A 56,192-nucleotide genomic window follows, 5' to 3' on the forward strand; every position below is an offset into this window, starting at 1 on the left:
TCGTGGTGAAGTTGGTCGCTGGCCTGCTTATGTTCTCTTACTAGAAGAGCAAAATCTGGTTAAACGTACCGATAAAGATGAATATGTTTTGGTCCGCAATTTATCTCAAGTCGACTTTTGGAGCTTCTTCACTGCACTGCCTTATCCATTACCTTTACGTCAGGATGTATCAAATGTTCATGATGATGACGAATGGATGGAAAAAATTGGTCCAGCTTTAGTAGAGTCTAATGATTATTTAGCTGCAAAGCTCTCTATTCCACTTTCAACAATTTTTGAAGAGAAATAATACTCAACTAAAGTCAGGGCTTAGCTGCTTTTAGCTTTGCCCTGCTTTAGACTCATGATGACAATTCCTGACAACACTAAAATACTTCCAAAAATAAATTTAATTTCTAGTTTTTCCTCTAATAATAAAATACTAAATAACACACCAAATAACGGGGTTAAAAAAGAAAATACCCCTAATCGTGATGCAAGATAATTTCTTAATAACCAAAACCATAATAGTAAACTTGCAAAAGATACGATTAAAGTTTGAAAGCTTAAGCTTAAGATCGTTAAAGTGGTGAAATGAATTGTTGTTTGATTTGTTAAAAAAGCAATTAATAAGAGTAGAACAAAACAGCCAAATAGTTGATAAAACAATGTTTGAGTTGCCGGCGCTTGAGCTAAAGGAGATAAACGAACAATAATTGTACTGAGTGCCCATGCAAGCCCAGCCATAAGTGCATATAAATCGCCTAACAAAACTTGTGCTAGAGCTGGCGCATTTGTAGCTGTGGTTGTTGGGTAAAATGTAAGAATGATCCCCATAAAAGCCAGAACAATACCACCCCATTGCGCTCGATTCAGACGTTCAGTAGGAAATTTCCAATGGAGCCCTAATGCAACAAAAATTGGAGCGGTATACAGTAAAACTACTGTATGAGAGGTAGAGGTAAACTTTAAGGCTTGGGTGACGAAATAAAATTCTAATGAAAAAAATAAAGCAACAAGAGCGCCAGCTTTGCATTGTCTATAAGAAAATAGATGAATCGAATGATCTCGCCACAATAAAGGTAAAACTAGAACAGCAGATAAGCCGGAACGTAAAGCAATTTGCATAATCGGCGAAATATCTGGTGCTGCTATTTTCAGAACCACCTGTTGCAGCCCTAAGACCATACATAAAAGCACCATTAAAGCCGAAGCTCTAGTATCCAGATTTTTGCGCTCTTCCATTTAGCACCTTTATTTATAGCGAAAAATCTGACTATAGAACTGTCTTATTTAGATGATATAGTGAAAAACAGACAAGACATAAGTAATTTCAGGCAATTTTCAAAGATGAAAAAATCAGCTCAACGTGTGCAGGATTTTCAGGAAATTCCGGCTCATAACGCAATTCCTGATTTGCTTTGGTTCCGTGTTCGTAATGCACCCGCAGAAACAGTTTATCCTCAACATGCGCATGCATGGGGTGAGTTTATTTATGCGTTTAGTGGTGTACTCGAAGTTAATATTGATCAAATTAATTATTTAACCCCGCCACCTTATGGTATTTGGCTTCCTCCTTATACCAAACACAGTGGTATTAACCGCAACGAAGTGACTCATGCAACTTTATATGTTCATGAAAGTCTGTGCCAAAAGTTACCGCAGAAAGCTGGTATATTATTAACTTCCTCACTTGTACCTGCTTTACTCGAACACTTGAGGAAAAACCCACAAGATGAAACCCAAGTCGAATATATACGCCTACTCCAAGTTTTATTAGATCAACTCATACAGGCTGAATTAGTGGGTAGTTATTTACCTACAACAGATCATCCAGCTTTAGCAAAAATTCTAAATGATTTACACCAATGCCCTGCCGATAACAGCACCTTGCAAGAATTAGCTGAACGAATAAATATGACTGAAAGAACGTTGGCACGTTACAGTCAAAAAGAGTTGGGAATGTCTTTACATGAATGGAGGCAACGATTAAAAGTAATGAAAGCAATGACCATGCTTAATCAAGGAAAAACCATAGAAAGTATCGCTTTTGATTTGGGCTATGCCAGCGCATCGGCATTTATTTATATGTTTAAACGTTGGATGGGTTTTACCCCAGACCAGTTCCGAAAGCTCTATCAATAAATTAATTTTGAGTATAATAAAAAACCCTATTATCCGTTTAATAATAGGGTTTAAAGTTTAATAACTTAAATAAAATTATGCTTTAACAAATGTTTCCCAAACAAAATCTTGAGTAGCACCTTTCAAAGTCATTTTTAGCTGATCGCCAGCATTTAATGGCCCTACACCTGCGGGTGTACCCGTCATAATGACATCGCCTGGCTCAAGTGAGAACACCTGATTAATATCTACTAAAAGATAAGCAATATTAAACATGAGCAAAGCGGTATTACCGTCTTGACGTAATTCATCATTAATATGGAAATTAAATCTAGTCTCTTCCCAGTTCGTGATTTCACTCACATCTACCCAGTCTGCAAGCACACACGAACCATCAAAAGCCTTTGCTCTTTCCCAAGGTTGGCCTTTATCTTTTAACTCATTTTGTAAGTCACGTAATGTTAAATCCAATCCTAAAGTCACTGCACCAATGGCCTGCAATACTTTTTGCGGATCAGTTTCTCCTTTCAGTGGCTGATCAATGCGTAAAACAAATTCGCATTCGAAATGACAACTACCCCATGCAGGATTCCATGAAATGCCTTCATCTAAACCAATCAAACTACTTGGTGGTTTGATAAATAACACCGGACGTCCTGGCATTGCATTGTTCAGTTCTTTTACATGATCAGCATAACTTCTGCCCACACAAACGATTTTTGAAGGACGTGTTTTCATGAAGCTTCCTTTATTGTTGCGGCTAATAATTCCAATAACTTATTTCTTAAATGTATTTTCAAATATAGTTTGATCTGAAGCCTGAGCAAATGCACGTTTCGGTACAATGATGACCGTTTTATTTTTAAGCTCAAGCATATAAGTCAGCTTGCCTTTAGCAAAAGTCTGCACTTCACTATACTGTACAGCTTGTTTACGCCCAGCAGCATAGAGCTCAAAATAATCTTGATATAAATCGATTCCTTGCTCGCTCTTACCAAATTGATAACGTACAAATTGACGTTTAAACATCATAGGTAAAAGCCAGTAGCGCATTAGACCTTGCATAACCAAGAAGAAAACGCCTAAAGCAACATAGTAGCGGCCAACACCTGAAAAGCCTAAATATAAGCCCCAAATAATAATTGCAATACTAATAACAGGTGTCAAAAACCGTGTGAATTGCTTCTTTCCGAATGTCACCAAGCCAAATCCGTCTTGAGACTCTTCTAAATTTAAATAATAACGTAAAGATAAAGCGCTTTTTTGCTCGGTCATCACAATGTATCAATATTGAATAAATCGAAACTATTAGAGCATATTCATCTACGCTTTAAAATGAATCAAAAGTGATTTTTTATTTTTGCTTTAACTGTAAAGCTTTTATTAGTACAAGCTACTTATGCGTTTCATATATAGAACGTAGATTCATATTTATAAGGCTTATTTCATATTTTTAAATTTATAGAATGCTTCTATTGTCTCTTTTCGTGGAATTCGTCATGTCTTTCTTTGCAAAACTATTTGGCTTCAAACAAAAAACAACAGCTCAAGAAGATGTGGCTTTGAAAGCTGCTCAAGAGCTAGAACCTTCAAATGAAACCTCTTTTATAGAACTCATTAAAAACCGCCGCTCTATTTATGCAATTGGCAATAACTTAAGCCAATCAAATGATGAGATTGAAAAGTTAATTCAAGAAGCAATAAGACACAGCCCTTCAGCTTTTAACTCTCAATCATCTCGCGCTGTGATCTTATTTGGACAATCACATCATAAATTCTGGAATACAGTTCTAGAAGTTTTAAAAACCATTATCCCAGCTGAAGCGGTATCTGGAACAGAACAAAAAATTCAAAGCTTTGCAGCAGGCGCAGGTACAGTTCTGTTTTATGAAGACCAGAGCGTTATTAAAAGCTTACAAGAGCAATTTGAACTTTATGCCGATAATTTTCCGATCTGGTCAGAACATTCATCAGCCATTGCTCAATTTGCAGTTTGGAATGTATTAGCTGAACAAAATATTGGTGCTTCATTGCAACACTACAATCCAATTATTGATGAGAAAATTAATACCTCATTTAATATTCCAGCAGAATGGAAACTAAGAGCTCAGCTAGTTTTTGGTTCTATTGAAGGCGCAGCAGGCGAAAAAGCTTTTATTGATGATGAAAGCCGCTTCAAAACATTCGGCTAATAAATAGCTTCGAATTTAGATTTTCTAAAGCTGGTTATCACAAGTACCAGCTTTCTTTATTAAAAAATTATAAAAAACAGGCACAAAAAAACCGCTATATATAGCGGTTAATTCTTCAAGTGGTGCGCTCAGAGAGATTCGAACTCCCGACCCCTTAGTTCGTAGCCAAGTGCTCTATCCAGCTGAGCTATGAGCGCGTACTTGATGGAGGGCATTATACGCAGTTTTTTCATTTTAGAAAGACATTTTTCATCTTTTTGTCATCAAGCGTCTAGTTCTTAGCCATAATGAAATATTTAAGTAGATTAGCTTCAAAAAAGTCGAGATGATTGCCTATAAAATGTATTTGAAATATTTTTTTTCAATTAAAGTTCTCTATTTCTCGTATCTAATTTGGGCATTTTGGCCAAATTGGCAAAAACAAAAGTCTAGTTTTTTAGTCAGGATTATATAAATAAAATATTTCTACTTATGCAAAAGTCTTTTTATAAATAAAATTAGTTAGCTTTAATATTCATAAAAAATAATAAAAAAATAAAGAAAAAATGTATTCATCTATAAAGAATATATTATAAAAAAAATTATTATTTTTATGTCTAAATCTAAAGAATAACTAATTGTCAAAATATTATAAGTATCAATTTATTTGAGTAGAAATATGCATTGACACTTTTTGAGATCTACACAATACTAATTTTTAATTATTGCGATACATATCTCAATAATTGCGTAACGCAATATATAAATACTTACTTAAAAATACATAAATACACAGGAAATAGACCACCATGTTCTTACTGAAAAATCTCGTCTCTTCAATATCAAAAGTTACTCAGGACCTGGGTAATATTGTATCGATAACCCCTGTAGTAAACACAGGTTCCTCTGTTAATGTAAATGTTTCTGATATCAACATTGCTAATGTTTCAACAACAGGCTTACTTTCTAATGTGATTTCAACTGTAACCGATACAGTTTCACATACAACCACAGACTTAGTTTCTAATGTAGTTGGTACCGTAACAGGTACTGTAGGGTCTACAAACCCAATTGATACTGTAACCAATATTATTGGCGGCGTAACGGGTGGCGTTACAGGCAACCCTCTTGAAGTTGTTACTGACATTATCGGCGGAGTAACGGGTGGTGTTGTGGGCGGAACTTCTCCAATCTCTCCAGTAATCGATGTTGTTCAAGGCGGCATTGATATTCTTCAAGGCGTTGAAAGCTTAAAAACTGAAATTATTAATACAGGCATTGAAACTGTAGCTGATGCAGTTATTGGTGTATTACCTCAAGCTGAGCATCCAGTTTCTGAAATTGCAGACCTTGGCACATTAACTTTTGAAACTTCTCGTGACACAGTCAATGGTGCTCTTGAAGTTGTTTCTGATTTAGTCGGTGGTGATATTCAAGGTGCGACTGAATCAGCGAACGGTATTCTCGATACGCTTATTACAAATGGTACAACTGCTACAGGTATTGTCACTGGTGTGGTTGGAAGTGTTACTGATGTTATTGGTGGCGTAACTGGTGGTGTTGATGGCAACCCACTTGAAGTGATTACAGATATTATTGGCGGTGTAACTGGTGGTGTTGGTGGTGATAACCCTCTTGGCGTAGTAACTGATATTATCGGCGGCGTAACCGGTGGCATTATTGGTGGCGGTACATCTCCTATTTCTCCAGTTATTGATGTTGTTCAAGGCGGTATCGATATTCTTCAAGGCGTTGAAAGCCTAAAAACTGAAATTATTAACACTGGTATTGATACAGTAGCCGACACTATTATTGGTATATTACCTCAAGCTGAGCATCCAGTTTCTGAAATTGCAGACCTTGGCACATTAACTTTTGAAACGTCTCGTGACACGGTCAATGGTGCTCTTGAAGTTGTTTCTGATTTAGTCGGTGGCGATATTCAAGGTGCTACTGAAAATGCAACTGGTATTCTAGGAACACTTATTCAGAATGGTTCAACAGCGACTGGTATTGTGACTGATATCCTTGGTGGCGTGACAGGTACTATCGGCGGCGTAACTGGCGGTATCGGCGGTGACAATCCTCTTGGCGTAGTAACTGACATTATCGGTGGTGTTACTGGCGGTATTGGCGGTGACAATCCGCTCGGTGTAGTAACTGACATCATCGGTGGTGTTACTGGCGGTATCGGCGGTGACAACCCTCTTGGCGTAGTAACTGATATTATCGGTGGTGTTACTGGTGGCATTATTGGTGGTGGAACATCTCCTATTTCTCCAGTAATCGATGTTGTTCAAGGCGGCATCGATATTCTTCAAGGCGTTGAAAGCCTAAAAACCGAAATTATTAACACTGGTATTGATACAGTTGCGGATACAATTATCGGTATCCTTCCACAAGCAGAACATCCAGTTTCTGAAATTGCAGACCTTGGCACATTAACTTTTGAAACGTCTCGTGACACGGTCAATGGTGCTCTTGAAATTGTGTGTGATTTAGTCGGTGGTGATATTCAAGGCGCTACTGAATCGGCTACCGGTATTCTCGATACGCTTATTACAAATGGTACAACTGCAACTGGTTTAGTAACTGAAATCATTGGCGGAGTAACAGGAACTATTGGTGGCGTAACTGGCGGAGATAGCCCACTAGGATTAGTAACTGATTTACTTGGTGGTTTAACTGGTAGCGTAGGCGGCGACAGTCCGCTTGGTGTAGTCACTGACCTTCTCGGCGGTTTAACTGGTAGCGTAGGTGGCGATAGTCCGCTTGGCGTAGTCACTGATCTGCTCGGCGGTTTAACTGGTGGTGTTACTGGCGGTACAGACAACCCTATCGGTATCGTAACGGATATCGTTGGAAGCTTAACGGGTGGGGTTACTGGTGAAGGCAGTTTAGATGTTATTTCTAATTTGCTAGGCGGATTAACTGGTGGTAGCTTACTCGGTGGTGTAACTTCTACAGTATCTAGCGTAACAAATACAACGCATACGATCGTACCGACATCATTACTTACTGATAACTTCCTAGAAAACTCATTCAATACTGTTTAATAATTACAAAGAAAGCCACTTTATATAAGTGGCTTTCTTTTTTAATATATTTTTAAATATTAATTAATCTCTTGCCATTTATAATATTTTCTATGAGCTAACTCCAACATTGCATAATCATTAGGTGTATCACCATAAGCATAGATTATAGAATATTGAGTTAAGTCATATTTATTTTTTATTCTATTTACTTTTTCTAAATAACCACAATCACCATCAATAAAACAACCTGTCAAAATACCATTATCTATTTCAAGTTGATTACAGATAACATCCAGATCTAAAGATTTACACCAACTTTCCAAGTAAACACTTAATGAAGCAGATACAACAACAACCTGATCTCCCTGTTGTTTATGCCAGAGAATGCGTTCTAAAGCATTTTCACGAATACAGGAAGGAATTACTTTTTTAGCAAACTCTTGTCCTTTGTATATCAAAGAAGCTGCATCATAGCCGATATATCCCACTTGGCAGAGCTTAGTACGGATCGTTTTATCCGTTACCCACCCAAGCTTATAACCCGCTATATAAGGTGCAAGACGGATGCCACCTAATATTTGAGTTTTTTTACTCAAAGAAAATTTAAGGAATAAACTGAAGGTATCATTATGGGTGATCGTGCCATCAAAATCGAATAAAGCCAGATTCATTTATCGTTATCTCTAATATAATTAAAAAGTTATAAAATTTAGATTTTTAAAAATTAATAAACAGCAGATACAAAAAAACCGCTATAAAAGCGGTTAATTCTTCAAGTTGGTGCGCTCAGAGAGATTCGAACTCCCGACCCCTTAGTTCGTAGCCAAGTGCTCTATCCAGCTGAGCTATGAGCGCGTAACTTGTGTGCTTTTCAGCGATTCGTTCGATTTTACTTGGTGCGCTCAGAGAGATTCGAACTCCCGACCCCTTAGTTCGTAGCCAAGTGCTCTATCCAGCTGAGCTATGAGCGCATTAAGTAAATGGCGGTGAGAGAGGGATTCGAACCCTCGATACCAGTAATAGGTATGCTTCCTTAGCAGGGAAGTGATTTCAGCCACTCATCCACCTCACCGGAACGAGCCGCCATAATACAAACTAAAACTACATTGTTCAAGTCATGATACTGAAATTTTCTTGTTTTTTCGTTCAATTAAATATTTTTTAAACAATTTTCGTATTCTTTTCGCCTTTTTCAATCAAACGCTTGTTAAGATAGATATTATTTTTTTATTTCAACACAGTAGTGCATAACACATTATTGCAAACCTGAACGTGCAGTTCTGGTCTGCATGTCTTATGCTAAACCTATCTGCCAAGCATGAAACCAAACGACATGACAAAAAACTGGGTTGACCCCGAAGCAAAAGCCGAAGCTGAACGTTATGACAATCCTATTCCAAGCCGTACTCTTATTTTAGATACGTTGGAACAATTGCAAACACCGCAATCTCATGCAGAACTTGTTGACCATTTTCATATTCAAGATCAGAAAAGTATTGAAGCCTTAAGTCATCGCTTAAGTGCTATGGTTCGTGATGGCCAACTTATGAAGGATGGTTTTAAGTTTCAGTTGGTGGCAGACCAACCTACCTATGAAGCAACTGTCTATATTAATAGTAAAGGTTTGGGTACAGCACATATTGATGGTCAAGATGATTTGTTATTACCTGAGCGTGAGTTACGTTTAGTCTTTAATGGTGATCGGGTCCGTGTTCGGCAGACATCGGTAGATCGCAAAGGTAAACCGTGGGGTTTCATTACCGAAGTTATACAGCATCGTGTAAAACAGTTAATTGGTAAATTGTCGGTACATGACGGCGAATATTTTATTCAGCCCAACAATCCAAATCAGCATCAACCTATCCCACTAGAAAAAGAATTGGTTGAACATGCTAAAGCAAATGTCGGCGATATGCTTCGTGTTGCTATAGACACTTACCCAACCCGGGAAGAATTTGCAACGGCACATATTATTCAGTCTATGGCAGATAAAGCCGATACTGAAATTATTATCCCGCAGACCATTTTAGAGTTTGGTTTGCCTTACGAATTTCCAGATGAAGTTATAAAAGAAGCTGAAAGTTTCAAAGAACCTGCTGAAAAAGATCGCGAAGGTCGAGTTGATTTAAGAGACTTGGCACTTGTCACAATCGATGGTGAAGATGCGCGAGATTTCGATGATGCAGTATATGCGGAAAAACGTCCTGGTGGTGGTTACCGAGTTGTCGTTGCAATTGCCGATGTGAGCCATTATGTACGTTTAGATTCGGCATTAAATGAAGAAGCTGAAGAGCGCGGCACTTCGGTTTATTTCCCACATTTTGTTTTACCAATGCTACCAGAAGCATTATCAAATGGATTGTGCTCACTTAACCCACACGTAGATCGTCTATGCATGGTCTGTGACCTAAAACTTTCTCGTACGGGTCGTGTTACAGGTTATGAATTTTATCCGGCAGTCATGCATTCAAAAGCACGTTTGACCTATACACAAGTAGGACAATATTTTGAAGGTGCAACTGATGCAATTCCAAAAGATCGTGATATTCATAAATCGCTAAATACACTTTTCCAGCTTTACCAGATTTTGAAAAACTTACGTGTTGATCGTCATGCAATGGAGTTTGAAACCATTGAAACTTATATGACCTTTGACGAGTTAGGTGGAATTAAAGAAATTTTACCTCGTACACGTAACGATGCTCATAAGCTTATTGAAGAGTGTATGTTGCTTGCCAATGTAGCAGCAGCAGAATATGCCTTAGAACATGATATTCCGATGTTGTATCGTGTACATGAAGCACCTGAATTCTCACGTATTCAAAAAGTAAAAGATTTTGTAAAACTATTGGGTTTACCTTTCCCTGACCAACCAACTCAGGCAGATTATCAAAAAGTTATTGAGGCAACTAAAGACCGTATTGATGCGCCAAGCATTCACGCCGTGTTATTACGCTCAATGATGCAAGCTTACTATGGTGCCAAAAATGCAGGTCACTATGGTCTAGCTTATGAAGCTTATACACATTTCACTTCACCAATTCGCCGCTACCCGGACTTATTGTTACATCGTGCAATTAAAGCTCATCTAAAACAAAAGCCTTACCCACTTTCCGGTGCAGCTTTAGATGATGCAGGTGAACATTTCTCTCAAACAGAACGCCGTGCCGATGAAGCATCCCGCAGCGTAACAACTTGGTTGAAATGTCACTATATGCAACAACATTTAGGTGATGAGTTCATTGGTATTGTGAGTGCGGTAACTGAATTTGGCCTATTTGTTACTCTTAAAGATCTTTATGTTGATGGCATGATTCACATTAGCCAACTTGGCGATGATTTCTTTATTTACGATCAAGCCAGTCAAAACCTCATTGGACAAAATCGTGGTCAAGTCTTCGGTTTAGGCGACGAAGTTAAAATTCAAGTTGCTGGTGTAAATCTAGAAGAGCGTAAAATCGATTTCCAACTCATTAAACAAATTACTCATGCTGGACGTGTAGTTCGTAGTCGTGCTCCACGCACAACCAAAACTAGCACACAAGCAACAGAAGAAGTTTTTGGTAAACCGTCTGTATCAACTGATGGTGAAAAACCTGTCCGTAAAAAGAAGGAAAAAGGCAAACCAAGCTCATATAGTAAAAAGTCTGGTAAGAAAACCTCTACAAAAGCAGAGGCTAAACCAGAAAAAGTAAAGAAAAAAGCGAAACCTAAAAAGAAAAAGTCAAACGCCAAGTCTAAGGCTGACTAATTCATAGGTATTTGCATTAATTATGATTAAGCTCCCAAAATGGGGGCTTAATGTTTTTAAAACGTTTATTTTTTAAATTAAGCTTGATTTCCTGCCTAACAATACCTACATCTAATACTATGTTTAAAAAATAATGTGGCTATTAGCAATGACTTTACAGCAAGCGACTCTACCTACTCCCCGCTTTGATCAAATTACATTAGATAATTTAAAACAAGATATTCAACAAGCGATTCAAGCAGGACAAGAGTTTTTAAACACCCTTACGGCTGCACCATCCGAGACAGACCAGCAACTTGCCGTGCTTGAACAAATTGATGCACTTGAAAATAACCTCAGTGAATCGTGGGGAGTGTTGTCACATTTAAATGCTGTGATGAACAATGCTGAAACCAGAGAAGTCTATCAATCTCTATTACCCGCTTTAAGTGAATATTACACTCAGCTTGGCCAACACACGGCGTTATATCAGACCTATCAACTCATACATGATAGTCAGAGCTATTCAACGCTAAGCCCTGCGCAACAAAGTGCCATCCGTCTCGCTTTACGTGATTTTAAACTTTCTGGTGTCGCTTTAGAGGGTGAAGAGAAAAAACGTTACGCTGAAATTTCTGCACGTCTTTCACAGCTTTCTTCTGACTTCTCAAACCATGTACTTGATGCGACACAGGCTTATTTTAAACCACTGACAGAAGACCAATTAAAAGGTCTTCCGGAAAGTAATGTTGAGTTATTAAAACAGTACGGCAAACAGCGTGAGCTTGATCAAGCGGTCGCAACTTTAGATTTCCCAGCTTATTTTGCCATCATGACCTATGCCGATGATCGTGCCTTGCGAGAAGAGCTTTATAAAGCTTATGTCACACGTGCATCAGATCAGTCTGAGCAAACAGAATTTGACAACAGCAAAATTATGGAAGAAATCCTGAGTCTTCGCCAAGAGATGGCAAAACTACTCGGTTTTAATAACTATGCTGAATATTCTCTTGCCAGCAAAATGGCGCCTGATGTCAAAACAGTTCACGACTTTTTAGTCGATTTAGCTGAGCATGCACATACCCCTGCACTTCAGGAAGTTGCCGAACTCCAAGCTATTGCCAAACAAGATGGTATTGATGAGCTTAAACCTTGGGATACCACTTACTATTCTGAAAAGCTTAAACAACAACAGTTCAACTTATCACAGGAAGCTTTAAAACCTTACTTCCCTGCACCAAAAGTGATTCAGGGATTATTCCAGATCGTACAGCGTTTATATGGTATTAACATTGTTGAACGTGAAGCTCCGGTTTGGCATCCAGATGCACGTTATTTTGAGTTAGAAGACCAAGGTGAAGTCATTGGCGGCTTCTTCTTTGATTTATATGCGCGTACAGGTAAACGTGGTGGAGCATGGATGAGTGGTTTCCGCTCACGTATGCAAACTGTTCATGGTTTACAAAAACCAATTTGCTATATGGTGTGTAACTTCACTCCACCTGTAGGTAACCAACCAGCCTTACTCACCCATGATGAAGTCATTACCTTATTCCACGAGTTTGGTCATGGCTTACACCATATGCTTACTGAAGTAGATAATATCTCAGTTGCAGGTACTCACGGCGTTGCTTGGGATGCAGTCGAGTTACCAAGTCAGTTTATGGAATTCTGGTCATGGGATAAAGAAAGTCTTGATGTTTTAAGTGAGCATATTGAGAGCAAGCAGACTTTACCTCAAGAGTTACTTGATGCTTTATTAAATGCACGTTTCTTCCAGTCTGGTATGCAAACTTTACGTCAGCTTGAATTTGCCTTATTTGACTTAACTATTCACACCAAAACTCCTGCGTTGAATAGTGAGCAAATTCAGCAGACCTTAAATGATATTCGCAAACAATATGCAGTAGTTCCAACCGTCGACTACAACCGTTTCCAGCATAGCTTTAGTCATATTTTTGCAGGCGGCTACGCAGCAGGTTACTACTCTTACAAATGGGCAGAAGTTTTAGCAAGTGATGCCTTTGACCGTTTTGAAAATGAAGGTATTTTCAATACTCAAACGGGTAAAGAATTCCGTCAGGCAATTTTAGCGGTGGGTGGGAAAGATACTGCTCTTGAAGCATTTGTGAATTTCCGCGGTCGTGAGCCAAAAATTGATGCATTGTTACGTCATCAAGGTTGGACGAACGATAACAAAACCGCTTAAACTATGGGCCTAAATTGATCGTGTGGTTAGGGTGATAAAGATGAAGAAACGTTTCATTGCTGGGGCTAAATGTCCAAAATGTGAAGCCATAGATCGGATTGTCATGCTAACCACCGCTGAAGACGAATGGATTGAATGTATCGAATGCGGTTATAGCGAAAATCGTCCGACTCATATTGATGAGCCTGAAACGCCCGCTATACCTGATGAAATTGGGGTAATACAGTTCAAGCCTCGTCGTTCTGACTAAAGGTCTTAGACATGCCACTACAAAGAAAACAAAACTCAAAACTATTGTGGATTTTAATTGGGGGCTTAAGCATTCTCGTCGTGCTTTTTTTCGCAGCACAATGGTTTTTCAAAAAAACTGAAACATCAGCGCCAATGGTTGATCCACAACCAGCCTCGGTACCAGCTCCTGAAAAAACTACAAAACCCTCTGAAAGCTCGGAACCCGTAGTTCAAACACAAACCGCTAACTCACAGCAACTTGTGAATGAGGACGTGCTCAAACAACCAATCCCTGCTCAAGAATCTTTAGCTAAAGAAGAAGTATCTAAACTCAATGACATTCATCATCAATTGCAAGATCAGGAAGCAACACTAAAAGCTCAACATGCTGATGCAGATCAACTTATTAAGCTAAAAGAAGAGCAAGTGAAGCTTCTTGAGGCCCAAGTTAAACAACAATAGTATTTGTTTAACTCTAGATATGATGCAAAAAGCTAGTTCACTCTGAGCTAGCTTTTTTATTTACTAAAAATTTATATGCTCAAGATAACTACCACATAAAAAAACACCCTCTTAAAGAGAGTGTTTTTGCTCGGCTTATATATTTAAATTACTTGTACCAACCAAATAGTTTCAGTATTAGTGGTGCATAAGTTACCAATACCAATGATGAGAACAAGACAATAATTGGTAATAACCAACGTTCATATCGGTAGTAGAAACTTGTGTACTTCTCTTTCGCTTCTGCATCGGCAGCATTCACCTCATCATCACCAACGGATAACCGCGTTAATAGATGGTTCAAGGCAACTGGCGGCGTTACATAACCAAATTCGAATGCGACCAATACAATCATCCAGAAGTGAATTGGATGAATACCATTTTCGTAAGCTACAGGAGCAATAGTTGCTGCCACTAAAATTACGGCACCAAATGGATCTGTACACATACCAATAATTGCAAGTAACAGTGCAATACATGCTAGTGATATATAGATACTGCCTAAATGAGTTGGTAATAATTCGACCACTTCAGAGCGTTCAATTAAACCACCTACACTTGCAGACAATGCCATCAAAATGATTAAGGCACCGATATGTCCCACTGTTTCTGATGTCGCAAAACGTAAAGCACCACCAAAACCAAGACGGAACTGTGAACTATGCGGATCATGAGTCTGTAAGAACGGTGATTTCTTCTCATGCTCACGAACAATCGCCTCATGAATATTTAAAGCTGGTGCCTCTTTAGGCATAACCATTTTATCGTACAGAATCATCGCAATAAGCACGAGTGGCAGAATCACTGGCGCAGTAAATTCATTCATTCCTGTATCTAATGCATATTTATAAAATGCAAGGACAACTACAGTAATTAAGATATATGGAATAACCGGTACGAAAGCTCGTGCCATACCTGGTAGTGCCACTTTTGGCGAGTTCACACGGAACTTTTCTTCGGCCAATAAAAGAGATACACCCAAGAAAATAAATGCTGTTAGCCAGAAGACATAAATACCATGTCCGAATAATTCATCAGATGTAACATGACGACTATCCAACATCGCAATTAGAACGACCAAGAGACATGGACGTACAACCACCCCTAGGGAGCCGGACATTGCAGATACAGCTAATGCATATTGACGGCGAGCGCCTGCGTTCCAAACTTCCTTATAAATAATCGCACCAGCCGCGATAACGAAAATCCCCGAAGCACCGGTATAAGCAGTCGGTACAGCAGCAGCAATCAGAATTAACCAAGTTAAGGTTTCTGGCGCCAAGTTCCATGGACGAAGTACATTTAAGAACAAGTCCATAACACGGGTTTGTGTGAGTAACATACCCGCCCAAATAAATAAGGCAAGATTTAAGAAGATACCCGAGAACTCAACCAATAAACCAAGGTAAATCCCTTGCCCCATTGGATAATCCATAAAGAACGTGAATACAATACCTGTAATTAGTGCCATATAGGCATATAAAGGTACAGAAAGTAAGGCTAAACCTATATTACCGCCTTCACGTTTTGGTGGAGGTGAAACAAATAGTTGATACAGACTAATTAAGGTCAGAACAACAAACAGAATCATCCATATCCAGTAAATCGTTACTGTTTCATAAGTAGGTGTTACCCCGGAATTAATGACTGAACGATACTGGCTAATGACCGAGAAGCTTAGTAGCGCATTACCAATCAACATAAATAGAGAATACACTTTGTAATCTATTTTTGTTGCTGGATTACGCAAGCCAATATGGTGATATTTCAATGATGCAGTAATCGCTGAAATCAGTACCATAAAGACCAGTAAAATGGCACGGTTCTCTGTACCGAATTTAAAAATACCAAAGAAACCTGTTTCGATCGCACGATAAGTACGTACGCCCGGGTTTGCTTCGATATATTTAATAGTTTTGTCGTAAGCCTGATATTTTTCTTCACATTGCTGCTGTGCTGCTAGTAAGGACGCACGGACATCACTTTCCGATGCAGCACCAAAGAAGCTCGCAAAATCATCAGATGCATTTGCTTTCATCTGCTCTTTTACTTGAGCATCAATATTCGGATGTCGATCACAAGTCGGCTTTTCAGGCTCAGCACGCAAGAATGAATATTGCATGCCTGTAGCAGGGTCACCATAAAGACGTTCCCCGATACGTAATAATTGACCGTGGATCATTTCCCCGGTACCAATTATGAGCGTCATCAATAGTAAAATGAGGATAATGAATGTTGAGATCCATTCATTCCAGATATAACCCAGCAGACCTAATCCAGATCTTTTTTCTTGATATTCTTGCATAAATATTCCAATTTTGTTCTCTCAAATCCCTCATAACAAAGGCTTTGAGTCATGCAATTTCCTTGGTCAGGGGTATCGCCCATCCCCCTTCTACCAATCCCTTTATTCAACGATCAAATTTGCATCAAACTTTATCAATAAAGAATGACTAAAATCACTTTTTTAACAGTTTGTATTGTCAATCTTTCTATTTGAATCTTTGTATGAGCCAATAGCATCCTCCAAAGATTGCACCACCAATCGCCCCATATAGATGAGCTTCAGTTAAAACTGGACTACCAATGAGCTGGGCTGTTCCTGTTTGCCCAAATGTATTTTCCCAAATCAACTTTGCAACAATTAAACCTAAGACCAGAAATGCAAAATTCCTTTCTTTACGGTATTGCAAGTAAACCAAAGCAACTGCGGTATATAACCCATGGAGTACCCCAGAAAGGCCTGCATATGCATCGATATTGGGCAAATAAAAATAGAACACCAAGCTAATAAAAGGTGGTAAAAGAAAAAGAAGACTTAAAATGTGCCACACTTTGGTATGGGGAAATATGAAAGGCAAACACGCAAATGCCATCATATTTAAAAGAAAGTGAATCCATCCGACATGTACCCAGTGCGCTGTCCATAAACGCCAGAACTCGCCGAGTAAGCTTTCATGCCAATAGATAAAATAATCTGGAAACACCTGTAAATATGCAGAAACAGAAATGCACCCTGCGACCAAAAGCACTTTTTTATTGAGTACATGATCTTTCATAGCACACTCCTTTTAAACCAGACTCCTTACGATTACTAGAGTTAGTAACCCTAAGGAGTGAGTTCCTTCAGATCTATTTACTGTGCTGGTGCAGTTTTCGTGTCAGCTGGGGCTTCCGATGCAGCTCCACCATCAAACAACTCATCCAATTCAGCTGAGCCTTCGTTTTTCTCATCCCAGAAATGAGACATACCGTCATCACCGGTACGAACACCAGTATGCTCAGTCCAGTAACGGTCAGAAATACCGCGCACAATTAAACCAGCCATACTATCGATTAATTTAAAGTTCGGATTGACTGGTTTGTCATCTGCTTGAGATGCAGCATAAGTTTTTAATGCATCACGGATTTTAGCATCGTCACCACTCGCTTGAGCAGCTACGGCATATAATGCATGAGATAAACGAACACCTTTTTGTTCACCAATTTGCACGGACTGTTTTAAAGTCTCATATGGATCAGGCTTCCCTTCATTAGCGCCTGGTAATAAAGTCCAGATCACTGCACGGGTTGCATTTGGTGCGCCCCAGAATTTTTGGTTATCAAGGCAGACCATACCGCGCTCTACAATAGCAGCAATATCTTTCGGAACATTGACAGAACCGCCAGAGTTAATGTCGTTGGTCACAGCTTGAAGGCCACTAATCATCCCAAGTAAATATACAGTTTGGTCAATATCACTACGCATTGTTGGACAAGAATCACCTAAATGATATTTATATTTAGATTCCCAACGATCAGCAAAGAGCTTATAGCCTGCGTATTGTCGCTCAGCAGCAATTGCAGCCCAACGCTTCTGTGCAATACGTGCATCTTGAGCTTCTGTTACCTGCCCTGCTTTTGAAGCGCGCAAATAACGTAACTCCTGTTCTAATGCTTGGTTTTCCGCGCATACACCTGAAGCAGCATACATTAAGACAGCAACACGAGTAGGATCTGCACCCATACCTTTAGTCGACATGATTGCAGGAGTTAAGGCACTACCAGTATTACAAACCATTTCAGCATCTTGCATTGCCAAAATAGGTGGAACGACGTGCTTTTCCGTAAAACCTAAAGCAACATTTGCTCCGCTTTTCACGACGTATGAACAACCTGATAAAACTGAAGCTGCAAGAAAACTTACCGCCAAACCTTGGCATATTTTTTGGACTTTAGACATCTTCCTGTCCTCGATGTAATTTGTTTTTTCCTTTTCAGATGTACATTAGCAGATGCATATCTTGAATAAAAGAGTAATTACTCTAATTGTAGCGCTTATACTTTGACACACTTCACAGCAGATAAAATTGACAGTTTTTCAGGGAAACAAAAATTTTAGGCAAAAAAAAGTAGCATTGCGACGGTTCAGCACATGCTACTTATTAACTGGGATAAGCTTTTAACGGCTTATATTATTGTTGTTCTAGATAATCCTTAAGTAAAGTTCCTGCTCTTCCTACTACTACAGCCATAATTACTGCAATCAACAGAAACATCCACATTGAAATCTCCATGAGAGACCTCCTTACTACATTCGCACCCAGTTAAAAACTGGACACTTGATGAAATTAATCGATTAACCAATTAGACTATTGACTGATCGATGACCTTTGCATCCTCTGTCTCTTAACTTTGCTAAGATTAACTCGGTTAAGATGTTCCCTGAGTAAAGTTCCTGCTCTTCCTATCACCACCGCCATAATTATGGCAATGACCAAGAACGACCATGTTGGCATCTCCATTTGAGACCTCCGACACACTTTACGTTGGTGTTTGTACTTTAACCGATAGAATAGTAACCATATTGAGAAATTGTCCGACAATTAACTTTCTTGCTGTTTTTTCTGTATTTTAACTAGACAATTTCAATTTCCCAAAAAGAAATAAAATATAAGATATTGATTAATAATAATTTTAAATAAATATACAAATATAGAATTGTCTAACAATTAATAGAGTTTTTCTAAAGTTTTAAGCTTTTTCCACTCTACTAATGACATTTGATCAAACCAAATGATAGAAGTTAGTGTTTTATGACCTTCAAAATAGATCACTATGAAAATCTGATAATCAATTACTTTTAAAATTTTGACGCGAGAAATGGTGTTCTGTGAGTGATAAGCAAGCGACCATAGTTTTTTATCTAAATAAGCAATTTGTGCAAGCTGCGGACGCTTTAAAAAGAAAATAAAGCTGATAAATAGTAAGCTGATTACAACTAACCACCATAGTAACGGCATTAATTGATAAAATAGAACTGCTAAGCTTAAGCCAATAAAAAACTGAAATATAATCGAAAAACGACTATATTTCAGCTTAAAATTCAAATGGTTGATCAAAATAAATTAACCATGAACATAGTGTTTTAATTTATAGATAAAGTCACGTAATTCGGTACGTGGTGGTTCTGATACTTCCATAAACCAATCTAGTAAATCAGGGTCTTCCTGTTCTACCAACTCAGCAAACAATGCTTTTTCTGCCGGGTCTGCCTTTAAATAATAATTTTTCACATAAGGGTCAAAATAGACATCAATTTCCTTTAAACCACGACGTGCGCGATAGATTACTTTACGTTCTTCCAAGGTCATTTCTTCAGACATTTATTTCCCCATCTGCGTTGATAGTGCGCTTAGTTTACCTGATCACATGAGAAAGTTCGCTAAAAATATCAAATTGACCAAACTTATCACTTCACCGCCATAAATGAGCATTCATCACATTGTTAGACCTAGTCGCTTCCCTTATGTTTAGCTCATAACATCAAGCCCAAACCAAGGAAGAAATACAATGCAATCTGGTGCTATTCGTCCCATTCCAAATATGTTACCTCGCCATTTATTTAACGAAGAACATGAAGCTTTTCGGGAAACGGTACGTAAATTCTACGAGAAAGAAGTTGTACCTAATATTGAAAAATATGAAAAACAACAACATGTTAACCGAGATCTTTGGAATAAAGCTGGTGCATTAGGTTTACTCTGTACCACCATGCCAGAACAATATGGTGGTTCAGGTGTCGATCGCCTATACAGCATGATTCTTATTGAAGAACAAGCCTATGCGATGGACTCAAGTACAGGTTTCTCACTGCATTCCGACATTGTAGCCAACTATATTAATAACTTCGGTAATGAAGAGCAAAAACAGAAATGGCTCCCTAAAATGGCTACTGGTGAGACGGTTACCGCAATTGCCATGACCGAGCCGGGAACAGGTTCAGACTTGCAAGCGGTTCGTACAACAGCCGTTCTTGATGGCGATGAATATGTCATTAATGGTTCAAAAATATTTATTACCAATGGCTATTTATGCGATATGGCGATTGTCGTTTGTAAAACGGGGAATAGCGATAAAGGATCTGCCAATTTATCACTCATTATTGTCGAAGCTGACCGTGCTGGTTTTACTAAAGGCAAACCACTTAACAAAATTGGTATGAAAGGCCAAGATACCTGTGAACTCTTCTTTGATAACGTTCGTGTTCCTAAAGAAAATCTTTTAGGTATGGAAGGTATGGGCTTTATCATGCTCATGAAAGAATTAGCGTGGGAGCGTATGCTAGTTGCTATTATCTGCCAAGCTGGGGCAGAAGCGGCATTTGCACATACTGTTCAATATACAAAAGATCGTAAAGCATTTGGCAAACCAGTTGGAGCATTCCAAAATACTCGTTTTAAACTTGCCGAACTTAGAACAGAGATAGATTTCTGCCGTACCTATTTAGATCGTTGTATGGAATTACAACTCGATGAAAAATTGAGTGTTGAAGCTGCAGCGGCTGCAAAATATAAAATTTCAGATATGTTTTCAAAAGTTGTAGATGAATGTCTTCAATTACATGGTGGTTATGGCTATATGATGGAATATCCAATTGCACGCGCTTATATCGATCACCGAGCAAACCGTATTTATGCAGGCACCAATGAAATTATGAAAGAATTAATCTCTAGAACTCTTTAATCTTTACTATAAAAAGGAGGCTTATAGCCTCCTTTTTATTTTCGAATATCAAGACACTAATTTGGGTTTACGTGTGGTAACTTCTGAATGCTTATGAAAACGTAGAACACCATCATCAAATTTTGCATTTTTTAATGATTTTCGGTCTTCAAGATAATTATTGGTTACCTGCCATGGTGCTTGTTTACCTTGTTTAGGAATCACGTCGGCAGCACGACTAATATAACCAGATGATAAGCTACCCATAACTGTGTCCTCTTCCATCACACTCTTATCACCAGATGGAATGACTTCATCATAATTATTCTTATCCATGTAATTTAATAAACGACAGATATAATCTGCTGCAATATCAACTTTTAATGTCCATGAAGCATTTACATAACCAATAATCATCGCCATGTTTGGTACATCGCTGAGCATCACGCCGTTATAAAGCATGTGTTCAGATGATTTAACTGGCTCCCCATCAATAGTTGCCTGCACACCGCCCATGATTTGAACCTGCAAACCTGTTGCAGATACGATAATATCGGCATCAAGATGCTTGCCTGATTTTAATTGAATACCAGTCTCAGTAAATTTTTCAATTTGATCAGTCTCAACACTCGCCTTACCTTCACGAAGAATTTTGAATAAATCACCATCAGGAACTACGCAAAGACGCTGATCCCAAGGGTTATATGAAGGTGTAAAATGTTTCATATCAACTTTACCCTTAAGTTGCATTTCAATTGCTTTTAAGAGTAAACGACGAACTGTTTTAGGATGCTTTTGAGACAATGCATAAATTGCTCGTTGCATACCAATATTACGAGCACGCGTAAATTTATAGGCTGCTTCTTCAGACATAAATCTACGAGTTTTTTCATAGATGAAATCAATAGACGGAACAGAAGCAATATAAGTTGGTGAACGTTGCAACATCGTTACATGACCTGCTCCACCTTTTGACATTGCAGGCACCAGTGTAATTGCTGTAGCTCCACTACCAATAATTACTACTTTTTTACCCTTATAATCCAAATTTTCCGGCCAATGTTGTGGATGAATGAGTTGACCTTTGAAAGCTTCTTGATTTGGGAAAGTCGGCGCGTAACCTTGGTCATAATTATAATAACCAGTACAACCTACAACGAAGTTAGCAACCCAAGTCTGCTGTTTTTTCTTATTGTCCTCGACAATAACATGCCACTTTTTCGAGGCAGAATCATAATTCGCAGAAAGGACACGATGGCCAAAATGAATTTTTTCTTTTAACTTAAACTCATCAATCACTTCCCCTAGATATCCTTTAATAGAGGCACCATCAGCAAGAACATTGGCTTTACACCATGGTTTAAAGTTAAAACCAAAAGTAGACATATCTGAATCAGAACGGATACCAGGATAGCGGAAAAGATCCCAAGTTCCACCAAACGATTCACGACGCTCCAAAATTTCAAACTGACGTTGTGGAGAGTTTTTAGATAAATGGGCAGCAACACCTATTCCTGATATGCCTGCACCAATGATTAATACATCAACTTGCTTTTCCATTTTATTTTTATACCCATTGTTGAGAATATGACTTTATTAAATCATAATTTTGACAATACACAATGTCAAGTTTGACCGTTTATCCGTTTTTTTATGTCACTTGGGGACAAATTTTTAATTTTATGTTTTTTGGAAAATAAAAAAGACCGGCATAAAGCCGGTCTTTTTTGAATAATATCAATTATTCAGCTGAAGTGTTCACTTCACGATCTACAAGCTCAACGTAAGCCATCGGTGCTGCATCACCAGCACGGAAGCCCGCTTTAAGAACACGTAGATAACCGCCGTTACGTTCTTTGTAACGAGGGCCGAGTACGGTAAATAATTTACCAACAGTTGCAGCATTACGAGTACGAGCAAATGCTAAACGACGATTTGCTACAGTATCGTTTTTTGCTAGAGTGATTAAAGGCTCAGCAACACGACGTAATTCTTTAGCTTTAGGCAAAGTTGTTTTGATCAACTCATGTTCAAATAAAGAATTAGCCAAGTTTTGGAACATCGCTTTACGATGGCTGCTTGTACGGCCTAATTTCACACCACTATTACGATGACGCATGGTGATAGTCCTACTTAATTAACGGCTACGATAGGCAAAACGGTCGTCCATACGAAGACTAGCTGGTGGCCAGTTCTCAAGACGCATACCGAGTTGTAAACCTTTCGATGCCAAAACATCTTTGATCTCTGTTAACGATTTTTTACCAAGGTTAGGAGTTTTTAACAACTCAACTTCAGTACGTTGAACAAGATCACCAATGTAGTAAATATTTTCTGCTTTCAAACAGTTAGCAGAACGAACAGTAAGCTCTAGATCATCTACTGGGCGAAGCAAGATTGGGTCAACTTCTTCACGAGGTTCTTGAGCAACAGGAGTTTGGTCTTTCTGAAGATCAACAAAAATTGCAATTTGTTGTTGCAAGATTGTTGCCGCTTTGCGGATTGCTTCTTCAGGATCAACCGTACCATTGGTCTCAAGATCGATTACCAGTTTATCTAAATCGGTACGTTGTTCTACACGCGCATTTTCTACGGTGTAAGAAACACGTTTAATTGGGCTATAAGAAGCATCTAACTGTAAACGACCTACAGGACGTGTTTCGCCTTCAGGGAAACGAGAGTCAGATGTTTCATAACCACGACCTTGAGAAACTTTCAAGCGCATTTTTAATGAGCCTGTAGCACTCAAAGTACCAATTAAATGTTCTGGGTTAACCACTTCAACATTATGAGGCAAACGAAGGTCGGCAGCAGTAATGTCACCAGGACCTTGTTTTTCTAATGTTAAATAAGCTTCATTTTGATCGAACAGCTTAATAGACAATCCTTTTAGGTTCAGCAAGAGCTCGACGATGTCCTGCTGCAAGCCTTCTAAAGTACTGTACTCGTGCTCGACACCTTCTATCTCTACTTCAACCACAGCAGCGCCTGGCAAAGAAGACAATAGAATGCGACGTAAAGCATTACCTAGAGTATGGCCAAAACCACGCTCTAAAGGTTCCAGAATCACTTTTGCCGAGGTCCCGCTTACCGCTTCGACCTTGATCGCTTGCGGAGTTAGAAACTCGTTTGCAGTACGCGTCATTATTGCTACCTCAAGGATTATTTAGAATACAATTCTACAATCAAGCTTTCGTTGATTTCAGCAGGTAAATCAGAACGATCTGGTGCAGCTTTAAACGTACCTTCAAGCTTAGAGTGATCAACTTCGATCCAAGCTGGAATACCACGTTGAGCAGCCAATTCAATCGCGTTTTTAATACGCAATTGTTGTTTAGCACCTTCGTGAACCGCAATTACATCACCAGCTTTAACTTGAATAGATGCGATGTTTACACGACGACCATTCAAAGTAATGCTACGGTGACTTACTAACTGACGAGCTTCTGCACGTGTAGAACCAAAACCCATGCGATAAACAACGTTATCAAGACGGCTTTCAAGCAATTTCAACAAGTTCTCACCAGTTGCGCCTTTAACACGAGCTGCTTCTTTATAGTAGTTACTAAATTGACGCTCTAACACACCGTAAATACGACGGACTTTTTGTTTTTCACGTAATTGTAGTGAATACTCAGATTGCTTACCACCGCGAGCCTGACCATGCTGACCAGGTGCTTTGTTAGCTTTTTTAGTTTTGACGTCAAATGGTTTAACGCCAGATTTAAGTTGCAGGTCTGTCCCTTCGCGGCGAGAGAGTTTGCATTTTGGACCAATATAACGAGCCATGAATGTTTCTCCTTACACGCGACGTTTTTTAGGTGGACGGCAACCGTTGTGAGGAATTGGAGTCACATCGGTAATGCTGTTAATCTTATAACCCACTGCGCCTAATGCACGAACCGCAGACTCACGACCTGGACCAGGACCTTTTACAAGGACGTCAAGGTTTTTCAAACCGTAATCTAAAGCTGCTTTACCAGCAACTTCAGCAGCTACCTGAGCAGCAAACGGAGTTGATTTACGTGAACCACGGAAGCCTTGTCCACCTGAGGTGGCCCAAGCCAATGCATTACCTTGACGATCGGTAATCGTAACAATGGTGTTATTAAAAGACGCGTGAATGTGTGCAACACCTTCAGAGACGGTACGAGTGACCTTCTTGCGTGTGCGAGTATCTTTAGCCATCTTTTAGCTTCCAGAAATCTTACTTTTTAATCGGTTTGCGCGGACCTTTACGGGTACGTGCGTTAGTTTTGGTGCGTTGACCACGGACAGGCAAGCTGCGACGATGACGAAGGCCACGATAGCAACCTAAATCCATTAAACGTTTAATGTTCATGGAAATTTCGCGACGTAAGTCACCTTCGGTAGGAACCTTAGCAACTTCTGCACGAATCGCATCAAGCTGTGCATCGTCCAACTCACGGATCTTAGTAGTCTCAGTAATACCAACTGCAGCTAAGATGTTCTTAGCAGTGTGGCGACCGATACCAAAGATGTAAGTGAGGGAGATAACAGCATGCTTGTTATCCGGAATGTTTACACCGGCAATACGAGCCATTCACTTTTCTCCAAAAAGGCAGTAGAGATAATCAACCGCCCCACAAAAATCTTGAGGGGCGGATATTAACCCAATTCGCCTACTGAAATCAACAGGTCTTGATTAGATTAACCTTGACGCTGCTTATGACGAGGTTCTGCGCTACAAATCACGCGAATAACCCCATTACGACGGATAACTTTACAGCTACCACAAATTTTCTTTACAGAAGCTTGTACTTTCATGATGAAACCTCTAAGTGCGCTTATCCCTTAGGATGAGCAGTCGTTTTTCTCATTAATGTTTGATTGTCATATTGATGAGAAGTTAAATGCGCTTGTAGCTGAGCCATAAAGTCCATAACAACAACGACTACAATGAGTAATGAGGTACCACCCAAATAGAATGGAATACCAAAAGAACTTTGTAGAATCATTGGCATCAAACAAATGACTGTAATATAAATCGCACCAATAAACGTCAAACGATTAAGAATATGATCTAAGTAACGAGCAGTTTGCTCACCTGGGCGAATACCAGGCACATAAGCTCCGCTGCGTTTTAGATTTTCTGATACTTCCTTAGGGCTAAATACTAAAGCCGTATAAAAGTAACAGAAAAAGATAATTAACGCACCAAAGAGCACCAAATACAAAGGCTGTCCAGGCGACAATACTAAAGCTAAATCTTGTAAACTACGTTTAATTAAACCAGCATTCGGATCTGCACTTCCTACCCATTGACCCAAACTAGCTGGGAACAAGAGTAAAGAGCTCGCAAAAATCGCAGGAATCACACCAGCCATATTAATTTTCAATGGTAGATGTGTTTGCTGAGCTGTAAATATACGACGCCCTTGCTGCTTCTGTGCATAGTTTACTGGAATACGACGCTGTGCTTTTTCAATAAACACAATCGCTGCCAATACACCAAGAGACAAAAGACCAAAGATAACAAGACCAATTAAACTTGTTTGACCATTATCGACAGATGATACTGATTGCATAATTAATTTAGGCAAACCAGCAACAATACCTGCAAAAATAATCATTGAGATACCATTACCGATACCTCTTTCAGTGATTTGTTCACCTAGCCACATTAAGAACATAGTTCCTGCGACAAGTGATGTAACTGCAGGTATATAAAAAGCAAGACCACTAGATAGAGTAATACCCTGTCCAATAAGACCTGCACACATACCCACTGCCTGAACCACTGCAAGTAATAATGTACCCTGACGCGTATATTGATTAATTTTACGTTTACCTTGCTCCCCTTCCTTTTTCAAGGCTTCGAGAGAAGGAATCACTGTAGACATTAACTGCACAATAATTGATGCAGAAATATAAGGCATGATCCCTAAAGCAAGAATCGACATTCGCTCTAAAGCACCGCCAGAAAACATATTGAATAGCCCAAGAATAGTTCCTTGGTTTGCATGAAATAAATTTTCTAACGCAGCATTATTAATGCCTGGTACTGGAATATGCGCTCCTAGTCGAAAGACCAGCAATGCACCGATTAGAAAACTCATCCGGCGAATAATTTCACGATATTTCACGTGAAATGGCTGACCTTTCATCATGTTGACATGACCTGAAGAACTAGGAGACATAGACACTCGAGATTACTCCTCGACTTTGCCGCCAGCTGCTTCAATTGCAGCTTTAGCGCCTTTAGTCAATGCAACACCTTGAACAGTGAATGCACGAGTGATTTCACCAGAAAGCACGATACGAGCGCGAATTTGATCACGACGAACAACATTCGCAGCTTTTAAAGTTTCAAGGCTAACGATGTCGCCTTCCACTTTACTTAACTCAGACAAACGTACTTCAGCAGTTTTTAAAGCGATTTGGCTAGTGAAACCGAATTTAGGTAAACGACGATAAATCGCTGTTTGACCGCCTTCGAAACCTGGACGAACGCCACCACTTTTACGTGATTTTTGACCTTTGATACCACGACCACCAGTCTTACCAACGCCAGAACCGATACCACGGCCTAAACGACGGTGTTCACGTTTTGCACCTTCTGCAGGTGCAAGCTCATTTAAACGCAGAGTCATGGCTTATTCCTCTACACTAACCATATAGTAGACTTTGTTGATCATACCACGGTTAGAAGGCGTATCTTGCACTTCTACAGTATGACCAATACGACGCAGACCTAAACCTTGTAAGCAAAGCTTGTGATTTTTCAAGCGATGTGAAGAAGATTTAGTCTGGGTAACTTTAATCGTTTTCATGATTGATTACCCTTGAATTTCTTCTACTGATTTACCACGTTTCGCAGCGACTTTCTCAGGAGAAGTCATATCACGCAAACCTTTAAAAGTTGCGTTTACTACGTTAGCAGCGTTAGTAGAACCATAACATTTAGCAAGTACGTTATGTACACCTGCAGCTTCAAGAACGGCACGCATTGCACCACCAGCGATTACGCCAGTACCTTCTGAAGCAGGTTGCATGTATACACGGCTTGCACCATGACGAGCATTCACAGGGTGTTGTAAAGTAGTACCAGCAAGGTCTACAGTGATCATGTTACGACGTGCAGCTTCAAGTGCTTTAGAAATAGCAGCTGGAACTTCACGAGCTTTACCACGACCAAAACCTACGCGACCATTACCATCGCCCACAACAGTTAATGCTGTGAAAGAGAAGATACGACCACCCTTAACAACCTTGGCTACACGATCAACGGCAACCAGCTTTTCAACGAGACCTTCGTTTTGTTCAACTTTTGCCATGATTAGAACTCCAAGCCGCCTTCACGAGCAGCATCAGCCAAGGCTTTGATACGACCATGATATTTAAAACCAGAACGGTCAAATGCAACTTTAGTAACGCCAGCTGCTTTAGCACGTTCTGCGATTAAAGCACCAACTTTCGTCGCAGCTTCAATATTACCAGTAGTACCACTACGTAAAGATGCATCTAAAGTTGAAGCTTGCGCTAAAACTTTGCCACCATCTGCTGAAATAACTTGAGCATAGATGTGACGCGGAGTGCGGTTTACACACAAACGAGTCGCACCCAATGCACGGATGTGCAAGCGTGTGCTTTTCGCACGACGCAAACGGGATTGTTTCTTTTCGTTCATAAGAACCTCGCGCCTTATTTCTTCTTAGCTTCTTTACGAAGAATGACTTCATCCGAATAACGAACACCTTTACCTTTATATGGTTCAGGAGAACGATATGCACGGATTTCTGCCGCTACTTGACCTAACAACTGCTTGTTTGCTGATTTCAAAATGATTTCAGTAGCAGTTGGAGTTTCCGCTGTTACACCTTCAGGTAAAGCGTAGTCAATTGGGTGTGAGTAACCAAGGTTAAGGTTTACAACTGTACCTTTAACCGCAGCTTTATAACCAACACCAACTAGCTGCAACTTACGTTCGAAGCCTTCGCTAACACCTTTAACAAGGTTGTTCAATACAGCGCGAGCAGTACCAGCTTGCATCCAAGCATCTTTCGATTCTTTAGCTGGAGCAAGTTGAAGTTTACCTTCTTCCTGTTTTAGCTCGACCAGCGCATGCAGGTTGAAAGACAATGTACCTTTGCTGCCTTTCACTTCGACCTGCCGGCCGTTCTGAGTAACTGTTACACCATTTGGTACAGTTACTGGGGCTTTAGCCACACGAGACATGAGGAATCACCTATTAAGAAACAAAAGCAATAACTTCACCACCGATGCCCGCAGCACGTGCAGCGCGATCAGTCATGATGCCTTTGCTTGTAGAAACAATTGCAATACCTAAACCTTGCTTAACGCTTGGAAGTTTATCTTTACCACGGTATTGGCGAAGGCCTGGACGGCTTACGCGCTTAACCATTTCGATAACTGGCTTGCCTTCGAAATATTTTAAAGTAATAGTCAAAGTAGATTTTGTCTCTTCTTGAGCAACTTCTACGTTTGAAATATAACCTTCTTGTTGAAGTACGTTTGCAATAGCAACTTTCAACTTAGAAGACGGCATAGAAACAGTTTGTTTCTTAGCCATTTGTGCGTTACGAACACGTGTTAGCATGTCGGCAACGGTATCTTGCATACTCATTTAGTCGCTCCTTACCAGCTTGCCTTAACAACGCCTGGTACATCACCTTGCATTACTGTGTCACGTAATTTGTTACGGCTTAAACCGAACTTACGGAAGTAACCATGAGGACGACCAGTTAAACCACAACGGTTACGAAGACGTACCGGAGATGCATTACGTGGCAATGCTTGTAACTTTAACATCGCTTCGAAACGTTCTTCGTCGCTCGCATTTACATTTGCAATAGTAGCTTTTAATTCAGCACGTTTTGCAGCGTATTTAGCAACAGTTTTTTCGCGTTTCAATTCGCGATTAATCATACCTTTCTTAGCCATATCGACCTCTTATTTGAACGGGAAGCCGAATGCACGCATAAGCGCACGGCCTTCGTCATCGGTGCGAGCAGTCGTAGTAATAGTAATATCCATACCACGAATACGATCAATCTTGTCGAAATCGATTTCAGGGAAAACGATTTGCTCTTTCAAACCCATTGAGTAGTTACCACGACCGTCGAAAGATTTCGCTGAGAAACCACGGAAGTCACGGATACGAGGGATTGCGATAGAGATCAAACGGTCCAAGAATTCGTACATTTGGTCGCCACGTAAAGTAACTTTACAACCAATTGGCCAACCATCACGGATTTTGAAACCAGCGATAGATTTACGTGCAAGAGTAACTACTGGTTTTTGACCAGCAATTAATTGCATGTCAGCTACAGCGCCGTCTAATAATTTCTTATCAGTAGCTGCTGCGCCTACACCCATGTTAAGAGTGATTTTTGTGATGCGAGGAATTTCCATCACATTCTTAATGCTAAGTTCTTCTTGTAACTTCGCTTTAAGTTCGTCGTTGTAACGTGCTTTAAGTCTGGCCATTGCCTTTTCAACCTATTACTTCGCTACCGCCACTGATTCACCAGTTGATTTGTAAACGCGAGTTTTCACGCCATCAATCACTTGGTAACCAACACGGTCAGCCTTCTGGGTTGTAGCATTTAAAATTGCCACGTTTGAGATATGAAGCGAAGCTTCTTGAGTAACGATACCGCCTTCAGCGCCAGTTACACGATTCGGCTTTTGATGCTTCTTCACTAAGTTAAGGCCTTCAACCTTAACGCGGTCTTCAGAAACAGACAAAACAGTACCCTGTTTGCCTTTTTCTTTACCTGCGATCACGATAACCTGATCGCCTTTTTTAATCTTAGCCATGATTGCCTCTTATAGAACTTCAGGAGCCAATGAAATGATTTTCATGAACTGTTCAGTACGAAGTTCACGAGTCACTGGTCCGAAGATACGAGTCGCAATCGGAGCTTTGTTGTTGTTCAAAATAACTGCAGCGTTATCATCAAAACGGATCACAGAACCATCTGGACGACGAATGCCGAACTTAGTACGAACTACAACTGCATTCATCACGTCACCTTTTTTAACACGTGCGCGTGGAATAGCTTCTTTTACAGTAACTTTAATAATGTCGCCAACAGAAGCATAACGACGATGTGAACCACCAAGTACTTTAATACATTGTACGCGGCGAGCACCACTGTTGTCTGCTACGTCGAGCATAGTTTCGGTTTGAATCATTGCCCTACTCCAAAACCGAGCATCACCGGTCACAATTTCGAAAGGCTCAAAGAGTACTCGAAATTGACCGATGATGCAACAAGAACGTCGAATTACTCAGCAGCTGCTTCAACTACTTCCACTAAAGTCCAAGCTTTAGTTTTAGAAATTGGGCGGCTTTCTTTAATGGTTACAACATCGCCAATTTTAGCAACGTTGTTCTCATCATGAGCGTGTAACTTAGTTGAACGGCGAATTGATTTGCCATACAACGGGTGTTGAACGCGGCGTTCGATAAGGACAACAATAGATTTGTCCATTTTGTCGCTTACTACTTTGCCGGTTAACGTGCGGACTGTTTTTTCACTCATTGTCCGTTCCCCTGTTTTTCGGTAAGGAGTGTCTTAATACGAGCAATTGTCTTACGAGCAACTTGCACTTCGTGCGATTTACCCAACTGACCAGTTGCTTTCGCCATACGAAGACGGAATTGGTTAAGCTGTTGCTCATCAAGCAAAGCTTTCAACTCTTCTACCGATTTTTCACGTAGATCTTTAGTTTTCATTACATTACCGTCCGAGTCACGATAGTGGTTTTAAACGGAAGTTTAGCAGCAGCTAAAGCAAAAGCTTCACGTGCCAAGTCTTCGTTCACACCTTCAATTTCGTACAGGATCTTACCTGGTTTGATCTCACAAACCCAATATTCCACGTTACCTTTACCGTTACCCATACGAACTTCTAATGGTTTTTCGGTAATTGGTTTGTCCGGGAATACGCGAATGAAGATTTTACCACCACGTTTAATACGACGGCTAATGGTACGACGTGCAGCTTCAATCTGACGTGCAGTCATACGACCACGCTCAGTTGCTTTAATTGCAATCGAACCAAATGATACTGTACTACCACGATGTGCTAGACCAGTGTTACGGCCTTTGTGCACTTTACGGAATTTGGTACGTTTAGGTTGCAACATGGATTATTCTCCCTTGTCAGCAGCACGGTCACCGCGACGACCACGACGCTCTTGACCTTCACCACGACCACGACCGCGTTTAGCTGGACGTTCTTCAGCAGGAGCAGGGTTCATGACTTGTTTCATGCCACCTAAAATCTCACCACGGAAAATCCAAACTTTAACACCAATCGTACCGTAAGTAGTTTCAGCACGCATAGTTGCATAGTCGATGTCCGCACGAAGAGTGTGCAAAGGTACACGACCTTCACGATACCATTCTGTACGAGCGATCTCTGCACCACCTAAACGGCCAGAAACTTCAACTTTGATACCTTTAGCACCAGCACGCATAGTGTTTTGTACCGCACGCTTCATAGCACGACGGAACATTACACGTTTTTCTAATTGAGAAGCGATTGCTTCAGCAACTAAACGCGCGTCCAAGTCTGGGCGATCAATTTCGTTGATGCTTACTTGCGCTGGAACACCCATGATGTTGGTAAGTTCGCGCTGTAATTTTTCAATGTCTTCGCCTTTTTTACCGATTACGATACCAGGACGAGCTGTGCTAATTGTTACTTTAGCAGCACCTGATGGACGTTCGATAAGAATATTGCTAACCATCGCATTCTTAAGTTTTTTAGTTAAAAACTCACGAACTTGAAGATCTTTAAGCAAGTATTCAGCGTATTGTTTCGGATTCGCATACCAGTTAGCGTTATGACGTTTCACAACACCTAGGCGGATACCGATTGGATGAACCTTCTGACCCATATCAAACCCCTACCTTAACGGTGATGTGACAAGTACGCTTAGTAATACGATCTGCACGGCCTTTAGCACGTGGCATAATACGTTTAAGGCTCATGCCTTCGTCAACGTAAATCGTAGAAACTTTAAGGTCGTCAACATCTAAACTGTTATTGTGTTCAGCGTTTGCAATTGCAGATTCCAATGCTTTTTTAACTAAAACTGCAGCTTTTTTGTTGCTGAAGTTCAAGATGTTTAAAGCATGTGCAACAGACTTGCCACGGATTAAGTCCGCAACCAAACGTGCTTTTTGTGCCGAGATAGCGGCACCGCGTAATTTAGCAGTTACTTCCATCATGACACCTATTAACGTTTAGACTTCTTGTCAACACCGTGACCACGATAGGTACGAGTTGGCGCGAATTCACCGAGTTTATGACCAACCATATGCTCAGTAACAATTACTGGAACGTGGTTACGGCCATTGTGAACAGAAATTGTTAAACCAACAAAGTCTGGAAGGATCATCGAACGACGAGACCAAGTTTTGATCGGCTTGCGAGAGTTACTAGCAACAGCCGCTTCAACCTTAGCGAACAAGTGCGCATCGACGAATGGGCCTTTTTTCAGAGAACGAGGCATTAGTCAGATTCCTTTACTTGACGCGACGGTCGCGAATAATCATCTTAGTCGTACGCTTGTTGGTACGTGTCTTGTACCCTTTAGCTTTTTGACCCCATGGGCTTACAGGTTGAATACCTTTGTTACGCCCTTCACCACCACCGTGTGGGTGATCAATCGGGTTCATCGCCATACCACGTACGGTAGGACGAACACCACGCCAGCGTGCAGCACCAGCTTTACCTAATGAGCGAAGGTTGTTTTCTTGGTTAGAAACTTCACCAATTACAGCGCGGCATTCAACGTGTACTTTACGCATTTCGCCTGAACGAAGACGAATGATTGCGTAAGAACCATCACGACCCAACAATTGAACTGAAGCACCAGCAGAACGTGCTAATTGAGCACCTTTACCGATTTTAAGTTCAACGTTATGAAGTGTAGAACCGATTGGCATGTTACGAAGTGGTAAACAGTTACCTGGACGAATTGGAGCATCGTTACCAGATTGTACTTTATCACCAGCACGTAAGCCTTTAGGCGCAATGATATAACGACGCTCACCGTCAGCATATTTCAATAATGCAATATGCGCTGTACGGTTTGGATCGTATTCAATACGTTCTACAACAGCAGGTACGCCATCTTTGTTACGTTTGAAGTCAACGATACGGTAATGTTGCTTATGACCACCACCAACGTGACGAGTAGTAATGTGACCGTTATTATTACGACCACCAGTACGTTTTTTTGCTTCTACCAACGGTGCATAAGGCGCGCCTTTGTGAAGATGGTCATGAACCACTTTCTCTACAAAGCGACGTCCTGGAGACGTTGGCTTACATTTTTGAATCGGCATAATTTTCGTCCTTATTCCGCTGCGCTTTCAGCGGTATCGCCCAAGTCAGCCATTTCAACATCTTGGCCGGCTTTCAGGGTGACGTATGCTTTTTTAACATCAGAACGACGTCCTAATGTACGACCAAAGCGCTTAGTCTTACCTTTAGTAATAGTTGTGTTAACTTTAACAACTTCTACACCAAAAAGTTTTTCAACTGCTTTTTTGATTTCAAGTTTAGTAGCGTTGATATCTACTTTAAATACTTGAACACCAGCAGTATCACCTAAAACTTGTGCCTTTTCTGAGAAGACTGGTCCTTTTAGGACTTGATAGATACGTTCGTTGTTCATCCGAGTTCTACCTCAATTTTCTTAGCAGCAGCTACAGACATCACAACTTTATCAAACGCGATCAAGCTTACAGGATCGATTGCAGTTGCATCTACCACATCAACGTGTGGAAGGTTGCGCGCTGCAAGATATAAGTTCTCATCTACAGCATCTGTAACGATCAAAGCACGAGCTGCATTTAAATCGTTAAGTTTTGCAAGCAATTCTTTAGTTTTTGGAGCAGCAACAGCAAACTCTTCAACTAAAACAAGGCGATCTTGGCGAACAAGTTCAGCTAAGATACATTGCATTGCACCGCGATACATTTTACGGTTTACTTTTTGAGACCAATCTTGTGGACGAGCAGCAAAAGTTTTACCACCACCAACCCAGATTGGGCTACGAATAGAACCCGCACGAGCGCGACCAGTACCTTTTTGACGGAATGGTTTTTTACCACCGCCAGAAACGTCTGCACGTGATTTGTGAGCACGAGTACCTTGACGACCACCTGCTAAGTAAGCAGTAACAACTTGGTGTACAAGAGCTTCGTTAAATTCACGTCCGAAAGCTACTTCAGACAATTCAACAGCAGAGCCGGAAACAGTTTTTAAATTCACGGTATTTCCCCTCAGGCCTTGATGGTAGGACGTACGATAACGTCACCGCCAGTTGCACCAGGAATTGCACCCTTAACAACCAAAACTGAACGTTCAGTGTCAACAGATACGATTTCAAGACCTTGTACTGTTACGCGTTCATCACCTAAGTGACCAGCCATTTTTTTGCCTTTGAACACGCGTCCAGGAGTTTGGTTTTGACCTGTAGAACCTAAAACACGGTGAGAAACAGAGTTACCGTGAGTAGCATCTTGGGTACGGAAATTCCAACGTTTAACACCACCTTGGAAACCTTTACCTTTTGATTGACCAGTTACGTCAACAATTTGACCAACTGTGAACAAATCAACGCCAATAGTACCGCCAACTTCACGGCCTTCAAGCTCAGCTTCAGTAACACGAAACTCTTTAACTAAACGACCAGCAGCAACACCCGCTTTAGCGAAGTGACCTTTTTGAGCGTTAGTTACGCGAGACTCGCGACGTTCACCAGTAGTTACTTGAACAGCTTGATAACCATCAGTTTCAAGTGTTTTGATTTGCGTAATGCGGTTTGGATCGACTTCGATGACTGTAACAGGTACAGAAACACCAGCATCTGTAAAGATGCGAGTCATACCACATTTGCGACCGACTAAACCAATAGCCATGTGCATAAACCTCTAAAAAAGCGGCCTAATTAACTAATCGTTAATTAACCGAAAGCCTTAACCCAAAGCGATCTGAACATCAACACCAGCTGCAAGATCTAACTTCATCAATGCATCAACAGTTTTATCTGTAGGTTGAACGATGTCGATCAAACGTTTGTAGGTGCGGATTTCGTACTGGTCACGCGCATCTTTGTTAACGTGCGGTGAAGTAAGAACGTTGAAGCGTTCGATGCGAGTAGGCATCGGAATTGGACCACACACTTGTGCGCCGGTACGCTTAGCGGTTTCTACGATCTCTTGAGCAGATTGATCAATCAGACGATGATCAAAAGACTTAAGACGGATACGAATTCTCTGGTTAGACATACCAGTAAACTCCAAGCCAAATATATAAAGAATCACCTTTGACGCATCTCACCTATCTGGTAAGTGTCAAAGGCAGTGATAATCACCAAGGTCGTGATCGATGCCACGACTGTAATGCACATTTACTACTTTCTTCGCAGTAAATGCCCTCTTCTTGAGGGTCGCTCATTATAACGATTGTTTAAGTCTTATGCAATTCTCTTTTTCTATTTTCTGCTCAATTCATCCTTTTTCTCATCAACTCTATATTTTTATTGATTGACCACGAACTCTATTGCCCTGTTTAAAAGTTGATTGCCTTGTTCAAACTTTTGGATGTCGCAATGATGTAGTTCATCTAAAGATTGAACATACTCACCTTTAAAAATAGAAAGCTCTTGTTCGTTCTCTAAAAGAAGATTTAATACCTTGGGTGTCATTTCTGGATGAAATTGAAAACCAAGAACATTTGAACCAATTTGGTACATCTGGTTACGACAAACTGAGTTCTCTGCTAAATGAATCGCACCTTTAGGAATCTCAAAAGTTTCACTATGCCACTGCATTACATTTATTTTTTCTGGTAATAAAAAGCTTTCTTTAGGTAAATTCGGCACCCTTTGTACGGTCGACCATCCCAATTCTTGATAACGGTTTCTACTAACGGCCGCTCCTAGTGCATTGGCAATAAGTTGCCCTCCGAGACAAAGTCCTATCGCAGGCTTTCCCGCCGCCAAATAACGACGTATCCATCTTTTTTCTATTTTTAACCATGGATAATTTGCCTCATCATTTACACTCATGGTTCCCCCCATAATAAGTAGCAAATCCACATCTTCAATGTGTGGCAATGCTTCTATTTCCAAAGGGAGATCAACTGGAAGTGCAAAAAACTCTGTAGCTGTTATCGTTGCATGGTGTGCTTTTAAGAATGAATAGCAGCTTCCAAAACCTTCGCCAGCAATATGTTGAAAATAGTGAACACGTAAATGCGACTTCATGCGCTTAAACCTATTGTTGTTAGAATGTTGGTTTGATCTTTGCAAAAATAAAGCCAAGTTTTAGTGAATGTTACACTAGTAACGAAACATCTTAGAAATAATCAAAAATCTAGCAGTTAAGTAAGTTTTCTCTTAATCTAATCTCATTATGTAAAGTATAGCGCCCCATGAAAAAGCATAACAATTTCCAAACCCAACTCATTCATGCACCACGAAAAGCACCTCAATTTATTGAAACCGTGCAACCTCCCTTATTTCGTGCATCAACTATTATTTTTAAATCAACTTCGCACCTTTTTGACCGTCACTGGACCGATCCTTATGACTATAGTTATGGCACCCACGGTACGCCTACGACATTTACACTAGGCGACAATATTGCTCAAATTGAGGGTGGTTTATACTGCCTACTTGCTCCAAGCGGGTTATCTGCGATTAATCTCGTAAATTCTGCTGTGTTAGCAACAGGTGATGAAGTTTGGGTGCCAGACAATATATATGGTCCGAATCTGGAACACCTAAACTACTTAAAAGATCAATATGGAATTAATGTTCAAGTTTATAACCCGATCGATGTCTCAAGTTTCCAGCCTTCTGATAAAACCAAGTTGCTATGGTTAGAAGCAGCAGGTTCTGTCACTCTTGAATTTCCAGATCTCAAAGCGCTAGTAAAAAAAGCAAAAGCACATGGCGTTTTAACTGCACTCGATAATACTTGGGGAGCTGGCCTCGCCTTTAATGCTTTTGATTTTTCCGATGAACATTTATCAGTAGATTTAACCATTCATGCGCTTACCAAATATCCAAGTGGTGGTGGCGATATTTTAATGGGAAGTGTGGTAACTCGTGATGAGAAGTTACACCACCGTTTGTTCCGAATGCATGCCATTTTAGGGATTTCGGTATCTGGTGATGATACCGCCCAAATTCAACGCAGTCTTGCGCATATGTCATTAAGGTATGAGCAACAATCAAATAATACTAAAACCCTACTGACATGGTTAAAAGAGCAACCTCAGTTTGCACAAGTTCTACATCCAAGCGATAAAGCTGCACCTGGTCATCAATACTGGCAAGAAATTTGCTCAACAGGTAGAAGTGCAGGCTTAGTGAGTGTTGTGTTCAAATCTGATTATGACATTTCAGCAGTACGCCGTTTTTGTGATGCTCTTAAGCTATTCAAACTTGGTTTTAGTTGGGGAGGACCGGTGAGTCTCGTCATGCTTTATGATTTAAAAATGATGAGAAAACTTGAAAATACACATTTACAACAAGGTTTGTTGGTTCGCTTCTGTATAGGGCTAGAAGATCCACAAGATTTAATTCAAGATATCGAAAATGCTCTGAAACAAATGTAAAACGACAACATCAATAGTGGCTCACACTAAGGGATAAAAATATATGGGTACACCGATTGTTATTGCAAAAAATATTAACGACACATCAAAAGAAATTGTTTTACTTTCCCAATTTGCCAACCGGCACGGCCTGATTGCAGGTGCGACCGGTACAGGTAAAACAGTCACCCTAAAGGTGCTCGCAGAGAGTTTTTCTCGAATCGGCGTTCCCGTCTTTCTTGCCGACGCAAAAGGTGATGTTTCAAGCCTCGCAAAAGCTGGTGAAGCTTCGGATAAATTTAATGAACGCTTAAAGCTTTTACAGATCGACAGTGTTCCATTTGCAGCCAATCCAGTTGTTTTCTGGGATTTATTTGGCCAGCAAGGCCACCCTATTCGAACCACTATTTCTGAAATTGGACCAATTTTATTAGCACGTATACTCAACTTAAATGACACCCAAGAAGGTGTTTTATCTGCCGTATTCCGTATTGCAGACGACCAAGGGTTACTTCTGGTCGACTTTAAAGATTTAAAAGCCATGATCACTTTTGTAAGTGAACATGCAGCTGAGTTTAAAGCCGAATATGGCAACTTATCTCCAGCCAGCTTAGGCGCTATTCAACGTAATCTCCTTGCTCTTGCCGACCAAGGTGGAGAACAGTTTTTCGGAGAGCCAGCTTTAAATATTCTGGACTTTATACAAACCGACGCAAATGGGCATGGTTATATCAATATTCTTGCGGCTGACAAGCTCATGAATACACCTAAGCTATATGCTACTTTCCTGTTATGGATGCTTTCAGAATTATTTGAACAGCTTCCAGAAATTGGTGATATGGATAAACCTAAACTCGTGTTTTTCTTTGATGAAGCTCACCTGTTATTCGACAACGCCAGTCAAGCTTTACAAGAAAAAATTGAACAAGTTGTACGTTTAATTCGTTCTAAAGGTGTGGGAATTTATTTTATTACCCAAAACCCACTCGACTTACCAGAAAGTGTTTTAGGGCAACTCGGCAACCGTGTACAACATGCTTTACGTGCCTTTACCCCTAAAGATCAAAAAGCAGTAAAAACAGCAGCAGATACTTTCCGAGCTAATCCAAACTTTAAAGTTGATGAAGCAATTACGGAACTTGGTGTTGGTGAGGCACTCATTAGTTGCCTAGATGAGCAAGGTACACCTCAAATTGTAGAGCGTGGTTGGGTTATGCCTCCTTACTCTTCATTTACACCTATCACTCCAGAAGAGCGTCAGACCTTAATTTCGCAAAGTATTATTGCCGGGGTTTATGAACAAGCTGTAGATCGTGATAGTGCCTATGAAATGCTCCAAAACAAAGTGGCTGAACGGGAACAGCAAAAACAAGATGCAGAACTCGCAAAACAGCAAGCGAAAGAACAGGAAACCTTAGCGAAACAACAAGCCAAAGAACAAGAGCGTCTAGCACGTGAACAGCAAAAAGAAGAGGAACGTGCGGCGCGTGAAAGAGCTAAACTTACTCAAGATATTGTCGGAACTTTTGCAAAAAGTGCTGCTCGCAGCTTAGGTGGTAGTACTGGCCAAAAATTAGTACGGGGGCTACTCGGCTCATTATTTGGAAAATAAAATTTATTTTTAAATCAGTATATTAATTTAGGGGATTTTATATCCCTTAAATTTTTTAAGGTTTTTATTAAAAAGCTATTGCTACAATTATTTTAAAGATGTATTTTAAATACATCTTATATAGCCAGATAATTAAGGTCTAGCCATGACTCCACAACAAATTGAACTCGTTAAATCTACTGTACCTGTATTGCGTGAACATGGTGTTACTCTAACTACATACTTTTATAAGCGTATGTTGAATAACAACCCAGAACTAAAAAATGTTTTTAATCTTGATGATCAGACCAGCCTGCGCCAACCTCGTGCTCTTGCAGCAGCTGTACTCGCGTATGCTGAAAATATTGAGAATCCTACGGTGCTTGCCAAAGCGGTTGAACGTATTACCACTAAACACGTGAGCTTAGATATTCAACCAGATCAATATGCAATTGTGGGCGACAACTTGCTTCATTCAATTAGTGAAGTTTTAAATGTTCCATTTGAATCAGAACTCATTGAAGCGTGGAAACAAGCTTACTTACAGTTGGCAGATATCTTAATTGGTGTTGAAAAACAAAAATATGAACAACTTGAAAGCTTGAAAGGTGGATGGGCTGGCTGGCGTTCATTTGAAATTACGCAAATTGACCCACTTGAGTCTGGCAAACGCTTTACTTTAAAGGCAACTGATCATGAAGATGTACTCACCAGCCCAGCAAATGCTTTTATTTCTGTAAAAGTTCAAGTACCTAACCAACAGCTTGAACAACCAAAAGCATTTAAGTTCACAGAGGCTCAAGAGGACAATACTTATCATTTTGATGTTCAACCAGAAGAAGACCATACAGAGTTCTCTGTTTCAAACATTTTGCTTGAGCACTATAGAGTTGGTGATCAAGTACAAGTTTCAGCTCCTTTAACGCTGTAACTTAAAAAGCTCTAGCCTGAAAGTTTTATTCTTTAGACTTTCAGGCTAAGATGATCAACCTCTTAACCTTTAGTTTTTGGTGATCATGCAACTTAATAAATTTACCGATTATGCTTTGCGAATATTAATGTATGTCGCTCGTCCAAGTGATGCGCCGTACACGATTGCAGAAATCGCTCAAGATTTATATGTTTCGCAAAATCATCTTGTGAAGGTTGTCCATTTTATGGGTAAACAAGAGTGGATTATTACCATTCGCGGCAAAGGTGGTGGAATTCGATTAAATCCAAAAGCTTTAGATTTAAAACTTGGAACAATTGTCCGAATTTTACAAGGTGACCACCAAATTGTTGAATGCAATACACCACCTTGTGTTTTACGCTCCCATTGCGGTTTGAAAGGTATTCTTGATCAAGCTTTGGAAAGCTTTTATCAAAGTTTAGATCAATATACGTTAGGTGAAGTTTTACAACAGCCAAAATCTGCTTCAGATCACTCCCCTATCGCCTTTTTACAACTCTAGAGCCCGTAATTCTATTTATCTTTTTAAGCAAGTTTACTGAAAATTAGCAAGAATAACCAAGCTCCTTTATACTAGGCGCGAGCCCTCTCATTTAAAAAGTTATTTTTTATGCGTCGTAGTGAAAAATCGAAAGACACCAAAGCCAGACTCGCACCCAAGCAAAAGATCAGTTATGAAAAGAAACCGGATCCAGCGATTACAGCTTATGCTGTGCAATCTCTAAACTGGTTACGCCAAGCTGAATTTTTAATGAGTGCTCCGAAATTGGCACTATGTGTTGAAGATAGCGGCTACGAGATTGCGTTTGCCGGACGTTCAAATGCAGGAAAATCTAGCGCAATTAATGCATTAACAAACCAGAAACAGCTTGCACGTGCCTCCAAAAAACCTGGGCGCACGCAAATGATTAACTTTTTCAGCCTAGGTAACCCAGATCAACGCTTAGTTGACCTTCCTGGTTATGGTTATGCAGCCGTACCAGAAGATATGAAACGTGTATGGCAAAAAGAATTAGAAAACTATCTAATCCATCGTAAAAGCTTACAAGGTTTGGTTTTACTTATGGATATTCGCCACCCTTTACAGCACTTTGACATGATGATGCTAGAGTGGGCTTATTCACGCCATTTATTTGTTCATATTCTTTTAACCAAAGCAGATAAACTGAACCGCGGTCCAGCGAACAAAGTCTTGCTCGAAGTTAAACAACAACTGAAAAAAATGAAGCTTGATTTCTCGATTCAGCTTTTTTCTTCATTAAACAAACTAGGTTTAGAAGAGCTAGCAAGTGTGATGGCTGGACGTCTACATTTTACGCTTGAACAACAGCCAGAATTTGACGTTGATGCAATCCCAGAAGCAAGCGATGAGGATGCAGAAGAGTAAATCGTCAAAACAGATACAATTTCTTCATTAAATTTATATTCAATTGGCCCCTATTGCTAAACACAAATGTAGGGGCTTTTTTTATACTCATCATAACTTCATCGAGTTAAAAATCAGGACTAAATGATGAAATTGCTATCTTTTTTGAAGAATAAGGCTTTAGGTTCTTCTATTGATTATAAAATTCTTCCACGCAAGGTAAAATTTGACTGGAAAGATACCCCTGTAGACTGGATTCCAAACCAACCGTTTGCAAGTTATTTTATTAATGAAATTAACAATATCTTGCCTGCTGGAGAGTTCTGGTTTTGCCGGCTCTATAACAAGGTTTTACCTCGTATTACTGATGAAAAACTTAAACAGGATGTACAAGCATTTATTCGTCAAGAAGCAATGCATGCAAACGCACACACTTCTGCCAATAAAGAATATTTAAGTGCACGCAATATTGATATCCAGAGAAATCTGGACATTATGAATTATCTATTTACCACTGCTTTGGCAGATAAGCCTTTTGACAAAGAAGTTCCGCAATTCCTGCAAGAGCAATGGGATTTATTTCGTTTAGGTGTTATCGCGACAGTTGAGCACATGACATGTGTTCTAGGTAAATATGCGCTTTATAACAAACGCTGGGAAGAGTTAGGCGCAGATCCAGAAATGGTAGACTTGGTAAAATGGCATGGTTCAGAAGAAATTGAACACCGCACGGTTGCTTTCGATTTATATCGCCATTTAGGAGGCGGTTATATTCCACGCTATTATTTAAGTCTTGCAGTGATTGTGCTTGTGTTAGGGCTATGGGTAGACGGCGCTGCACATATTATGAAGCAAGATCCACGTTTTGCTGATGCTGCCAAATCTAGATTTTTCCCAGCTTGGGTTGCTCTAGAATGGTATAAAATTAGCCGAAAAGATAATCAGGTTTTACCAAACCCAATCTGGCTTATTGCTCAGCAAATTGACTACCTCATGCCGTGGTATGATCCAGTTAAAGAAGGCAGCACTGAAGATGCGGTAAGTTATTTATCGCAGTCGCCAGCAGCCAAAAGAGCTGAATTACAAGCAGCTTAAAATAAAAAAGCAGGATATAAATCCTGCTTTTTTATTTAGAGATTAGATACTGATATCTTTATCTTTGGTATATCGATCTACTACCACACTAATCATCATATCTCCCTGCACATTTACAACCGTTCTTACCGTATCGAGTAAACGATCGATTGGAAGTAAAATCGCAATTGCTTCGGCAGGTAAACCCACAGACTGTAATACCATAATCATGGTAACCATACCTGCACTTGGAATTCCTGGCGCTCCAAGTGATGCGATCATTGCGGTTAGGCACACTACAATTTGTTGTGTCAGGTTTAAGTCTAGTCCAACTAGATTTGCCACAAAGAGCGCGGCAGCAGCTTCATATAAAGCTGTACCATCCATGTTGAGCTGTGTACCCAATGGAATCACAAAACCTGCAGTTTGAGGACGAACACCTAAGTTTTCCTGTGCGCATTTCATACTCAGCGGCATAGTGGCAGAGCTAGAGCTCGTTGCAAATGCGGTAATTAAAGCTGTACGTGTGCCTTTGAAGAAAGTCCAAGGGCTCATACGACCAAAAATCCAAAGCAGTAGCGGTAAAACAACAGCGCCATGAAAAATAGTAGTACCTGTTACCACAGCAGCAAATTCCGCCAATCGGCTTAATACTGAAATGTCTTCGGTAGCCATTAATTTAGCGAGTAAGGCAAAAATACCTAACGGCGCCAATTTCATTACCCAACCTACTAACATCATCATCATTTCAAAAAACTGATGACTCAATACCCGAATACTTTTAAAACGTTCGCCACCATGAACTAAAGCAACACCCACAAATAGAGCAAACACGACGACAGCTAAAACATTCCCGTCACTAAAAGCTTTAAATGGGTTAATTAAAGTATTTTGAATAAAATTAGTGAAGAAAGTTGCCGGGTTTAAACTATCTGGTGTTTGATAGCTTTGCATAGATGCCTGAAAAATTGAAATATCTACACCTCGCCCGACCTCAAACAAATGAGCACAGCTAATACCTAAAATTAAGGCCAAGGTGGTGGTGGTGATACAACACAAGAATGTGATTTTCCAAACTGGGCCTAATTGTCCACCTGCCTGCAAATTTGAAACTCCAACCACAATGGAGCTAAAAATTAATGGCACCAACAACATTTTAAGTAGTCCAATAAAAACACTACTTAATATGCCTAATCCATATAAACTGTGCTTTACAAAAGCAGTGTCCGGATACATGGTAAGTAGGAAGCCAAAGGCTAAACCTAAAATGGCAGCAATCAGAATTTGTGTATTTAAGTTCATATCAACATTATTTTTTTCAGTAGGCAATCCTTTTGTAAATATGACATGAGCTTGCTTTTCATTCGAGCAATTTTTTGTCACATCGTTTCAATTAAAAATAAAAAAGCCATCTTTTCAGATGGCTCATCGTTATTTATTGAGTTTCAATTTCCCGTAAACGCATCAAACCCTCTTGCACCGTACTACATACGAGTTGGCCATTTTGCCACATACGGCCAAAGTTTAAACCGCGAGAAGCCGCACTAACTGTAGCTTCCATGTCATAGAGCATCCATTCATCAGCACGAAGTGGGCGATGGAAATAAATCGCATGATCAATACTGGCACATTGCAAACTTGGAGAAATATAACTTAAGCCATGTGGTCTTAAAGCTGTTGTCATCAAAGTAAAGTCTGAGTAAAACGCTACAATTGCTTGATGCAATGAAATGTCATCCAGCTGTTTTGGAATACGGTCATGGGTACGGATATAGTGCGCATTAAAAGGCGCTTCCGGTTGTGGTTGAAATGGATTGACTGGATCAATCGGACGGATTTCAACATGGCGCTCACGCATAAAACTTGCACGAACATTTTCCGGTACAAAATTCAGGATACCTTCTTTCAACTCACTTTCCGATTTTAGCGCTTCAGGAGCTGGGTAATCTGGTTCTGGATGCTGATAGTTCAAGCCTTCTTCAGGGTTAGCAAAAGACACCATTGCAGAGAAAATAACTCGTCCATGCTGAATTGCCCGAACTTGACGGCTGACAAAGCTTTTGCCATCACGCAAACGGTCTACTTCATAGATAATTGGAGCATTAATATCACCACCATATAAAAAGTAGGCATGCAGAGAATGCGCAGGACGATCAGTTGTGTAAGAAGCAGCACGTAATGCTTGACCGAGAACCTGACCTCCAAAAACACGTTTACCGACCAAATTACGGCTAATTCCACGGTAAATATTTTCTTCAAGCTTTTCTAAAGTGAGCAGCTCAACCAGTTCTTGGGTTAACGCATTCATGAGAGATACCTTCATATTGCAGGCAAAATTGGTATTAAAGGACAGATGTGTAGAATCTATTGTGCCATAAAAAACTATTTGTACATGGAACAATCAGTCAACTTCTGACAAACATTGCCTTTAAAACAGCTAAAAATACGATTTTTAACGATAAAAAATGCCAAAAGAATTATAATTTATCAGAAAATAGCATATTGTTTTTTTTAATAAATACCGCAAAATATTTACCCTCTGCCTTTGGTGCCGGGATTTGTCTTTAAGAAGTAGGAGTTCTTATGTCCAAGAGTGGGTTTGGTCAAATGTATCGTCGGCTTTCGAGTAAACTACTTGACCTCGTGGTAACACCACATGTTCTTGGGGAAGTTCCTACTGAACCAGTATCAACAACAGAAACAGAAGCGAAGACCGAGCGCCAAAAAGTAGTGTGCTATGTCTTGCAAAATCATTCTCGCAGTAATGCTTTAGTGGTGGATGGGGAAACTCGCCGCTTAAATTTAAAGCCAGCGCTAGATCCATTAGTCATCGGTACTCATCAGGAAAAAGCTTCAGTTTTATTTTTACAACACAATGATGAAAATAACCTACTGAATCCCCCTCCTCATGCTTTTCCGCCACGTTTAATTAAACTGATCGAAGTTTTACAAGCAAATCCTGAACTCGACATAGAACTGGTTCCGGTAACCGTTTTATGGGGCCGTTCTCCAGATAAAGAAGACTCTTGGTTTAAGTTGTTATTCTCAGATACATGGGCAACACCAAGTACAGTTAAACAGCTTGTAAATATTGGTTTGCATGGTCGCCAATCTTATTTGGAATTCCATGAACCACAGTCTTTACGTGACCTCGTTGAATATGCTCAGAAGCATTATCCAAACCTTTCGCCAGCAACTTATATTGTTAGCACTTTAAATGACTACCTTGATCGCCAACGTGAAGTTGTTTTAGGCCCAGACTTATCAGACCGCCGCAATGTCATGCAGTCGGTATTAAAGTCTCGTGATGTTCAAGAAGCCATTCGACGCGAAAGTATTCGCGGTAAAATCAGCATGCTTGAAGCAGAGCGCCGTGCGATTGGTTATGTGAATGAAATCGTATCTGATTATTCTCACTCAGCAGTACGTTTTGCAGATTTGGCATTAACACGTCTATGGACTCAGCTTTATGACGGCGTAGAAGTTCATAACTTCAGTACTGTCCGAGAGCTTGCAAAAGACTATGAAATTGTTTACACACCATGTCACCGTAGCCACATTGACTACTTACTACTGTCTTATGTGATTTATAAACGTGGCTTGATGGTCCCGTATATTGCTGCGGGCGACAACCTAAACTTACCTTTCGTTGGTCAGCTTTTACGTGGTGGCGGTGCCTTCTTTATTCGCCGCTCTTTCCGTGGTAATGGTCTCTATACTTCTGTATTTAAAGAATATTTATATAGTATTCTTTCTCGCAACACACCACTTGAATACTTTATTGAAGGTGGACGTTCGCGCACAGGCCGCTTATTACCACCGAAAACCGGCATGCTCGCAATGACAGTCCATAGCCATTTACGTGGCCGTGCCAAACCAATTGTATTTGTGCCAACTTATATTGGTTATGAGCGCCTTATGGAAGGTTCCACCTATGTAGGCGAAATGCAAGGTAAGCCAAAAGAAGCTGAGTCTATTTTTGGTATTTTAAAAACACTCCGAAAAATTGAACGTATTTTCGGTAAAGTACACGTTAACTTTGGTGAACCTGTTTTTCTAGATGACTTGCTTAAACAGCATAATGCTGAGAACGTTTATATTGAAAAGAACGATGACCCAGTGCCACCTGCTGTTTCAGAAGCAGTAAACAGTTCTGCAAATGCGATTTTAGAAAATATTAACCGTGCGGTAGTGATTAATCCGGTTTCTTTACTCTCAATTATTTTGCTTGCAACACCAAAGCATACGCTTGATGAAGAAATCTGTATTAAGCAGCTTGAAGCTTACCGCAATTTAGCATCAAATTTCCCTTACGATCAGCGCACAGAAGTAACGCCGCTATCTGGCAAAGAAATTATTGCTTATGGCTTAAAGCTTAAACTCATTAAGCGCGTACAGCATGCCCTTGGTGACATTATTGCGATTGAAGATAACCAAGCGGTTCTCCTCACCTATTTCCGTAATAACATTTTGCATGCATTCGTTTTACCTTCATTGATTGCATCTCTTGTTGAACATAACGGGAAAATTAGCCGTGCTGATTTAAGCAATGTTATCTATACGCTTTATCCATTCTTAAAAGCCGAACTCTTCCTTAAATGGAAAAGTAGCGAACTTAAAGAACAGATTGAGCAATATGCAGATGCATTGGTTCAATCAAATCTTATTCAACAAGATGACGAAGGCAATTTAATTAGCTCTGCACCAAATACTGAAGAGCATAATCAGCTTGTTGTATTAGCAACACCTGTTAAACAAAGCCTTGAACGTTATTACATGACTTTAGCTTTAATCACTCAGCGTGGTTCAGGCAATATTTCAGCAAAACAAGTTGAAGAATTAAGTCATTTATTAGGACAACGTTTATCAGTTCTATATGAGTTTAACTCTCCTGAATTCTTTGACAAAGCATTGTTCCAAAGCTTTATCAAAGTTTTAACTCAACAAAACTACATTCGAACGAATGACCAAGGCCAAATCGAGTTTGATGATAATTTCCGTCAAATGGCAGCAGGCGCACAGTTGGTGCTTGATGAAGTGACATTACAAATGTTGCAACACATCACAACCTTTACTGATGAAGAGTTAAAAGAAGCTCTTGAAGCAATGGCTTCTCAGCAAGCTAAACGCCGTTTAAAACGTAAAAAAGCTTAAAATCTTCATGCAAAATAAAAGGCAACTTAAGTTGCCTTTTATTTTATCTACTCATTGGACATTCAAAGTAACGCGGATCATCAATACAACGTAAGCGTTTCATTAGCTCCACAAAGTAGGCATCGTAATAACCGGAGCGAACATATTGATTGCGTATTTTTGCCACCATAATGTCATAGCTCTGCTTTTCGTAAAAAGAAACGTCAACCCAATAATAGGCTGGTAAATGATTTTCCCATTGTATAGCTCGATTTGTTAATAATTGACTATTTTGGACAAACCAAGCCCGAATTTTTCGTCCAAAGTTGGCTGGATAAGCTTGGGGCTTAATAATTATATTTACCCCGAAATACGCCAAAGGAAAATTAATCACCTGAGTATCTGGCCCAAAATCTTTCTGTAGGTTATAAGGCAAAAGACCATAAACAGGCGCTGGCATAATATCGATTTTATTTTGTTGAAACTGCGCAATCGCATTCGATAAATCAACATATACTGGCTGCGCACCTACACTTCTCACCAAAGCTTGTTGTGGCGGGTTATTGGCTAGAACTCCAATTCTTTGACCTCTAAGCTGTGCCACTTTTGATATTTTCTTGGTTTTCATGACCATATTTGCAGTACCAACCGGAATCATACCGACTGCTTCATAATCTTTATTAATTAATCTTTTCTCAATTGTAGGATGATTTAAAAGCTGCAATAGATTTCGTGCAGTCCGGTTATTGGGTATAAGACCAATACCTGAGGTACTGCCCATAAAATGATTATACTGATAAGTATTAAAGTTACTGGCTGCTAAGCCTGAGCATTTCCCCTCATCAAAAGCTTGAATGGCTTGCTGCTCTTTTTGATAACTAACGACTTTGAATTTGACCTGATATTGCTGAGCATATAGACGAATGTCATTTAGTCGGCGCGTAATATCCCCTTGGGTACCCGCTGGATCATATGCACACCACACCTGATCCCCAGCCCAACTCGTAACTGACGTTACACTCAAAAAGAGAGCTAAACAAAATTTTTTCACTTTTAACCTTTTTATCTTTATCGGCAATTTAACTGCCTCATCAGGTATTTCTGTTGTTATTTAAAGTTTAGTCTAAATTTTAATTTGTACCATGAGCATTTAAACATAATAAATAGTCATTAAAGCAAATTGGATGCTCAAGTTGAAAACCCGTCTCAAACAAATGTTTCGCATAAATTTTTTTGCCTGACACATGAGCTGAATCTAAGGTAAGTAGCGGTAAATCTAACTGACTTTGAAACCACAGTAAGACTTCATGCAAAGGTACAGGTGCATTATTAGCAACAAGATAACTTTTATGGGGTTTTTCAAAATCGGCTAAAAATGCCAAAAACCTTGCTAAATCATCAATATGAATACGGTTACTATAGTGAATATTTGGATAGGTTTGCGTGTGCTCAGCCATTCGTTTTAGGCGATCAATAGAAGCCCCATAAATCCCTGTAGGACGCACAATCACGCACTGTGACGGAAAATACTTTTGCCATAGCAATTCCATATTATGCAAGATATGCCCTTGGGCATCGTTTGGGTGAATCTCACTATGGTCATCAATTGTTTCACCAGAATTTTCACCATATACCCGCGTAGATGACACCACAATTAATCTTTTAACCGGATGCGATTTTAAAGCCTGACGAATAGGCTCAATACTATCCACATAAGTATGCTGATAACCTTCAACAGTACTATCGTCTGGTGAAAGTAAAATATACACTACATCTACAGGTGCAATTTCGCTTAAATCGAGCGTAAAAATATCCTGTACGAGATGTGTCCCATAAGGATCTGTCTTTTCACTACGGCTAATTGTGGTAATTTGATTTCCTTTCTCAAATAGTTGTTTAGCAACACGCTGAGATGTTTTACCATAACCGATAAATAATATATGCATAGAGAACTCGTTGAGGGGACATGACTTCAGTCCATCAGTTACAAGGCGTTGGATCGGCTTCAGCAGCCCTACTCGAAAAACTAAATATTTTTACCACAGATGATTTGCTGTTTCATCTGCCCCGTGATTATGAAGATCGCAGTACCATTATTCCTATGAATCAATTGGTAGTTGGTCGTAGTTATTTACTCGAGGGTGAAGTCAAATCTGTTGATTTCCCTCCAGGTAAACGTAAATCTATGGCCGCATTAATACAAGATGAATTTGGTAAGGTGACTTTACGCTTTTATCATATTTATAAAAATTTAACCGACAAAATAAAACCTGGTAACCGTTTACGTATTTTTGGTGAAGTTCGTGTAGGTGCACGAGGGCTTGAGCTTTATCATCCAGAAATTCAACTTATTAATGAACATACCCCCCTTCCAAAAACGCAGCTCACAGCAATTTATCCAAGTACCGATGGACTAACACAAGCTAAATTACGCGAATATGTTAAACAAGCGTTGAAACATCATAGTGATGCCTTACCCGAGTTACTCCCTAAACAATATACAAATGGGTATGCACTCAAAGAAGCTTTACATTACATTCATGAGCCACCAGTTGATGCCAATATGATCCAATTGGCTCAAGGCTCTCATCCTGCGCAGCAACGTCTTATTTTTGAAGAGCTGGTCGCACATCAAATTAGTCTTCTCACTCGACGTGCTTATATTCGACAAATTGCTTCACCTGCTTTTCCGAGTAGTAAAGTACTTGCAAAAAAACTGCTAGAAGCTTTACCTTTTCAAATGACCAACGCACAAAAACGTGTATCAAAAGAAATTTTAAGCGACTTAAAACAACATCAACCTATGCTGCGTTTGGTACAAGGTGATGTAGGGGCTGGAAAAACTTTAGTTGCAGCGGTTGCAGCATGTCATGCATTGGAAGCAGATTGGCAAGTTGCGTTAATGGCACCCACCGAAATTTTAGCAGAGCAGCATTATTTAAATTTTAAACGCTGGTTTGAACCTTTAGGTATTAAGGTAGCTTGGTTGTCGGGTAAACAAAAAGGGAAAGCGCGGGCACACGCTGAGCAACAAATTAAAGAAGGCCATGCTGAACTAATTGTGGGTACTCATGCCTTATTTCAAGATAACGTTGAATTTGCAAAACTAGGACTCGTGATTATTGATGAACAGCACCGATTCGGGGTCGATCAGCGATTAGCCTTACGCAATAAAGGCGCCGAACAGCTCACCCCACATCAACTGGTCATGACTGCAACGCCAATTCCTAGAACACTGGCAATGAGTGCTTATGGCGATTTAGATACATCGATTATTGATGAATTACCCCCAGGCCGAACTCCAATTCAGACCGTCACGATTCCTCTAGATCGTCGTGAAGAAGTACTGCATCGAATTGCTTCCAACTGCCGAGAAGGTAAACAAGCCTACTGGGTATGTACTCTGGTTGAACAGTCCGAAACTTTAGATGCTCAAGCTGCCGAAGCCACCTATCAAGAAATGAAAGAGCGCTTTCCTGATCTTAATATTGGTTTGGTTCATGGCAAAATGAAAGCCGATGAAAAACAGGCTGTCATGCAAGCATTTAAAAACAATGAACTACAGCTGCTAATTGCCACAACTGTTATTGAGGTTGGTGTAGATGTACCCAATGCTTCGATTATGGTCATTGAGAATGCTGAACGATTAGGGCTTTCACAGCTACACCAATTACGAGGGCGTGTAGGACGAGGTGCAAAAGCCAGTTTTTGTGTTCTTCTCTATAAACCACCACTTTCACAAAATGGGCAAGAAAGACTTTCAATTTTAAGAGAAAGTAATGATGGCTTTGTTATTGCTGAAAAAGATCTTGAGCTAAGAGGCCCGGGTGAGTTATTAGGAACAAAACAAACAGGTGATATGGGTTTCCGTGTCGCACGTTTAGAGCGAGATGATCATTTATTGAGTCAAGCACACTACGTTGCACAACAAGTTCTAAAAGATTACCCTGAGCAAGCTGATGCCTTATTGAAGCGCTGGCTTCCCGAAGCTCCTCGATACGCATATGTTTAAGTTTTTAAACCCACATTATCTTTTTCAGTTGCTGTCCCCTTGCCTACTTTGCGAAATAGGAACACGGGAAAAATATTCTCTTTGTAAAGAATGCTGGGAACAGCTACCGTGGCTTAAGCAAACCATTCAGCGCAATGATCAGTCTGTTCTTGTGGCCTGTCACTACGCCTATCCAATTAACCGGATCATTCAGCAGTTTAAATATGAACAAAAATTACATTACCAAACCTTACTCGCTGAAGTTTTACAGCAATTAAAATTTCCTAAGGTACAAGCGATTGTACCCATGCCTATTTCTAAACAACGTTTAACTGAACGTGGTTTTAATCAATCCTTATTACTCGCCAATCTTTTGAGTAAGCAATTAAAAATACCAGTTTGGCAGCCTGTACAACGCTTAAATGAGCATTCTCAAAAGGGATTATCTCGACTCGAAAGATTTGAAAATATTGAACAGCAATTTGTTGCGCTCACTCAAGAAAAACGGCGTTATCGTCGTGTACTGATTATTGATGATGTAATCACAACAGGAAGTTCAATTCACGCTTTAAGTCAGGCGCTAAAACAGCTAGGGTGTACATCTATTCATGCCAGTTGCCTAGCTGCTGCTTCATCTACATCATATTAAAATTATAGAGTTATAGATAAGTTCTGCTCACACCACGGAATTACAATTTCTTTGGTTAATGGTGCGAGTTTTGTCTCGGAATCATTAAATTTCACCCACTTCATTTCAGCAATTTCAGCTGCAATTTGTGGGGATTGTTTTAATCGAACCAAATATAAATGGCTAATAAGCTTGTGATCCGGTTCATTGGCAGCTGCTGTCTCAAAACGCCCTATAAACTGTTCTATTACACACGGGCTGCCTATTTCTTCCAAGATTTCACGCTGTATAGCACTTTCCGGAGCCTCATTCGGCTCCAGTTTACCGCCTACCTGCATAAAAGCTTGTGTATTACGCTTTCTGACAAGCAATAATTCATTTTGTTCATTTAAGATCACCGCAGCGGCGACCGTAATTGTTTTCACCTATTTAACCTCATTTATGGTTGAACGTCGGCATTTGTCCATTTCGGAGCAGGAGCCTGATATTGCTCAAATTGTTGAAGAATATCTTCAATTTTGTCTGAGGCAATCAATTTATCAACAAACCGCGCTTGGCTAAATCCGTTATCTACAGTTCCCTGAATCATTTTAAGCAAATCTTCATAAAAGCCAGCTACATTTAGAAAAGCACACGGCTTTTGATGAATACCTAATTGTGCCCATGTCCATTGTTCAAAGATTTCTTCCAATGTACCTGCCCCACCTGGTAAAGCAATAAAACCGTCCGACAGATCTGCCATTTTGGTTTTACGCTCATGCATATTTTCGACGACATATAATTTTGTCAGTCCAGGATGAGCTAACTCGCGATCAACTAAAGCACGAGGAATTACCCCAATGACCTGCCCGCCGGCTTGCAAAGCACTATCAGCAACAACACCCATTAAACCAGAACGGCCACCGCCATAAACGAGTGTTTTACCTTGTTTAGCAATAGCTTCACCGGTTAATTGAGCAATTTGTTGAAAGATTGGGTTTGAACCAAGAGATGAACCACAGAAAATACAAATTGAATTCATAGTATAAAAACCATTTTATTGAACTGTCATGCTGACAAACTAGACTATCGACAGAGTTTTTTTTTGCAAAATAGCGTATTGGCAAGTGTTTTTCGGCAAATCCTTGTCTAAAATACACCCATCAATTTCCATCAGACTGCGTAAGGAAAAAAGACACATGCTTGAAGCCTTTTATGCCACAGAACGCGGAAGTCTGGAAGATGCCACCATCAATGGTGGATTTGATCTACATCCCGAATTAGTATGGCTTGATCTTATTGCACCCTCTCAAGAAGAACAACAATGGGTCTTAGATGCTTACAATCAGAACTTACCTACACTAAAGTCGTTAGAAGACATTTCATCTTCTGCTCGATTCTACCGTGATGATGACGGTATTTTGCATATCAGCACCTATTTTTTAACGAAAAATAAAAATTATCAGGTTGATGGGGATGCCGAAGATTCTTCCCATATGCTTGCCATGGTGCAGACTGTTGCATTCATCTTACATAAAGACCGCTTATTTACTTTACGTGGTGAAAAGTTAGTTGCCTTTCGTGCTTTTCGTGCTCGAGCTCGTCGTAATGACTACGAAATGGATTATAAAGATCCAACATGGATTTTATTGGGCTTACTTGAAGCAAAGCTAGATGAGCTTGCGGATATCTTGGAAGATATCCACAAGGATCTAGAAAAATACTCAACCGAGGTTCTCAATAACCATCAACGTGAACAGATTTTAGATCTTGATGACATGATTACTCGCTTGGCACAACAAGAAGACATGCTTGGGAAAGCACAGCTCTGTTTAATTGATTTGCGCCGTGTTTTAACGTTTTTGTCTCGTCCACGTGCTTTAGGCAGTCATATCTACGATGCAGATATTCGAGAACTTAGTGAAGATGTTCGCTCGCTTGTTGAACATGACGCTTTCTTATTCCAAAAAGTACGATTCTTGCTTGATACAACGTCAGGATTTATTAACACTGAACAAAACGATACGATCCGTCGATTCTCGATATTACCAAGTATGTTGGCACCACCTATGTTGATCGCTAGTATCTATGGTATGAACACTGATGTACTTCCTTTCGCACACGGTACAACCAGCTTTATTATCGTTTTACTAATTATTATTGGTTTCTTTATTGGGCCTATCATTTATTTCCGCTGGAAAAAATGGATTTAAAGAGATTACTCCCGCAAATTTTGTATATAAAAAAGCACCTAAATTTAGGTGCTTTTTTATCTTTGCTCATCAAACCAAATGTAGGTCTTCTTGCAAATGGCAGGCTTGAATGATTTTCAGCATCTTCTCTGGTACATTTTTAAAATGTAATCCAGACTTTTGTGGAGTTTGACGTAGCCATTGCACTAAAACAGCCAAGGCTAACGTATTACCATGCTCAAGCTGCTTTAAATCAACAATTAAAGGAAAGCTTGTTTGCTTTTTAATAATTGCCAATCCAGCTTGGTATTGTTGTTCAGCATTTTCAAAATCAATTTTGCCTGAAACAACTAACTCTTGGTTAAGATACTGAACCACTCTTCACCTACTTATTTTTGTTTATTCTGATTAACAGCAGCATCTGCATCAGGTTGGAACGTAGCAATTGCTTTATTCAAATCACCGCCATTACGTTTCACAGTTGCAGCAAACTGGTTACGGAACTGCAATCCTAAATCAATACCAGAAACATTGATGTTACGGATTTTCCATTGTGAACCTTTGTCTGCCAACTGGAACGACACAGGAATTTTTTCACCATTGTGATTAAAATCTAAAGTCACAACAGGGTTTTTACCAGCTGTCGCCTTGTATGGACGCATCGTGTAAGTTTGGTTTGTATACTTAGCAAATGCACTACC

65 protein-coding genes, 4 tRNA genes and 2 pseudogenes (2 of these 71 cut by a window edge) are annotated in these 56,192 nt (G+C 39.9%); 20 read left to right on the forward strand and 51 right to left on the reverse strand.

The genetic code is table 11. The features are described 5' to 3' along the window. A protein-coding gene (locus tag EGS71_RS10270) for a YihY family inner membrane protein (RefSeq protein ID WP_000893466.1) crosses the window boundary here: on the forward strand, positions 1 to 289 show its 3' end. It extends 959 nt beyond the left edge of the window; 289 of the gene's 1,248 nt are visible here — the last part of the coding sequence; its start codon lies off the left edge, out of view; the stop codon is at positions 287 to 289. A 20-nt stretch (positions 290 to 309) separates the two neighbouring features. Here the strand turns inward: EGS71_RS10270 and EGS71_RS10275 are convergent, their stop codons facing one another. Further along, positions 310 to 1,224: a DMT family transporter gene (locus tag EGS71_RS10275; RefSeq protein WP_000392680.1), complete on the reverse strand. Its 915-nt coding sequence runs from the start codon at positions 1,222 to 1,224 to the stop codon at positions 310 to 312. A 105-nt stretch (positions 1,225 to 1,329) separates the two neighbouring features. On the opposite strand from EGS71_RS10275, the gene EGS71_RS10280 reads away from it, so the two are divergent. Next, positions 1,330 to 2,124 carry a helix-turn-helix domain-containing protein gene (locus tag EGS71_RS10280; RefSeq protein WP_000747866.1) on the forward strand — a complete coding sequence of 265 codons (795 nt, stop codon included), beginning with the start codon at positions 1,330 to 1,332 and terminating at the stop codon, positions 2,122 to 2,124. A gap of 75 nt (positions 2,125 to 2,199) precedes the next feature. Here EGS71_RS10280 and EGS71_RS10285 read toward each other — a convergent pair whose 3' ends face one another. Beyond that, on the reverse strand, positions 2,200 to 2,841 hold the full coding sequence (locus EGS71_RS10285) for a fumarylacetoacetate hydrolase family protein (RefSeq protein ID WP_000857682.1): 642 nt from the start codon (positions 2,839 to 2,841) through the stop codon (positions 2,200 to 2,202). Positions 2,842 to 2,880: 39 nt separating this feature from the next. Then, entirely contained in the window at positions 2,881 to 3,378 is a 498-nt protein-coding gene (locus EGS71_RS10290; RefSeq protein ID WP_000139385.1) for a YcxB family protein, read from the reverse strand. A 224-nt stretch (positions 3,379 to 3,602) separates the two neighbouring features. On the opposite strand from EGS71_RS10290, the gene EGS71_RS10295 reads away from it, so the two are divergent. Further along, on the forward strand, positions 3,603 to 4,295 hold the full coding sequence (locus tag EGS71_RS10295) for a nitroreductase family protein (RefSeq protein WP_000007412.1): 693 nt from the start codon (positions 3,603 to 3,605) through the stop codon (positions 4,293 to 4,295). A gap of 120 nt (positions 4,296 to 4,415) precedes the next feature. On the opposite strand, the gene EGS71_RS10300 is transcribed toward EGS71_RS10295, so the two are convergent. Continuing rightward, positions 4,416 to 4,492: transfer RNA gene (locus tag EGS71_RS10300), tRNA-Arg, on the reverse strand. Between the two features lie 591 nt (positions 4,493 to 5,083). On the opposite strand from EGS71_RS10300, the gene EGS71_RS10305 reads away from it, so the two are divergent. Continuing rightward, on the forward strand, positions 5,084 to 7,330 hold the full coding sequence (locus EGS71_RS10305; RefSeq protein WP_000479314.1) for a hypothetical protein: 2,247 nt from the start codon (positions 5,084 to 5,086) through the stop codon (positions 7,328 to 7,330). 59 nt (positions 7,331 to 7,389) lie between these two features. On the opposite strand, the gene EGS71_RS10310 is transcribed toward EGS71_RS10305, so the two are convergent. From EGS71_RS10310 to EGS71_RS10325, 4 genes are all read right to left on the reverse strand, one after another. Further along, on the reverse strand, positions 7,390 to 7,983 hold the full coding sequence (locus EGS71_RS10310; RefSeq protein WP_001046674.1) for an HAD-IB family hydrolase: 594 nt from the start codon (positions 7,981 to 7,983) through the stop codon (positions 7,390 to 7,392). Between the two features lie 107 nt (positions 7,984 to 8,090). Beyond that, a tRNA-Arg gene (locus EGS71_RS10315) sits at positions 8,091 to 8,167 on the reverse strand. A gap of 39 nt (positions 8,168 to 8,206) precedes the next feature. Next, positions 8,207 to 8,283 (reverse strand) — tRNA-Arg (locus EGS71_RS10320). A 10-nt stretch (positions 8,284 to 8,293) separates the two neighbouring features. Further along, a tRNA-Ser gene (locus EGS71_RS10325) sits at positions 8,294 to 8,384 on the reverse strand. Positions 8,385 to 8,645: 261 nt separating this feature from the next. On the opposite strand from EGS71_RS10325, the gene rnr reads away from it, so the two are divergent. From rnr to EGS71_RS10345, 4 genes are all read left to right on the forward strand, one after another. Then, on the forward strand, positions 8,646 to 11,063 hold the full coding sequence (rnr, locus tag EGS71_RS10330) for a ribonuclease R (protein ID WP_000165344.1): 2,418 nt from the start codon (positions 8,646 to 8,648) through the stop codon (positions 11,061 to 11,063). Between the two features lie 133 nt (positions 11,064 to 11,196). Further along, positions 11,197 to 13,251, forward strand: a complete 2,055-nt coding sequence (locus EGS71_RS10335) for a M3 family metallopeptidase (protein ID WP_000266469.1) — start codon at positions 11,197 to 11,199, stop codon at positions 13,249 to 13,251. 40 nt (positions 13,252 to 13,291) lie between these two features. Further along, entirely contained in the window at positions 13,292 to 13,501 is a 210-nt protein-coding gene (locus EGS71_RS10340; RefSeq protein WP_000745518.1) for a YheV family putative zinc ribbon protein, read from the forward strand. An 11-nt stretch (positions 13,502 to 13,512) separates the two neighbouring features. Further along, positions 13,513 to 13,944 carry a hypothetical protein gene (locus tag EGS71_RS10345; RefSeq protein WP_001130988.1) on the forward strand — a complete coding sequence of 144 codons (432 nt, stop codon included), beginning with the start codon at positions 13,513 to 13,515 and terminating at the stop codon, positions 13,942 to 13,944. Positions 13,945 to 14,092: 148 nt separating this feature from the next. Here EGS71_RS10345 and EGS71_RS10350 read toward each other — a convergent pair whose 3' ends face one another. From EGS71_RS10350 to EGS71_RS10370, 5 genes are all read right to left on the reverse strand, one after another. Further along, the gene (locus EGS71_RS10350; protein ID WP_001158905.1) at positions 14,093 to 16,288 is read right to left on the reverse strand and encodes a TRAP transporter large permease subunit; all 2,196 of its coding nucleotides are present in this window, start codon (positions 16,286 to 16,288) and stop codon (positions 14,093 to 14,095) included. Positions 16,289 to 16,475: 187 nt separating this feature from the next. After that, positions 16,476 to 17,042 (reverse strand): rhombosortase, encoded by a 567-nt coding sequence (gene rrtA, locus EGS71_RS10355; RefSeq protein WP_000651539.1) that lies wholly within the window; start codon positions 17,040 to 17,042, stop codon positions 16,476 to 16,478. Between the two features lie 77 nt (positions 17,043 to 17,119). Further along, positions 17,120 to 18,205 carry a hypothetical protein gene (locus EGS71_RS10360; protein WP_000049106.1) on the reverse strand — a complete coding sequence of 362 codons (1,086 nt, stop codon included), beginning with the start codon at positions 18,203 to 18,205 and terminating at the stop codon, positions 17,120 to 17,122. Positions 18,206 to 18,974: 769 nt separating this feature from the next. Next, positions 18,975 to 19,364, reverse strand: a complete 390-nt coding sequence (locus EGS71_RS10365; protein WP_000607075.1) for a membrane protein — start codon at positions 19,362 to 19,364, stop codon at positions 18,975 to 18,977. A 6-nt stretch (positions 19,365 to 19,370) separates the two neighbouring features. Then, complete coding sequence (locus EGS71_RS10370) at positions 19,371 to 19,628, reverse strand: succinate dehydrogenase assembly factor 2 (RefSeq protein WP_001288210.1); 258 nt, start codon at positions 19,626 to 19,628, stop codon at positions 19,371 to 19,373. A gap of 187 nt (positions 19,629 to 19,815) precedes the next feature. Between EGS71_RS10370 and EGS71_RS10375 the strand changes: the two genes are divergently transcribed. Beyond that, positions 19,816 to 20,988 carry an acyl-CoA dehydrogenase family protein gene (locus EGS71_RS10375; RefSeq protein ID WP_001190556.1) on the forward strand — a complete coding sequence of 391 codons (1,173 nt, stop codon included), beginning with the start codon at positions 19,816 to 19,818 and terminating at the stop codon, positions 20,986 to 20,988. Positions 20,989 to 21,036: 48 nt separating this feature from the next. On the opposite strand, the gene EGS71_RS10380 is transcribed toward EGS71_RS10375, so the two are convergent. From EGS71_RS10380 to EGS71_RS10525, 30 genes and pseudogenes are all read right to left on the reverse strand, one after another. Further along, positions 21,037 to 22,527: a flavin-containing monooxygenase gene (locus EGS71_RS10380; RefSeq protein ID WP_000415123.1), complete on the reverse strand. Its 1,491-nt coding sequence runs from the start codon at positions 22,525 to 22,527 to the stop codon at positions 21,037 to 21,039. Positions 22,528 to 22,708: 181 nt separating this feature from the next. Then, positions 22,709 to 23,086, reverse strand: coding sequence for a 50S ribosomal protein L17 (gene rplQ / locus EGS71_RS10385; protein ID WP_001216380.1), 378 nt, complete (start codon positions 23,084 to 23,086; stop codon positions 22,709 to 22,711). An 18-nt stretch (positions 23,087 to 23,104) separates the two neighbouring features. After that, the gene (locus tag EGS71_RS10390) at positions 23,105 to 24,112 is read right to left on the reverse strand and encodes a DNA-directed RNA polymerase subunit alpha (protein WP_000198631.1); all 1,008 of its coding nucleotides are present in this window, start codon (positions 24,110 to 24,112) and stop codon (positions 23,105 to 23,107) included. Between the two features lie 17 nt (positions 24,113 to 24,129). Beyond that, a complete protein-coding gene (gene rpsD / locus EGS71_RS10395) occupies positions 24,130 to 24,756 on the reverse strand; it encodes a 30S ribosomal protein S4 (protein ID WP_000135204.1) in 627 nt (208 codons plus the stop codon). 12 nt (positions 24,757 to 24,768) lie between these two features. After that, positions 24,769 to 25,155, reverse strand: a complete 387-nt coding sequence (gene rpsK, locus EGS71_RS10400; RefSeq protein WP_001040166.1) for a 30S ribosomal protein S11 — start codon at positions 25,153 to 25,155, stop codon at positions 24,769 to 24,771. A 19-nt stretch (positions 25,156 to 25,174) separates the two neighbouring features. Beyond that, complete coding sequence (gene rpsM, locus EGS71_RS10405) at positions 25,175 to 25,531, reverse strand: 30S ribosomal protein S13 (protein WP_000090815.1); 357 nt, start codon at positions 25,529 to 25,531, stop codon at positions 25,175 to 25,177. A gap of 107 nt (positions 25,532 to 25,638) precedes the next feature. Then, entirely contained in the window at positions 25,639 to 25,755 is a 117-nt protein-coding gene (rpmJ, locus tag EGS71_RS10410; RefSeq protein WP_000867907.1) for a 50S ribosomal protein L36, read from the reverse strand. A gap of 20 nt (positions 25,756 to 25,775) precedes the next feature. Next, positions 25,776 to 27,095 carry a preprotein translocase subunit SecY gene (secY, locus tag EGS71_RS10415; RefSeq protein ID WP_002000592.1) on the reverse strand — a complete coding sequence of 440 codons (1,320 nt, stop codon included), beginning with the start codon at positions 27,093 to 27,095 and terminating at the stop codon, positions 25,776 to 25,778. A 45-nt stretch (positions 27,096 to 27,140) separates the two neighbouring features. Further along, positions 27,141 to 27,581, reverse strand: a complete 441-nt coding sequence (gene rplO, locus EGS71_RS10420; protein WP_000175340.1) for a 50S ribosomal protein L15 — start codon at positions 27,579 to 27,581, stop codon at positions 27,141 to 27,143. A gap of 3 nt (positions 27,582 to 27,584) precedes the next feature. Further along, entirely contained in the window at positions 27,585 to 27,761 is a 177-nt protein-coding gene (rpmD, locus tag EGS71_RS10425; protein WP_000849088.1) for a 50S ribosomal protein L30, read from the reverse strand. 6 nt (positions 27,762 to 27,767) lie between these two features. Next, positions 27,768 to 28,265: a 30S ribosomal protein S5 gene (rpsE, locus tag EGS71_RS10430; protein WP_001141025.1), complete on the reverse strand. Its 498-nt coding sequence runs from the start codon at positions 28,263 to 28,265 to the stop codon at positions 27,768 to 27,770. A gap of 2 nt (positions 28,266 to 28,267) precedes the next feature. After that, the gene (gene rplR, locus EGS71_RS10435; protein ID WP_001003194.1) at positions 28,268 to 28,618 is read right to left on the reverse strand and encodes a 50S ribosomal protein L18; all 351 of its coding nucleotides are present in this window, start codon (positions 28,616 to 28,618) and stop codon (positions 28,268 to 28,270) included. Positions 28,619 to 28,632: 14 nt separating this feature from the next. Next, positions 28,633 to 29,166 (reverse strand): 50S ribosomal protein L6, encoded by a 534-nt coding sequence (gene rplF, locus EGS71_RS10440; RefSeq protein ID WP_000091932.1) that lies wholly within the window; start codon positions 29,164 to 29,166, stop codon positions 28,633 to 28,635. Positions 29,167 to 29,179: 13 nt separating this feature from the next. Next, positions 29,180 to 29,575, reverse strand: coding sequence for a 30S ribosomal protein S8 (gene rpsH, locus EGS71_RS10445; protein ID WP_000062616.1), 396 nt, complete (start codon positions 29,573 to 29,575; stop codon positions 29,180 to 29,182). Between the two features lie 11 nt (positions 29,576 to 29,586). Further along, on the reverse strand, positions 29,587 to 29,892 hold the full coding sequence (rpsN, locus tag EGS71_RS10450; RefSeq protein ID WP_001074624.1) for a 30S ribosomal protein S14: 306 nt from the start codon (positions 29,890 to 29,892) through the stop codon (positions 29,587 to 29,589). A 9-nt stretch (positions 29,893 to 29,901) separates the two neighbouring features. After that, complete coding sequence (rplE, locus tag EGS71_RS10455; RefSeq protein ID WP_000113197.1) at positions 29,902 to 30,438, reverse strand: 50S ribosomal protein L5; 537 nt, start codon at positions 30,436 to 30,438, stop codon at positions 29,902 to 29,904. Positions 30,439 to 30,453: 15 nt separating this feature from the next. Beyond that, positions 30,454 to 30,771, reverse strand: coding sequence for a 50S ribosomal protein L24 (rplX, locus tag EGS71_RS10460; protein WP_001062685.1), 318 nt, complete (start codon positions 30,769 to 30,771; stop codon positions 30,454 to 30,456). Between the two features lie 9 nt (positions 30,772 to 30,780). Next, on the reverse strand, positions 30,781 to 31,149 hold the full coding sequence (rplN, locus tag EGS71_RS10465) for a 50S ribosomal protein L14 (protein WP_001982634.1): 369 nt from the start codon (positions 31,147 to 31,149) through the stop codon (positions 30,781 to 30,783). Positions 31,150 to 31,241: 92 nt separating this feature from the next. Beyond that, positions 31,242 to 31,499, reverse strand: a complete 258-nt coding sequence (gene rpsQ, locus EGS71_RS10470) for a 30S ribosomal protein S17 (RefSeq protein WP_001291845.1) — start codon at positions 31,497 to 31,499, stop codon at positions 31,242 to 31,244. Further along, positions 31,496 to 31,693 (reverse strand): 50S ribosomal protein L29, encoded by a 198-nt coding sequence (rpmC, locus tag EGS71_RS10475; RefSeq protein ID WP_000849928.1) that lies wholly within the window; start codon positions 31,691 to 31,693, stop codon positions 31,496 to 31,498. The genes rpsQ and rpmC overlap by 4 nt, the downstream gene beginning before the upstream one ends. After that, positions 31,693 to 32,106, reverse strand: coding sequence for a 50S ribosomal protein L16 (rplP, locus tag EGS71_RS10480; RefSeq protein ID WP_000941215.1), 414 nt, complete (start codon positions 32,104 to 32,106; stop codon positions 31,693 to 31,695). The genes rpmC and rplP overlap by 1 nt, the downstream gene beginning before the upstream one ends. Beyond that, positions 32,046 to 32,862, reverse strand: a pseudogene (rpsC, locus tag EGS71_RS10485) (30S ribosomal protein S3). The gene rplP and the pseudogene rpsC overlap by 61 nt, the downstream one beginning before the upstream one ends. A gap of 1 nt (position 32,863) precedes the next feature. Continuing rightward, on the reverse strand, positions 32,864 to 33,193 hold the full coding sequence (rplV, locus tag EGS71_RS10490) for a 50S ribosomal protein L22 (RefSeq protein ID WP_001982638.1): 330 nt from the start codon (positions 33,191 to 33,193) through the stop codon (positions 32,864 to 32,866). Positions 33,194 to 33,204: 11 nt separating this feature from the next. Continuing rightward, the gene (gene rpsS, locus EGS71_RS10495; RefSeq protein WP_001138119.1) at positions 33,205 to 33,480 is read right to left on the reverse strand and encodes a 30S ribosomal protein S19; all 276 of its coding nucleotides are present in this window, start codon (positions 33,478 to 33,480) and stop codon (positions 33,205 to 33,207) included. A gap of 13 nt (positions 33,481 to 33,493) precedes the next feature. After that, the gene (gene rplB, locus EGS71_RS10500; RefSeq protein WP_001122317.1) at positions 33,494 to 34,318 is read right to left on the reverse strand and encodes a 50S ribosomal protein L2; all 825 of its coding nucleotides are present in this window, start codon (positions 34,316 to 34,318) and stop codon (positions 33,494 to 33,496) included. 11 nt (positions 34,319 to 34,329) lie between these two features. Then, positions 34,330 to 34,650, reverse strand: a complete 321-nt coding sequence (rplW, locus tag EGS71_RS10505; RefSeq protein WP_001058538.1) for a 50S ribosomal protein L23 — start codon at positions 34,648 to 34,650, stop codon at positions 34,330 to 34,332. Then, positions 34,647 to 35,249, reverse strand: coding sequence for a 50S ribosomal protein L4 (gene rplD / locus EGS71_RS10510; RefSeq protein WP_001050255.1), 603 nt, complete (start codon positions 35,247 to 35,249; stop codon positions 34,647 to 34,649). The genes rplW and rplD overlap by 4 nt, the downstream gene beginning before the upstream one ends. 11 nt (positions 35,250 to 35,260) lie before the next feature. Continuing rightward, positions 35,261 to 35,899: a 50S ribosomal protein L3 gene (gene rplC, locus EGS71_RS10515; protein ID WP_001982642.1), complete on the reverse strand. Its 639-nt coding sequence runs from the start codon at positions 35,897 to 35,899 to the stop codon at positions 35,261 to 35,263. Positions 35,900 to 35,956: 57 nt separating this feature from the next. After that, positions 35,957 to 36,268 carry a 30S ribosomal protein S10 gene (gene rpsJ / locus EGS71_RS10520; protein ID WP_000070912.1) on the reverse strand — a complete coding sequence of 104 codons (312 nt, stop codon included), beginning with the start codon at positions 36,266 to 36,268 and terminating at the stop codon, positions 35,957 to 35,959. Positions 36,269 to 36,519: 251 nt separating this feature from the next. Further along, the gene (locus tag EGS71_RS10525; protein ID WP_000835293.1) at positions 36,520 to 37,248 is read right to left on the reverse strand and encodes a type 1 glutamine amidotransferase; all 729 of its coding nucleotides are present in this window, start codon (positions 37,246 to 37,248) and stop codon (positions 36,520 to 36,522) included. Positions 37,249 to 37,415: 167 nt separating this feature from the next. Here EGS71_RS10525 and EGS71_RS10530 point away from each other — a divergent pair, with 167 nt between their 5' ends. From EGS71_RS10530 to EGS71_RS10560, 7 genes and pseudogenes are all read left to right on the forward strand, one after another. Then, positions 37,416 to 38,606, forward strand: a complete 1,191-nt coding sequence (locus EGS71_RS10530; protein WP_000716513.1) for a PLP-dependent transferase — start codon at positions 37,416 to 37,418, stop codon at positions 38,604 to 38,606. 43 nt (positions 38,607 to 38,649) lie between these two features. Next, positions 38,650 to 40,197 carry a helicase HerA-like domain-containing protein gene (locus EGS71_RS10535; protein WP_000537110.1) on the forward strand — a complete coding sequence of 516 codons (1,548 nt, stop codon included), beginning with the start codon at positions 38,650 to 38,652 and terminating at the stop codon, positions 40,195 to 40,197. Between the two features lie 21 nt (positions 40,198 to 40,218). Continuing rightward, positions 40,219 to 40,340 (forward strand): annotated as a pseudogene (locus EGS71_RS10540) (hypothetical protein). Positions 40,341 to 40,342: 2 nt separating this feature from the next. Beyond that, positions 40,343 to 41,107 carry a globin domain-containing protein gene (locus EGS71_RS10545; protein ID WP_000188888.1) on the forward strand — a complete coding sequence of 255 codons (765 nt, stop codon included), beginning with the start codon at positions 40,343 to 40,345 and terminating at the stop codon, positions 41,105 to 41,107. An 85-nt stretch (positions 41,108 to 41,192) separates the two neighbouring features. Then, complete coding sequence (locus EGS71_RS10550) at positions 41,193 to 41,630, forward strand: RrF2 family transcriptional regulator (protein ID WP_001176606.1); 438 nt, start codon at positions 41,193 to 41,195, stop codon at positions 41,628 to 41,630. Between the two features lie 108 nt (positions 41,631 to 41,738). Then, positions 41,739 to 42,515, forward strand: coding sequence for a ribosome biogenesis GTP-binding protein YihA/YsxC (yihA, locus tag EGS71_RS10555; protein ID WP_001254456.1), 777 nt, complete (start codon positions 41,739 to 41,741; stop codon positions 42,513 to 42,515). Positions 42,516 to 42,638: 123 nt separating this feature from the next. Beyond that, positions 42,639 to 43,589, forward strand: coding sequence for a metal-dependent hydrolase (locus tag EGS71_RS10560; protein ID WP_016653507.1), 951 nt, complete (start codon positions 42,639 to 42,641; stop codon positions 43,587 to 43,589). A gap of 42 nt (positions 43,590 to 43,631) precedes the next feature. On the opposite strand, the gene EGS71_RS10565 is transcribed toward EGS71_RS10560, so the two are convergent. Together EGS71_RS10565 and EGS71_RS10570 are read right to left on the reverse strand one after the other, a co-directional pair. Next, positions 43,632 to 44,897, reverse strand: a complete 1,266-nt coding sequence (locus EGS71_RS10565) for a dicarboxylate/amino acid:cation symporter (RefSeq protein ID WP_002000599.1) — start codon at positions 44,895 to 44,897, stop codon at positions 43,632 to 43,634. A 106-nt stretch (positions 44,898 to 45,003) separates the two neighbouring features. After that, on the reverse strand, positions 45,004 to 45,876 hold the full coding sequence (locus tag EGS71_RS10570; protein WP_000993136.1) for an acyl-CoA thioesterase: 873 nt from the start codon (positions 45,874 to 45,876) through the stop codon (positions 45,004 to 45,006). Positions 45,877 to 46,151: 275 nt separating this feature from the next. Between EGS71_RS10570 and plsB the strand changes: the two genes are divergently transcribed. Then, positions 46,152 to 48,722, forward strand: a complete 2,571-nt coding sequence (gene plsB, locus EGS71_RS10575; protein ID WP_000045410.1) for a glycerol-3-phosphate 1-O-acyltransferase PlsB — start codon at positions 46,152 to 46,154, stop codon at positions 48,720 to 48,722. 43 nt (positions 48,723 to 48,765) lie between these two features. On the opposite strand, the gene adeT2 is transcribed toward plsB, so the two are convergent. Further along, positions 48,766 to 49,752, reverse strand: coding sequence for a putative multidrug efflux protein AdeT2 (gene adeT2 / locus EGS71_RS10580; RefSeq protein WP_000712907.1), 987 nt, complete (start codon positions 49,750 to 49,752; stop codon positions 48,766 to 48,768). 79 nt (positions 49,753 to 49,831) lie between these two features. Next, the gene (locus EGS71_RS10585; protein ID WP_000547780.1) at positions 49,832 to 50,647 is read right to left on the reverse strand and encodes an NAD-dependent epimerase/dehydratase family protein; all 816 of its coding nucleotides are present in this window, start codon (positions 50,645 to 50,647) and stop codon (positions 49,832 to 49,834) included. Between the two features lie 20 nt (positions 50,648 to 50,667). Here EGS71_RS10585 and recG point away from each other — a divergent pair, with 20 nt between their 5' ends. After that, positions 50,668 to 52,713: an ATP-dependent DNA helicase RecG gene (gene recG / locus EGS71_RS10590; RefSeq protein ID WP_000204958.1), complete on the forward strand. Its 2,046-nt coding sequence runs from the start codon at positions 50,668 to 50,670 to the stop codon at positions 52,711 to 52,713. Next, complete coding sequence (locus tag EGS71_RS10595; RefSeq protein WP_000472261.1) at positions 52,706 to 53,341, forward strand: ComF family protein; 636 nt, start codon at positions 52,706 to 52,708, stop codon at positions 53,339 to 53,341. Before recG ends, EGS71_RS10595 begins: the two co-directional genes overlap by 8 nt. Positions 53,342 to 53,343: 2 nt before the next feature. Here the strand turns inward: EGS71_RS10595 and EGS71_RS10600 are convergent, their stop codons facing one another. Together EGS71_RS10600 and EGS71_RS10605 are read right to left on the reverse strand one after the other, a co-directional pair. Continuing rightward, positions 53,344 to 53,745, reverse strand: coding sequence for an NUDIX hydrolase (locus EGS71_RS10600; RefSeq protein ID WP_000849701.1), 402 nt, complete (start codon positions 53,743 to 53,745; stop codon positions 53,344 to 53,346). 14 nt (positions 53,746 to 53,759) lie between these two features. Next, positions 53,760 to 54,341 carry a TIGR00730 family Rossman fold protein gene (locus EGS71_RS10605; RefSeq protein WP_001084310.1) on the reverse strand — a complete coding sequence of 194 codons (582 nt, stop codon included), beginning with the start codon at positions 54,339 to 54,341 and terminating at the stop codon, positions 53,760 to 53,762. Between the two features lie 157 nt (positions 54,342 to 54,498). On the opposite strand from EGS71_RS10605, the gene EGS71_RS10610 reads away from it, so the two are divergent. Further along, positions 54,499 to 55,512, forward strand: coding sequence for a CorA family divalent cation transporter (locus EGS71_RS10610; RefSeq protein WP_000888321.1), 1,014 nt, complete (start codon positions 54,499 to 54,501; stop codon positions 55,510 to 55,512). Between the two features lie 69 nt (positions 55,513 to 55,581). Here the strand turns inward: EGS71_RS10610 and EGS71_RS10615 are convergent, their stop codons facing one another. Beyond that, entirely contained in the window at positions 55,582 to 55,869 is a 288-nt protein-coding gene (locus EGS71_RS10615; protein ID WP_000250997.1) for an STAS domain-containing protein, read from the reverse strand. Positions 55,870 to 55,880: 11 nt separating this feature from the next. Then, positions 55,881 to 56,192, reverse strand: the end of a protein-coding gene (locus EGS71_RS10620; RefSeq protein ID WP_001093907.1) for an MlaC/ttg2D family ABC transporter substrate-binding protein. It continues 330 nt past the right edge of the window; 312 of the gene's 642 nt are visible here — the last part of the coding sequence; the start codon falls outside the window, past its right edge; the stop codon is at positions 55,881 to 55,883.

The organism is Acinetobacter sp. FDAARGOS_559 (genome assembly GCF_003940475.1).
Lineage (GTDB): Bacteria > Pseudomonadota > Gammaproteobacteria > Pseudomonadales > Moraxellaceae > Acinetobacter > Acinetobacter baumannii.

Coding starts and splice junctions, on each gene's coding strand:
- yihA (WP_001254456.1), top strand. CDS start 41,739: ATGCGTCGTAGTGAAAAATCGAAAGACACCAAAGCCAGACTCGCACCC.
- plsB (WP_000045410.1), top strand. CDS start 46,152: ATGTCCAAGAGTGGGTTTGGTCAAATGTATCGTCGGCTTTCGAGTAAA.
- rpsJ (WP_000070912.1), bottom strand. CDS start 36,268: ATGTCTAACCAGAGAATTCGTATCCGTCTTAAGTCTTTTGATCATCGT.
- rpsE (WP_001141025.1), bottom strand. CDS start 28,265: ATGGCAAAAGTTGAACAAAACGAAGGTCTCGTTGAAAAGCTGGTTGCC.
- rpsS (WP_001138119.1), bottom strand. CDS start 33,480: ATGCCTCGTTCTCTGAAAAAAGGCCCATTCGTCGATGCGCACTTGTTC.
- rplF (WP_000091932.1), bottom strand. CDS start 29,166: ATGTCTCGTGTGGCTAAAGCCCCAGTAACTGTACCAAATGGTGTAACA.
- rnr (WP_000165344.1), top strand. CDS start 8,646: ATGACAAAAAACTGGGTTGACCCCGAAGCAAAAGCCGAAGCTGAACGT.
- EGS71_RS10530 (WP_000716513.1), top strand. CDS start 37,416: ATGAAAAAGCATAACAATTTCCAAACCCAACTCATTCATGCACCACGA.
- rplX (WP_001062685.1), bottom strand. CDS start 30,771: ATGGCTAAGATTAAAAAAGGCGATCAGGTTATCGTGATCGCAGGTAAA.
- rpsH (WP_000062616.1), bottom strand. CDS start 29,575: ATGAGTATGCAAGATACCGTTGCCGACATGCTAACACGTGTTCGTAAC.
- rrtA (WP_000651539.1), bottom strand. CDS start 17,042: ATGAAAGATCATGTACTCAATAAAAAAGTGCTTTTGGTCGCAGGGTGC.
- rpmC (WP_000849928.1), bottom strand. CDS start 31,693: ATGAAAACTAAAGATCTACGTGAAAAATCGGTAGAAGAGTTGAAAGCT.
- rplN (WP_001982634.1), bottom strand. CDS start 31,149: ATGATTCAAACCGAAACTATGCTCGACGTAGCAGACAACAGTGGTGCT.
- rpsK (WP_001040166.1), bottom strand. CDS start 25,155: ATGGCTAAAGATACTCGCACACGCAAGAAGGTCACTCGTACCGTCTCT.
- EGS71_RS10370 (WP_001288210.1), bottom strand. CDS start 19,628: ATGTCTGAAGAAATGACCTTGGAAGAACGTAAAGTAATCTATCGCGCA.
- rpmJ (WP_000867907.1), bottom strand. CDS start 25,755: ATGAAAGTACAAGCTTCTGTAAAGAAAATTTGTGGTAGCTGTAAAGTT.
- EGS71_RS10345 (WP_001130988.1), top strand. CDS start 13,513: ATGCCACTACAAAGAAAACAAAACTCAAAACTATTGTGGATTTTAATT.
- EGS71_RS10290 (WP_000139385.1), bottom strand. CDS start 3,378: ATGACCGAGCAAAAAAGCGCTTTATCTTTACGTTATTATTTAAATTTA.
- EGS71_RS10390 (WP_000198631.1), bottom strand. CDS start 24,112: ATGACGCGTACTGCAAACGAGTTTCTAACTCCGCAAGCGATCAAGGTC.
- rpsQ (WP_001291845.1), bottom strand. CDS start 31,499: ATGAGTGAAAAAACAGTCCGCACGTTAACCGGCAAAGTAGTAAGCGAC.
- EGS71_RS10375 (WP_001190556.1), top strand. CDS start 19,816: ATGCAATCTGGTGCTATTCGTCCCATTCCAAATATGTTACCTCGCCAT.
- rplR (WP_001003194.1), bottom strand. CDS start 28,618: ATGAACGAAAAGAAACAATCCCGTTTGCGTCGTGCGAAAAGCACACGC.
- EGS71_RS10595 (WP_000472261.1), top strand. CDS start 52,706: ATGTTTAAGTTTTTAAACCCACATTATCTTTTTCAGTTGCTGTCCCCT.
- EGS71_RS10350 (WP_001158905.1), bottom strand. CDS start 16,288: ATGCAAGAATATCAAGAAAAAAGATCTGGATTAGGTCTGCTGGGTTAT.
- EGS71_RS10380 (WP_000415123.1), bottom strand. CDS start 22,527: ATGGAAAAGCAAGTTGATGTATTAATCATTGGTGCAGGCATATCAGGA.
- rplW (WP_001058538.1), bottom strand. CDS start 34,650: ATGAACAACGAACGTATCTATCAAGTCCTAAAAGGACCAGTCTTCTCA.
- rpsN (WP_001074624.1), bottom strand. CDS start 29,892: ATGGCTAAGAAAGGTATGATTAATCGCGAATTGAAACGCGAAAAAACT.
- recG (WP_000204958.1), top strand. CDS start 50,668: ATGACTTCAGTCCATCAGTTACAAGGCGTTGGATCGGCTTCAGCAGCC.
- EGS71_RS10340 (WP_000745518.1), top strand. CDS start 13,292: ATGAAGAAACGTTTCATTGCTGGGGCTAAATGTCCAAAATGTGAAGCC.
- EGS71_RS10305 (WP_000479314.1), top strand. CDS start 5,084: ATGTTCTTACTGAAAAATCTCGTCTCTTCAATATCAAAAGTTACTCAG.
- EGS71_RS10285 (WP_000857682.1), bottom strand. CDS start 2,841: ATGAAAACACGTCCTTCAAAAATCGTTTGTGTGGGCAGAAGTTATGCT.
- EGS71_RS10545 (WP_000188888.1), top strand. CDS start 40,343: ATGACTCCACAACAAATTGAACTCGTTAAATCTACTGTACCTGTATTG.
- EGS71_RS10610 (WP_000888321.1), top strand. CDS start 54,499: ATGCTTGAAGCCTTTTATGCCACAGAACGCGGAAGTCTGGAAGATGCC.
- rplC (WP_001982642.1), bottom strand. CDS start 35,899: ATGGCTATTGGTTTAGTCGGTCGCAAATGTGGTATGACTCGCATCTTT.
- EGS71_RS10535 (WP_000537110.1), top strand. CDS start 38,650: ATGGGTACACCGATTGTTATTGCAAAAAATATTAACGACACATCAAAA.
- rpsM (WP_000090815.1), bottom strand. CDS start 25,531: ATGGCTCGTATTGCCGGTGTAAACATTCCGGATAACAAGCATGCTGTT.
- EGS71_RS10525 (WP_000835293.1), bottom strand. CDS start 37,248: ATGAAGTCGCATTTACGTGTTCACTATTTTCAACATATTGCTGGCGAA.
- rplB (WP_001122317.1), bottom strand. CDS start 34,318: ATGCCGATTCAAAAATGTAAGCCAACGTCTCCAGGACGTCGCTTTGTA.
- EGS71_RS10295 (WP_000007412.1), top strand. CDS start 3,603: ATGTCTTTCTTTGCAAAACTATTTGGCTTCAAACAAAAAACAACAGCT.
- rplQ (WP_001216380.1), bottom strand. CDS start 23,086: ATGCGTCATCGTAATAGTGGTGTGAAATTAGGCCGTACAAGCAGCCAT.
- rplP (WP_000941215.1), bottom strand. CDS start 32,106: ATGTTGCAACCTAAACGTACCAAATTCCGTAAAGTGCACAAAGGCCGT.
- rplV (WP_001982638.1), bottom strand. CDS start 33,193: ATGGAAGTAACTGCTAAATTACGCGGTGCCGCTATCTCGGCACAAAAA.
- EGS71_RS10550 (WP_001176606.1), top strand. CDS start 41,193: ATGCAACTTAATAAATTTACCGATTATGCTTTGCGAATATTAATGTAT.
- EGS71_RS10335 (WP_000266469.1), top strand. CDS start 11,197: ATGTGGCTATTAGCAATGACTTTACAGCAAGCGACTCTACCTACTCCC.
- EGS71_RS10275 (WP_000392680.1), bottom strand. CDS start 1,224: ATGGAAGAGCGCAAAAATCTGGATACTAGAGCTTCGGCTTTAATGGTG.
- EGS71_RS10360 (WP_000049106.1), bottom strand. CDS start 18,205: ATGTCTAAAGTCCAAAAAATATGCCAAGGTTTGGCGGTAAGTTTTCTT.
- rpsD (WP_000135204.1), bottom strand. CDS start 24,756: ATGGCTCGTTATATTGGTCCAAAATGCAAACTCTCTCGCCGCGAAGGG.
- EGS71_RS10585 (WP_000547780.1), bottom strand. CDS start 50,647: ATGCATATATTATTTATCGGTTATGGTAAAACATCTCAGCGTGTTGCT.
- EGS71_RS10570 (WP_000993136.1), bottom strand. CDS start 45,876: ATGAATGCGTTAACCCAAGAACTGGTTGAGCTGCTCACTTTAGAAAAG.
- rplE (WP_000113197.1), bottom strand. CDS start 30,438: ATGGCCAGACTTAAAGCACGTTACAACGACGAACTTAAAGCGAAGTTA.
- EGS71_RS10560 (WP_016653507.1), top strand. CDS start 42,639: ATGATGAAATTGCTATCTTTTTTGAAGAATAAGGCTTTAGGTTCTTCT.
- EGS71_RS10280 (WP_000747866.1), top strand. CDS start 1,330: ATGAAAAAATCAGCTCAACGTGTGCAGGATTTTCAGGAAATTCCGGCT.
- rpmD (WP_000849088.1), bottom strand. CDS start 27,761: ATGAAAACGATTAAAGTTACCCAGACTAAATCTTCTTCACATCGCTTG.
- EGS71_RS10605 (WP_001084310.1), bottom strand. CDS start 54,341: ATGAATTCAATTTGTATTTTCTGTGGTTCATCTCTTGGTTCAAACCCA.
- secY (WP_002000592.1), bottom strand. CDS start 27,095: ATGAAAGGTCAGCCATTTCACGTGAAATATCGTGAAATTATTCGCCGG.
- rplO (WP_000175340.1), bottom strand. CDS start 27,581: ATGACTCTGCGTTTAAATGAGCTTGCACCTGCAGAAGGTGCAAAACGT.
- EGS71_RS10310 (WP_001046674.1), bottom strand. CDS start 7,983: ATGAATCTGGCTTTATTCGATTTTGATGGCACGATCACCCATAATGAT.